This is a genomic window from Amycolatopsis sp. NBC_01488 (assembly GCF_036227105.1).
In the GTDB taxonomy this organism is placed as follows: domain Bacteria; phylum Actinomycetota; class Actinomycetes; order Mycobacteriales; family Pseudonocardiaceae; genus Amycolatopsis.
On the sequence record NZ_CP109434.1, the window covers coordinates 4,501,339 to 4,559,009 of the forward strand.

The following is a 57,671-nucleotide window of genomic DNA, read 5'->3' on the forward strand; positions in this document are numbered from 1 at the left end:
CGAGAAGACGCTGGCGATCCACAGCATCACCACGTTCCGCCGGGAACTGTTCTACTGGCTCGCGGTCGTCACCACCTTCGCGCTCGGCACGGCGGCGGGCGACCTCACGGCGACGACGCTGCACCTGGGGTATCTCGGCTCGGGGATGGCCTTCGCGGTGCTGATCGCCCTGCCGCCGCTGGCGCGTCGATGGCTCGGGCTGAACGCCGTCTTCGCTTTCTGGTTCGCCTACGTCCTGACCCGCCCGCTGGGCGCGTCGTTCGCGGACTGGATGGGCGTCCCCGCCGGCCGCGGCGGACTCGACCTCGGCACCGGGCCGGTCAGTCTCGCTCTGCTGGTCGCGATTCTCGCGTTCGTCGGGTATCTCTCGGTCACCCGTAGGGACGTCACGCGCCTCGGCGCGGGTGAAACTCGCTGACGTGCACGTCACCTCGTCAAGCGTTGTGGTGACAGCCAACCAAGCCCTCAACCGCCACCGGTCAGGCCGCCGGACCCGGTGACGCTGCCGGCAGTCGTGCCACCGACGTCGCGTGCGGCGCGACTGTCCCTGGGCTGTTCGACACCGACATCCCGTCTCCGTTGGGGAGAACGCTGTGGCCCGAGCCGTGGCCGTGCCATCCTGGATTGTCGCCAAGAGTCCGCGGGCAGGATGGAGGTCGCCGTGCGAGGTTTCTCCGTTGTGCTCGCCGTCGGGGTTGTGATCGCTGCCGTGGCCGGATGCTCGTCGCCGCCCGCGGCGCCGCAACGGCTCTCGCCGTCGATCCCCGGCGATCCGCTGGACCTGACTGGCTTCGTTGCCCAGCCGTGCGGATTGGTGAACGCGCAACAGCTCGCACGCTATTACATCGCCGCCCCCGCTACGACGAAGCTGCCGTGGTGCGTCTGGGTACCTGCGGATACGACCGGCCTGACCTACCAGGCGTCGGTCGACACCAGCAGCGGCGGCCTCGAGTCCCTCTACGAGCACCGGACCACAGTGGGCGGCTTCGATCCGGCTGACGTGCACAGCTACCCCGCCATCCACCGCGACGCCCGCGGCGGCCACTGCACCGTTCAAGTCGGCGTCGCCGACGACACCCTGCTGTCCGTCACCATCGACGCCACGAACCCCAAGCTGTCGGTGCACCAGGACCCGTGCGCCGAGGCCGATCGGTTCGCCGGATCCATCATCGGCTACCAAGGGCACCGCGCTCCCTGACCACGTCTCACGAAGGTCCGGCGCCGATTCTCACCGTCCCCACAGGAAGCCGGGAGCATCGCGGTGTCCGCTCTTGTCCGATTCTCCGGTGTGAGGGCAAATCACCGACTATTCCCTACTGAGGTAGGTGGTGACCCAGGGGGTGCTCCGGCGACGCTGGGGATGTCCCCGTCCGGTTCACCTGGGAGTGCCTCATGACCACGTCCCTGCCCAGAATCCTGTTCATCGCCGGAATCGCCGCGGCCTCGGTGTTGGCCTTGGGCGCACCGGCGTCGGCGGCGCCGAGCGCAGCGATGCTCGCCTCCGCGAAAGCCGCCCTCGACCGCGTCCACGACGTCCCCAACACCGCGTGGGGCATCGACCCCACCACACGCCAGGTCGTCGTCACGATTTCCGACGCCGCACAGGGCGCCGGGATGGCGAGGTTGCGAGACGCGATCGCGTCGCTCGGCTCCGCGGTGCGGGTCAAGCACACCGCGAAGCCGCTGACGACGCAGGTCTACGACGGCGACGAGATCAGCACCGGTTCGATCATCTGCTCGGCCGGGTTCAACGTCACCAGCGGCGGCCAGCAGTACATCATCACCGCGGGACATTGCACCCAGGGTGGACCGTCCTGGCAGGGGATCGGCCCTTCGGTCGATTCGAGCTTTCCGGGCACCGACTACGGCCTGATCCGCAACGACTCCGGGGACGGCCCCGGTGCGGTCGACCTCTACGACGGCACCACCCAGCCCATCACCCAGGCCGGCGACGCCTACGTCGGTGAGCAGGTCTGCAAGAGCGGCCGCACCACCGGCCTGACCTGCGGCACGGTCACCGCGCTGGACCAGACGGTCAACTACGGCAACGGCGACGTCGTCTACGGCCTGATCGAGACGAACGTCTACTCCGACCACGGCGACAGCGGCGGTGCCCTGTTCGACGGCAGCACGGCGCTGGGCACCGTGTCCGGCGGCGACAGCACCACCGACTACTTCCAGCCGGTCACCGCGGCCCTGAACGCCTACGGCGTCGGCCTCGCCTGATCTCCTCATCCGCGCCACGTTCGTCGCGCCAACTGAAGTTCATTCACATTTGGCGACGATGTCCTGGTCTGATTGCGGACAGAAAACGCTCATCGTCGAGGTTGACCCCCACCATCAACTTCTCTTGGGAGGATCTGTGCAGGCTCGGCAACGTTCCCGACGGTCGTGGGCACAGCGGCTCGGCGTCACGGCCGGTGTCATCGTGTCGGCGCTGGGCATCTCGGCGGGCACCACGCCGGCGAACGCGTCCACTTTCGACTCGTGCACCATCTCCGGCTGCTCTGCCGCTCGGTCGGCCAATTCGGTCTGGGAGTCCGATGGCTATCCGGGCAGCCGGGGCTGGTACGACTGGCCGAACGGGCAGTGCAACTTCGCCGGCGGGACCTACTACAACAACGACGGGCAGTTGCCCAGTGGTGACTCGTTCCAGGAGTACGACGTCTACCCGCGGACGTGCGGGGCGCACCGGGACGCCTACCGGATCGTGGTCGACCTGAACACCGGCGAGGTCTGGTACTCGCCCGACCACTACAGCGACTTCTATCACCTGTAACGAGTTCCGGTCCGCGCCGCCTTCCCGAAGGACGGCGGCGCGGACCTGTCTTAGCAGCCCATCCCGGAACGTCCTGAGAAGACACTGAGAGTGTGACCACCCTGCCGAAGCGTGAATCGCCCGGACGGCGGGTATGCATTGTTCCGTCCGGAATCGACGTCGCAGGGAGTGATCATGGGTTTCTTGGTCGGGTTGCTGGTTGTCTGGGCGGCTCTGGTGGTGCTCGGAATGGTGGTGAAGGGACTCTTCTGGCTGATGATCGTGGGAGCCGTCTTGTTCGTCGCGACGGGCGTGGTCGGTATCGTCAAACGCGGCGCCCTGAGCGCCCGCCGCTGAGCCAGGGCGCTGGAGTATCCATTGCCGAGGGCAACCTAGATCGCCAGCCGCTACGCGCCGAGGCTTTCCGTTGAAACGCCGGGAAGTATCCAGCGACGCGACCGAGGACGAATCCATCGATGGTTCACGTGCGTCACGGGTGATTGCCGTGCGAGAAGGTTTGGTCGGCTGGCTGACGCGGCCGTTGGCGTCCTTCCACCTGGCGCTGGCCTTGACCGGGGCTCTCGTGATCGTATGTCCAGTCATAGTGCTGAGTGCTTCGTCGGCTGTGTGTTCGTGATCGTGTTGTATGGGGCGTTGCCGTCGCCGGAAAGCGGATTGCCGCCGCGCCCTCGATCCCTGGACCCGGATTGTCGCCCGCACGCTGACCCATGCTGGTCGTGGTCCACGCGGCCATCAACATCGGATATGTGGTGGGCCTGCTGCCGGTCACCGGCGTCACCTTGCCGTTGGTCCTACGGTGGGTTGTTGCTACTGGCCACGATATTGCTGTTCGGCGCCCTGGCCAACTGTGCCCGCAATGAGCCGCAAGCCGTCGCGGCGCTGCGCCACCATGGATCGGGCAAGTCCGACGTTCTGATGCGCCTGGCTGCGCCCTACTCGGCGCGGCGCTCATCCGCCAAGCCGCCCGGCCGGCGAACGCACGGCCACGCCCGGTCCGCTAGGGTTTCGAGCCGGAACCGCACCGCGGCAAGACGGTAGGGCGGCCGGAGACCGTGACGTTGTTACCGATCGTGCGCTGCGAAGACGGAGCTGGCACCGGTGGCCGTCATTTGAACAGGCTGACCGCGCGTGACACAACGACGGCGAGCGTCACCAGGGAGATTGCGGACTGGCTGAGCATCAGCACTTTCGCCCAGCGCGACATCGGCATCACGTCGGTCGGGCTGAAGGCCGTGGCGTTGGTGAACGATAGGTAGAAGTAGTCCACGAAGTGTGGCTCCCAGTCCGGGTGCAGTTCTGGCTCTTCCATCTGTGGAAAGCGGAAATCGGGTCGTGGGTGTTCGCCCTGAGCGCGGGCGACCGGGCCGCCCCGGTCCCACTCCCAGTACCACAGCGCGAAAGCAATCACGTTGGTCAGCCAAATCGCCCCTCCGCTGCCGAGTAGCGGCCCGGGTTCCTCGCCGGCGCGGGCGGCCAGCAGGTCGATCACGAGCAACGCGGCCGACCAGCCGTTGGCGAGGCTGATCAGGGCGATGAGCGCCACCGACAGCGGCCGCAGCCACGGGTGGCCGCGTGAGATGCGCACCGGGTTCAACGCGATCAGCACCGCGACGAGAGCGATTTCCAGCGTCGGCAGCAGCCAGTGCGGGCGGAACGCGAGCCGGTCGGGCAGCACCAGCTGGAGTGTGACGGCCAGCGCAATCGCCGCCGTCACGGCCCACCGCTGCTCGCCCCGGGTGACCCGCAGCCAGGCTGGTGCTCGCTTGGCGGTGTCCGCCACGGTGCGCGCCGCATCGGACATCGGATGTGCGCCGTGGCAGAGCAGTTCCTCGAGGTGCGCCAGCTCCGCCCGGATCGATCGCAGCCGGTGTACGTGGTCGGGCGATGGTCGTGCCGCGTCCATTGGTGTCCTCTCGCTGCCACTGCATTCGTCGGTGTGAATGTACTGAGCTGGCCCCTGTGAGGACGCTGAGAGGAAGTGGTGAGGTCGGTCTGTGACAGCCTCCCTAGGCCGCCTCGGCCCCGGCCCGCAAGGCGCGTGAGGAAATCGCAGACATGCACGCACAACCTGGAGGGAGATAGATGGCTCGAGAAGTGATCATTCGCGAGTCGCGGGGCTGAGCCGGATCGAGCTCACGCCGAAGGGCTTGCTGATCGTGCCCGGCGCGACGGAGTTCAGCCGGGGCCGGCGGGAGGCCGGGTGCGCGGTGATGCACCGACAGCGGGACCTGAGTAGCCGTTGCGTCCGGCAAAGCCGACGGTGCCGTCGGCTTTGCCGAGTCCGTCGGGCCTGTTCACAAGGACGGTGTGCGCGTCAGCCAGGGGTGTCGGGTCCGGCTGGGGACGAGACGGCGTCGCAGGTCTGCGCGCGGCGTCGGATATACGGATGAGCAAGGCCACGAGAACATAGTTGGCCAGCAACGATGACCCGCCTTTGGACAGGAACGGCGCGGTGATTCCGGTTTCCGGGATCAGTTTGGTGACCCCGCCCACGACGACGAAGATCTGCATGATCACGGCGAAGGAGAGTCCACCGGCGAGGATCTTGCCGAAGGTATCCCGGACCGCCAACGCTGAGCGCATACCCCGCATCGCCAGGACGAGGTACACCATCAGGATTGCCGCCAGACCGATGAAGCCGAGTTCTTCGCCAAGCGCGGCCGTGATGAAGTCGGTGCTGGCTTCGGGAACCATGTCGGGCCGGCCCGCACCGAGGCCGGTGCCGCCGACGCCGCCGGTGCCCAGGCCGAACAAGCCCTGTGCCATCTGGTAACCGCCACCGGGCTTGTCGTAGGTGGCGAGCGGGTCGATCCAGTTCGACACCCGTTGCTGGACGTGATTGAACAAGTTGTAGGCGATCACGCACCCGGCAGCGAACATGGCCACCCCGACCGCGACCCAGATGGCCCGTTCGGTGGCGACATACACCATCACCAGGATGATGCCGAAGAACAGCAGAGCCGCACCGAGTTCCTTCTCGAAAGCGAGCACGGCCATACAGCCGACCGACGCGATCACGATCGGCCCGAGGTCGCGTGCCCGGGGAAGCTCGACACCCAGGACCCTCCGGCCGACGACCCGGAACAGGTCACGCTTGGACACCAGGAACGCGGCGAAGAAAACGATCAGGAGGATCTTGGCGAACTCGCCGGGCTGAATGGACAACGAGCCGAGTTTGATCCAGACCTTGGCGCCGTTCACCTCCGAGATCGAACTGGGCAGCACCGCAGGCAACGCGACCGCAACAATCCCGACCAGGCCGGCGATGTAGCCGTAGCGTGCCACCGTGCGGTGGTCTTTGACCAGACCGAGCACAGCGAGAAACAACGCCAGCGCCACAACAGTCCAGATGATCTGCTTGGGTGCCTCCGGACTGAAGGTCGTCCCGGCCTGGCCGGCCCGGTCCGCCATGGCCAGATCGATCCGGTAGATCATCACCAAGCCCATGCCGTTGAGCAGCGCCACACACGGCAGGATCAATGGATCTGCGTACGGCGCCCACCGCCGGATCGCCAGATGCGCCGCCGCGAACACGGCAAGGTAGGCCAAGCCGTACCACAGCACGCCCATCGTGAAGTCATGGTTCTGATTGGACTCAACCAGAACAAAAGCGCACCACACGATGAACGACGCGAAAATCAGCAACGCCAGCTCGGCCCGCTTGCCAGTCGACTGCTCTCGTCGTGGATTCGTCGACATCACCGCCGAAACCGGTCCCGACGAAGCAGGAGGCGTCACGCAGCACCGTCCGCAAGGGCCAAGTTCGCAACCTGGTCAACTCGGAGCGCATCTCTTCGAATCCAGCACTTCCGGATCACCACCGACACGCTAACCGGGGATTCCTGGCAAGACCCTGAGAGAGCGACATGTCCCGCCCACCTGCGTCCGCAGTGGGCGGGTCTGTCCCGGAGGGGTGAAAGCCGGGCTAGTCGTCGTAGGGGTCGTCGACGGCGGAGGTGTAGTCCCATCCGGACGCGAGTGCGGGTTCAAGGAGGCGAAGCGGGTGCCGTGTGGGTCGGATAGCACGGCGACCTTGCCGAGGGTGGAGGGGTAGGGCGGGAACCGCAGGCGGGCGCCGGCGGCGTGGGCGCGGCGCAGGGTCTGGTCGAAATCATGGTGTGGTTGGAGGACGAAGTGGGCGATCCAGCGCGGCGGCACGTCGGCTGGGGTGCCGGGGTCCATGCGCACGCGGCCGATCACGGAGTCGTCGCCGGTGTAGTAGACGAGGTAGTCGACGGTGGTGCCGTCGCCGAACTGGTGCCCGCGGTAGCCGAAGAGCCGGGTGTAGAACCGGTCGGCCTGTGGGGCGTGGCGGGTGATGTACTCGATCCAGCCGAGCGCGCCGGGGGTGCCGGCGGCGAAGGCCCATCGGGCGCGGGTTGGGCGAGCCCGATGGTGGTTCCGGTGGCGTCGTCGATGAGGACTTTGGCGCCGATGCTGGGCACGATGTGGGGTTGGGGTTCCAGCACGGTGCCGCCGAGCCGGTGGACCTGCGTGCTGGTGGCAGCGAGGTCGGTGGTGGCAAGGTAGACCGTCCAGTCCCGCACCGGGCCCGGGTGTGGCCGCAGCCCGGCCACCGGGCTCGCCGGCTACGGTCGCCAGCAGGTATTCCTGGCCCGCATGGTCGCGGATCATGTGGTAGTCCCAGCCGAGAATGGTCTGGTAGAAGTCCATGCTGCGGTCCGGGTGGGGCCGTGGCCAACTCCACCCAGCACGGGCTTCCCGGCGCCAGGTCGAGGTCGCTCATCCCCAACCCGCCCCGGACGGTGTCCGCGAAGCCGGCACGAGCCTCGCCTTGCCCGCACGTGGTGCGGGCGGGTCTGGGGTGCCGCTGCGAGATCATGAACCGACCGTAGCGGCTGCGGTCGTCGACGACTCTCGTCTCATTGGGCACTCCCTGCGTCTGCGTGTTCGCTCGGAGCACGAAGCCCGACATGCCGGTCGCTGTGATCGGCGTCACGGCCATGCTCGATCAACCTGGTTGGGTACCGGGCGTCTGCACGAGGACAGTAAGTTGTTGGGCTATCGCGGTGAACGGTGCTGGGCGGCAAGGGGTTGCTGGTGGATGACGAGCTGAGCCGGAGGTCATCGAATCCGCCCGTCCGTCGGCGTCCGCCTGTGCCGCGTCCGGACCCGGTCCGGTCGGCGCGCACGGTGCGGACCCGGCCGGTCGATCCGCCCCCGCAGTCGGGTGGTGCGCTCAGGCGGCCCGGGCATGGCCGGTCACTGAAGGTGGCGGGCCGGGTTGCGGTGGGGCTGGCGTCGCTGCTGGTGCTGACCGGCACCGGGATCGCCTCGACCATGTTGACCAGCCTGGTCAGTGGCCTGAACACTTCGGATGCCCTGGACTCGGGTGCGCCGAAGTCGGCGGGGGCGGATCAGAACATCCTGCTGATCGGGTTGGACTCGCGCAAAGACCAGGACGGCAACCAGCTGCCGAAGGAAATCCTGGACCAGTTGCATGCCGGGGACGGCACCGAGGGCGGCTACAACACCAACACCCTGATCCTGATGCACATCCCCGGCAACGGGGCGAAGGCCACGGCCGTGTCCATTCCGCGCGATGACTACGTGCCGGTGCAAGGTATCCCGGGCTATACCCACGCGAAAATCAAGGAAGCGTATGGGCTGGCGAAGTTCTACGCCGAACAGGACTTGAAGAAGCAGGGCGTCACTGGCGCTGACCTGGAACACCGGGGCCGGGAGGCCGGGCGGAAGAAGACCCTGGAGACGGTCCGGAGTTTCCTGGATGTGCCGATCGACCGGTTCGCCGAGATCAACCTCGCCGGCTTCTACGACCTGGCGACCGCGCTGGGCGGGGTGGAGGTGTGCCTGAACCATCCGGTGAAGGACAGCTATTCGGGTGCGGATTTCCCGGCCGGGCACCAGATGCTGACCGGGTCGCAGGCATTGTCGTTTGTCCGGCAGCGCCACGGCTTGGACAACGGGGATCTGGACCGTACCCACCGTCAGCAGGCGTTCATCGCCTCCGCGGCGCACAAGCTGCGCAGCGCCGGCACGTTCACCGACCTGGGCAAGCTACAGGACCTGATCGACACGGCGAAGAAGGATGTGGTGATCTCGTCCGGGTGGGACGTCCTGTCCTTCGCCCAGCAGGCTCAGGGCCTCACCGGCGGGAACCTCGAGTTCACCACCCTGCCCATCGCCGGGTATCAGAAGGTCAACGGCCAAGACGTCAACAAGGTGGACACCGAGCAGGTGCGGGCTGCGGTCCGGGCCGCGTTCGGCATCACGGCCCCGGCTCCGCCTGCCACACCGAACGTGCACGCCTCCGCCACGATCGATGTCCGCAACGCCACGGGAAAGACCGGACTGGCCTCGACCGTGGCACAAGCCTTGGCGCCGTACGGGTTCCGTACCGGTGAGCTGAGCAACACCGCGACGACCGCGTCGTCGATCGCCTACGGGACAGGTGCCAAAGACGATGCGACCGCCGCAGCGAGCCTGCTGGGTGGTATGCCGGTCACCGCGGACAGCCGGGTGCCGAAGGGGCATGTCCGGATTACGCTCGGGACCGGGTTCACGCTGTCTCCGACGCTCGGTCCGCACGGCGCGGACGCCCCGCGCGGCACCCCCGCCAGCACCGCTACGACCTCGGCGGCGGAGCCCAGTACCGACCCGGCGCCCCCGGCCGGACCACAGGGCGGCACCGTGGACGGCAGCGGCATCCCCTGCGTCAACTGACCTAATCCCCGGAAGCCTCGTTACCTTGATGACTTCACCCCCGGCCGACGCCGCACACTCCGCTGCGCCGGTGCCAGCGGCTCCGGACGCTCGCGGTCCCCGGCTGGTGCCGGGCGCGGCCGGGGTGTTGGTGCCGGTCGCGGTGGGCGCGTTCGTGACCGCGGCGGTGTTGCTGGTGGTGTTGCACGTGGATCGCCGGTGGGGGCCGATCGACCCGGTCACCGCGATGCTGAGTGACTACGCGTGGTGTCCGGGCTGGTGGATGTGGGACGCCGCGCTGATCCTCACCGCCGCCGGGTCGGTCGCGGTCGGGGCGGTTCTGCACCGCCACCGGGTGCTGCCCGGTCCGCTCGCGGCGGCGATGATGGCGGTGTGGTGTGTCAGCGTGCTGGCGGTGGCGGCGTTCACCAAAGACCCGCAGGGTGGCGCGGTGTCGGTGACCGGGAAGGTTCACCTGTATGCCACCGGGATCAGCTGTGTGAGCCTGCCGCTGGTGGGCTGGTTGCTCGGGCGCCGCCATCGCCGCGATCTTCGCTGGTACCGGTATGCCGGGTGGTCGCGCGGGCTGGCGCTGGCCGCGATCCCGTTCTTTCTGCCGTTCATCGTCCCGTTCGTCGTGAACGTGCTCCTCGGCGGGCATCTGCCGACGGTGGCAACCGGGCTGGTGGAGCGGCTGATGATCGTCCTGGAGCTGGCGCTGCTGGTCGTGCTCGACTGCGAGCAGGTGGCGGCGGCAGATACCGGCGTCTCCGTCAGGGCGGTGGCGGCGTGCGCGGGCAGTGCAACCAGGCCGGAGACGGTGACGGCCGTCGTGATGGATAGGCACAGACGTAGGAGGGGGCGAGTCGTCGGCAGACCTCTCGTAGCGGGCATGTCAGCGGGGAGATTGTGGCTGCCGTAGGTAAACGTCCGCGGGTCCAGCGGCAGCTGAATCGCGAACAGTAAAGAATTCACCGACTAACGGTGCAACCGCGAATCGCTCACGACGCCCGGTTGATGCCCCGATGCTCCGAACATCCCGACGATCGGAGGACGCCTGCCCCCGCGCCGACCGGCTGCGACATGCCGCCGGTGCTGGACAGTCCTGCCTGTGTGGCCGGCGAGGTTCTGCCGTCGCCCGGGGATCTGAATGGCCGCTGCCATCACCGCGAACTACCGTCGCCGGGATCTGCGCGGACGCAAGCCGATCCCGGCTGCGTGAACGTCGCTTCCCCGTGAACACCGGGTCCGGCTGGTGTCGGGCCGGAGTCGCGGTCACGCGTGTCCACCCCGGCGTCCACTGGTGAGGGGTCAGGTGGCGTCGGGGTCGATGGGAGGGCGTTCACCCGGCGCCAACGGCGTTCCGCTGGGCACGGCCAGCGGGGTCGCGGCAGGACCGGCGGTCGCCGCCGCCGCGGGTGGGTCGGTGAACGCGTCGTCGAGCAGGTAGCGGCCGAGTGCGGTCTTCGGATCGAAGGTGCGCAGGGCCTGCAGGTCCTGCAGGGGTTTGCGCAGCTGCTGGAACTCCGGGCCGAATTCGGATGTGAGCTGGTCCTGGGCACCGGCGGCGAAGCCGCGGATCTTGCGCACGGTCTGGGCGAGCCAGCGAGCCGATTCGGGCAGCCGTTCCGGGCCGAGGATGAACAGCGCGGCGACCAGCAGGACCAGCAGATGTTCCAGGCTGAGACCGAACACGTCCGCGCTCCTTGTCGCCCGGCACTCACACGCCGTGGTGTCGTTGTCTGCCATGGTAGAGACGATTCGGCCCGTCCGGGTCGCTGACCTCGTGGGGCACGCCGCCGGGTGCGCGAGCGGCAGTCGGCGACGATGTTCAGGATCCGGATGGACGGCCGCGCTTCACGGTCGGCAGGGAAGGGGGCCGGATGGTGCGACGTGGGTGGCGCGGCTGGGCACTGTGCGCGTGGGCGGCACTGCTCGCGGGGTGGGCGGGGACTGGTACTCCGGCACGACTGTCGTCCTGCCGGCCGCGCCGAGTGTCTCCATACCGGCCCCGGCGGCGGGGGTGCCGGGGAGTCAGGATCCGGCCTGGTTCGCCGGGCAGGTGCGGGCCAGCGCGGGGGAGGTGGGGATGGCGCCGCAGTTGGTGATGGCGATCTTGTGCAGTAGTCGTCCAAGCCGCACGACCCGAGCTGGAACGGGAGTGGCAGCTGTTCAAGCCGGACGCGGCGTTCGGCGTGGCGAACATGCACCGGGCCTCCTACGAGGCGACCAGGCGCGGGCGGGCGTTCGCCGGGCGGGAGTGGCAGGTGCTGCCCGACGATCCGGATCTGGCGGTCCGGGCCGATGTTTGGTATCTGCACGACCTCGCCGCCCAGTTCCCCGCGAAACACTCCGGCGCGTACTCGAGCGAGGAGTTGCTGGCGCTGGGCTACAACGCCGGGCCTGCCGCCATGGAGGCCGTCGCCCGCGGTACGACGCCCGGCCCGCAGGCCCGGTCCTATCTGGACATTCTGCGCGGCAACTGGGCCACGGCGGGCGTCGCGCTAGGCCACCCTGAGCCCCGGCGCCTCACCGCCGCGACGCGAGTGCGGGGGTTAGTGGTCGGTGGCGTAGGCGGGGTCGGGGTCGGGGATGCTGCTGTCGCGGGTGCGGCGGGGGTGCGGGATCGGGTGTGTGGTGGTCCAGAGGCTGCGGGCGAGGCGGGCGCTGGCGGTGGCGCCGATTGTATTGAGCAGCACGTCGTCGGTGGAGGTGACCCGCCCGGCGTGGATCAGGTACTGCACGGTCTCGATGGTGATCGACACGGCCACGGCTGCCAGCGTGAGCCGGGTGAGCGGGCGCAGCGCGCGGATCCGCAGCGGGCACAGCGCGCCGAGCGGGGACAGCAGCACCAGGTTCCCGGCGACCTGCCACACCGCGTCAGCATCGTCGGCGTTGAACAGGTCGGTGAGGTCCTGGCCGGGAAGCAGGTGCAGGGTGCTGGTGTGCCCGCCGGCGACCGGGGCGGACACCAGGACGGCGACCAGCCCGGCGACCAGCAGGATGGCGGTGTCCAGCCCGGCGGTGAACACCGCGGCCAGCGCGGGTGCCCGGCGTCGCCGCCACGCCGCGAGCGCCACCCATAGGATCAGGGCGCCGGGCAGCGCGAGGATCGTCATCGGAATCATCCGCCCCACCACGGTGTCCACGCCCCGGCTCCTTCCCGCACACCCCGTTTCAAGATCACCTTCGCATTGAGGGTCGGACCTGGCAGTACGGCGCACCCGAAAAGGTGATCATGAAAGTGTTGTTACGGGCAGCTCACAGCGGCTATGGAGTGCGCGGTGCTACGCGCCATGCACTGCTGGAGCGCCCCGGGAACTTGCCGGCTGACGTCAGCCGGGGGTGCTGGGGGTGCGGGGCCGCGGCCGGTCGTACGGCAGTGGCGCAGGCACGCCGCCGGTGCGCGGGCGGGGCCGGTCGGTGCGGGTGGTGCCGCCGTGGACGGCGGCGAGCAGCAGCAGGCCGAGTGTGCCGAGCAGCGCGTGACCGGAGGCGAGGCAGACGGTGCACAGCGCCCCCCACGCGACGATCCTCATAATCGCCAGGGTAGGCCGAACGCACCGGTCCCCGGACGTGGGCTGAGCTTCCCCGGTTGTCCGAACACCTAACCTGAGGTGACCGATGGTCACCAGGGAGGATGTTCCGATGCCTGCACCACACCCGCCTGAGTTCCGTCAGCGCGCCGTCGAGCTGGCCCGTATGGGCGACAAACCGATCGCTGCGCTGGCCAAGGACCTGGGTATCAGCGAGTCCTGCCTGCGTAACTGGATGGCCCAGGCCGACGCCGACGAGAACGGTTCGGCTACGAAGCTGACCAGTGCGGAGAAGAAGGAACTTGCCGAGCTGCGCCGGAAGAACCGGCAGCTTGAGATGGAGAATGAGATCCTGAAACGCGCGGCGGCGTACTTCGCGCGGGAGAACATCCTCCCAAAGTAACCTTCCCGCTGGTCTGTGAACTTGCCGCGGAAGGTATCGACGTCGCGGTGGCCTGCCGGGTATTGAACGTGTCCCGGGGCTGCGCGCGTGACGACCGCTTGGACTGTAAGAATGACCAACTATGCCGTCGAAGATCGAACTGCTGTGGCCTACTCGCGCCGACGCTCAGCTGCGCGCCGAGGTCCACCGCGTACTGCACGACGTCGCTGCGAGCGGAGGCGCCATCGGCTATCTATCGCCGCCTACAAGTGCCGAGGTCGTAGCCTGGTTGGACGAGGTACTTGATGCTGGGCGCGCTGGGACCGCAGCTCTTGCGGTCGCGCTCGTCGACCGGCGCGTCGGAGCCATCGGCCTCTGGAGGCGTCGACTCGACGCTGTGTTTGCGCACTCCGCTGACATCGAGAAAGTGATGGCTCACCCCCAGGCACGTGGGCTGGGGCTCGGCAGCTTGATCGTCACTGCTCTCATCGACAGTGCGAGGAAGGCCGGAATCGAGACCTTAGCGCTCGGAGTCCGCGGTAATAATCATGGCGCAATTGAACTCTACGAGCAGCTCGGATTTCGCGAGTGGGGTCGGCAGCCTAACGTCATCGAAGTTGGCAACGACCGATATGACGACGTGCGCATGTCTCTCGACCTCGGCCGTGGCCAGAATGTCGTGCTCCGCGGATCTGAGTGTGGTGGCCCCGGCTCGTCACCTCGCAGATGAAATGCTCTGCAGCAATGAACGAACTATCAATGATCTCTTTTGTTGAGATCGTAGGTCTGATGCGCCCCGGGTCTGGTGCAGGTCTCGTTGTCTGTCACCGAGCCCGGACAGGCTCGAAGGACTGATCGGAACGTGACGCTTGGTGGCCGGCTTCGGTCTGGGCTGGAGTGCGCTGGCCGAGATCGCCGTGGACACGGCGATGGTTGTACCAGTCGACATATTCGGCCACGGCGATCTCAACATCGCGAACTGATTGCCAACCACGACCACAGGCAACAGGGTTATGGATCAACTCTCCCTTGAACAGTGAATTGAATGCCTCGGCCATTGCGTTATCGTAGGAATCTCTGCGCGAACCGACCGAGGCGACCACTGCTGATTCCGCCAAGCGCTCGGTATAACGAATAGCTCGATATTGAACTCCGCGATCGGAATGATGGACAAGTCCGGTCACGTCTTGTCCGGCCCGTTTCCTGGCCCAGATCCCCATCTCCAGCGCGTCCAGGGCGATATTCGTGTGCAACGAGGTCGACACCTGCCAGCCCACGACCATTCTCGAGAACACATCGATGACGAACGCGGCATACACCCACCCCGAAAACGTCCGGATATAGGTGATGTCCGCTACCCAGAGCCGGTTCGGCCGGTCGGCAGTGAAGCGGCGGTCGACCAGGTCCGCCGGCGAAGGCGAGGCAGCAGCGATAGTGGTCCTGGGCCGCCTGCCTCGCCGCAGGCCCTGCAGGCCCTTCTGGCGCATCAGCCGCTCGACCGTGCAGCGAGCCACGCGGATTCCCTCACGGTTGAGTTGCGCGTGTACTTTCCGCGCTCAGTAGACGCCGTAATTCTCGCGGAACACGCGCTCGATCGCCGTGAGCAGTTCCGCGTCCCGCACGGCACGTTTCGACGGTGTGCGCTTCTTGGCTGCCCAGAAGGTTCTCGGGGCGATCCGCACATCCGCATCGTTCAAGACTGCGCAGATCGACTCGACCCCGAAATTCTTCCCCTCGACAACCCGCTCGCGGTGGCCGTCGATATAGTCGACGACCACCGCGAGCGGAACCTCCCGCCGAGGCGTGGAATCGTCAGGCGCTACTTGATTTTGCGGTCGAGCTCCGCAGCGGCGAAAAACGCTGAGGCCGTCTTCAAGATCTCGTTCGCCCGCCGCAACTCGCGCACCTCGCGTTCCAGCTCGGCGATCCGCACGGCATCATCGCTCGTGCGGCCGGGCGCCGTGCCGGCGTCGATCTCGGCGCGCTTGACCCACGTCCGCAACGCCTCCGGGTGCACGTCCAACTGGCCTGCGACCCGGCGGATCGCCGCCATCCGCTGACCCTCGGCCATGATCGCGTCCAATGCCATCCGCGTCGTCCGCTCACGCAGCTCGTCGCTGTACTTCTTCGGTGCCGGCATGCTCTGCATCCTCCCTGAGATCAGAGCCTGGACAGAACCCGGGGCGCATCACCAGTGGCCAGACGAACCCGCCGACCACGTCGTAGAACGGACCGTCGAGCGGAGCCATCGCCCACCGGAACGGCGGCACGGTCAGCACGGCCGATGCGGCTTCCGTCGCGACGGCCAGGACGGTGACGACGACCGTCAGCGTTCGGTTGTTCGGGCGAGCTGGCTGGTTGTCCACGAGGTGATCATCGGCGTTGCCTGCGCGGCGGTGCAGCCGCCGTTCGAGTGGGCTGGCGGCGCTGTTCAGTCGAATGCTGCGCCGGGCCGCCCTCGTCGGACGTCGGTCACCACCGCAGTGACCGTCGCGTAATGCTGTGAACGCCTCTTCGGAGCTGCCAGCCCAGGCAGCAGCATGATCAAGCTCTTGGCCTGCGTGGTGACCGGCTGGTGGCGACACGTCCCTCAGGTGTTCCATTCGACGGGCCGCTCAGCCCGGGATTCGCCCCGACTGCGCCGGCCTCGGCCACAGCCATGGGGCTGGGCTGTCGGCCTCAAGCCCAGTCGGTCCGGGATGCGAATTTTGATCGGGTCAGTCACCGACGAAGGAACGCCCAGAACGACGTTGAGCAGTCCGGCTGACTAGGTTGCGGCGGCGTAGCCGGGGAGCGGACCCTGTCCTCCAGGGGTCGTTGAGGAGGTTGCGATGGCTCGACAGGGTGGCGTGTACAAGCGTTGCAGCTGCAAGGATGCGGTTGACGGACACCGGCTCGGTGTCCGCTGCCCGCGGCTGGGCGAACGTGGCCATGGTTCGTGGTACTTCTCGCTGGAGCTGCCGGTGGGCCGCGATGGGCAGCGGCATCGGGTGCGGCGTGGCGGGTTCCCGTCGCGTGCTGCCGCGGAACAAGCGCGGGGGTACCTGCTCGGCGACGATATCGACCCGGCCACGGTCGTGGTCACCGTCGGGCAGTGGCTGGATATCTGGTTGGAGATGCGCCAGAACCTGAGCTTCTCCACTCGGCGGCTCTATACCCAGCACGTTCGCGACTACCTCAAGCCCTATCTGGGGAGTGTTCCGTTGCGGTCGTTGACGGTCGCGCGGGTGCAGGCCATGTTCGCGGCGTTGATCCGCACTAACTCGAGCCGCGCCCGGCCCTTGTCTTACGCGACGCTGCAGCGCATCCGCGGCGTTTTGCATGCCGCGCTCAACGGTGCGATCCGCCGGGGACTGCTCGATCGGAACCCGGCGCATTGGGTCGAGCTTCCCTCCGGGCGTCGGCCGCGTGCTGTGGTGTGGACCGAAGGCGGGGAAGCGCATTGGCGCCAGACCGGCGAGCGCCCGGCCGTGGCGGTCTGGACTGTGACGCAGACTGCGGCGTTCCTGGAGAGTAGCTTCGAGCACCCGTTGCATGTGCTGTACCTGCTTGTCGCGCTGCTTGGGCTGCGTCGGGGTGAAGCGGCGGGGTTGCGGTGGCGGTGGTGCGATATCGATCTGGACGCCCGAGTGCTGCAGGTGTCGCACCAGGTGCAGGACCATAATGGCCGGACCGTGATCTGTCCGCCGAAAACTGAGAGCAGCGTCCGTGTCCTCGCACTGGACAGTATTTCGGTATCTGCGCTGCGATCTTTGCGTGCCGAGCGGAGACGTCGGCTGCCGGCTGGTGCGGCGTTGACCGGGTTCTTGTTCGTCAACCGGTACGGGAATCCGATGAGTCCGGGCTACGTCACCCACGCGTTCCGCAGGCTCGTCGCTGAGGCGGATCTGCCGCCGGTTCGGCTGCATGACCTTCGTCATGGTGCGGCGAGCCTGTCGCTAGCCGCTGGGAATGACCTGAAGGTGGTGCAGGCGATGCTGGGGCATTCGAGCATTGTGCTGACCGCCGATACCTACACCAGTGTGCTGCCCTGCCTGGCGCACCGGGCCGCCGAAGCCACCGCCAATCTGGTCATGAAAGCGGCACGACGGACGGCGAAGAAGGTCCGCCGCCACTCCCGGAAAGCGACACGTCACTACGGGACGAAGAAGAACCGCAGGCCTGGGTCGACGCGGAAGTCGGCTCGCAAGATCCGTGTGTAGAAAGGCCTCCCCCGCGCCAGCTGCTCTGAGAACCTTGAGAAGATCGTCGACGCAGCCGAACCGCCTACAAGGGAGATGGAGACCGTAGATCGAAGCGAGTCGTAGTTGACCGTCGGCGGCAGTCCCCAACCCAGCTCGTTGATCACTCGCGGCCCGAATTTGCAATAGTGAACGGATGGCCGCCTTGTGCCTGATTTCGGCTCCACGAGATGTCAGAGGCGTTGAGACGGTGGAAATCGGACGTCGCCGCCGCGGCTACGCCCTATGGGCGTCCTAAGAGGACCGGGTGCCCCGCGGGGCCGGCCGCATTCGGTCTCCCGCTGGTCCCACCCATGATCGAAGCCCACCGGCAAGGTCCTCGTGATCAAGGATACCCGCAGGTGGGCTTCGGTTCAGAGAGGTGCGCCATCAGGGACTCGAACCCCGAACCCGCTGGTTAAGAGAACGCGTTTTGGGCTGTCGGGCGGTGCCGAGTGATGTCGGACAAGACCTTTTCGACTGGTCACCGGCCATCACTTGTATCGGACTATACCGCATTCTGTCGACGGGTACGAGACCTCTCGGGCACTTCTCGGGCACGTCCGTGCCGGATCTTGTCGAGATGTTCGTGCAGGTCGACCGTGGTTCGTAGTGTGGACGCCGGGGCAGGTTGGTTGCTGTGTTGAGCCCGAGCGAGGGGACGCGGCCCAGTCCTGTCAGTGGTCACGCTGATCGTGGGGATCATCGTGGCTCTGACCTTCTTGTTCGGTTCGGGAACGTGCTTACGTTGACCCTCCGGCTGGTGGTACCGGCCTGGGCTGCGCCGCTGGTGGCGCCTGCGGTGGATCTGTCGGTGGTCGGGCTGCTGCTCGCGATTCGGTCCCTGTCGGTGCGGGGCGTTCCTGCTGAGGTGATCCAGCTGGCTCGGCGGCTGCTGTTGGCCTCGAGTGTGGTGACGTTGGCATTCAACGTCGCGGAGCCGTTGATCGCCGGCGAGGTGGGAAGGTCATTGTTCGATGCTGTCGGCCTGCTGTTGCTGATTGGCTGGTCGGAGGTGGGACCGGTCCTCACACAGATCCGTTCTCTGACGCAGATCCCCGTTCTCCGACCGGGTGTTGGCGCTCTGCAGCTGGTCGGCGAGTTCAGTCGCGCCGAAACCGCGCACCATCGCGATAAAGCGGTCGACGATCTCATAGCTCTGACCTGGTGTCAGCCGGCCAAAGAAATCGATAACCGCCTGAGTGATGACCACGGGCCTGGCCTGCTCATGCCACTGCGCCACCTCAGCCACAAGATCGCCTCGGTCGAGCACACCGGCTAGCTCACCCAGCCGCGAGGATTTCTCTAGGAGTGTGTAGATGCGCGCGGTGGCGGGGTCGGCGAGGCATTCGTCGCGGATGAACTGGGCTCGAGCGCGCGCTTGCTGTCTGGCGAGTTCGTCGAGTTCGAGGTCGTGGCGCATCCTCTGCGCGTCGCGGGCTTGCTCGGCGGCATCGTCGTCGAGGGTGACCCGGGAGTAGACGTCGCTGATTCGGACATGTTTGGTCGACAGGGAGGTCAGCTCGGCCAGTTCGCTGGCGATCGTGTGCTGCAGGTAGTTGCAGCGCAGCGCGCTGACGCCCGCAGCCGCTGGCCGGATGATTCGGTCGGCGGCTGGGACGACGAGGTCGAGCGGGTCAGGGGGCAGTTGGCCGCGCCGTGTTGAGACACGCGCCCGGACGGTCAACGCCACTTTGAATCCGATGCCCTTGTCGGCGCTTGGGTAGTAGTCGCGCCCCACGTAGTCCCGCAGGCTGTCCCAGCGCGCCACGCTCCAGTTCATGCCACGTGATCCGTTCCGCCGGCACTGTCGTCGCCGGTGAGCCGGCGGGAGAAGTCGCCGTCGAAGAGCTTGCTTAGACGGAGGTAGATGTCGTTGCGTTCGGTGGTGTCGGTGCCGTCGGAGGCTTCGAGCCACGTGAACAAGTAGTGGCGCAAGCGTTCGCGCGGTGAGATGACGCCGGGTTCTTCAGGGTGGTTTACCGCGTTGCGAAGGAGACTGAGCACGTCATCTTGCAGTTGGTGTTGCCGCAGTGCGACGTCGAGCCATTGGTGCACGGTCGCGAGGACGAGTTGTTCGGCTTCTTTGCTGCCCTGCGGTGATAGCAGCACTGACCAGCCTGTTGCCAGGTCCGCGGCGGAGGGAGTGAAGCCGGCTTGGTCGCCTCGGGCGAGGAGCGTGGGTGTGATCTGGTCGTGGTCGGTCTTCGCGGCGAGCGCGCTGAACGCTCGGTAGGCGACCGAGGTGGTGGCCGGGTTTTCACACCAGCCGATGACTGTGTCGAAGAGTGTCTCGCGCACGGATGTGTCGTCCCACAGGGTGATCACGCTGCGTTGGACAGCCTGTTCGATCTCCGGGTCGGCGATAGCGGCGACATGCTTGAGCCTGCGCAGCGCCTTGCCGGTGTGGCGGCGGCCGAATTCAAGGCCGCAGACTTCCGCGACTGCGAGCAATAGTCAAGACCTGTGGATGAAGATCTTTTAGGCGGCTGCGGGTGGGGTGTGTTCGGTGGGGCGTTCGACGAGTTTGCCTGCCTCGAACCGTGCGCCGGCACGGACGAGGGCGACCAGGTGGGGCGCGTTGACCGCGCGCCAGCGAGCCTGGGCCGCTTCGATGAGCTTGAATGCCATCGCCAACCCCGCCGCGCGGGAGCCAGGACCCTTGGTGACCTTGGTGCGGTGCCGCACGGTGGCGAAGGTTGACTCGATCGGGTTCGTGGTCCGCAGGTGGATCCAGTGCTCGGCCGGATAGTCGTAGAACGCCAGCAGCACGTCAATGTCGTCGGTGATCTTGGCGGCGGCCTTGGGGAACTTCGCGCCGTAGGCGGCATCGAACGCCTTCACCGCGTCCAGGGCGTGCCGGCGGTCTTCGGCGTTCCAGATCTGCGCGAGGGCCTTCTTCGCCCCGGGATGCGCGGACTTGGGCAGCGCCGCCAGCACGTTGGCGATCTTGTGGAACCAGCAGCGCTGCTCCCGGGTCTCGGGAAACACCTCCCGCAGCGCGCCCCAGAACCCCAGTGCCCCGTCGCCCGCGGCCAGCACCGGGGCACGCATCCCGCGGCGGCGGGCATCGCGCAGCAGATCCGCCCAGGACTCGGCCGACTCGCGGTACCCGTCAGCCAGCGCGACGAGCTCCTTGCGGCCGTCGGCGCGCACCCCGATCATCACCAGCAGGCACAGTTTCTGCTCTTCCAGGCGGATGTTGACGTGGATCCCGTCCGCCCACAGATAAACAAAGTCCACAGTGGACAGATCACGTTCGGCGAAGGCGCGTTGTTCGGCCTTCCACTGCTCGGTCAGCTTCGTGATCACCGGACCCGACAGGCCCTTCGCCGACCCGAGGAACTGACCCAGCGCCGGCACGAAGTCCCCCGAGGACAGGCCGTGCAGGTACAGCAGCGGCAGCACCTCGGTGATCTTCGGGGTCTTGCGTGCCCACGGCGGCAGGATCGCCGAGGAGAACCGCTCGCGTTCGCCGGTGTCGGGGTCGATGCGCTTGTCGTTGACCCGCGGCGCGGTCACCTGCACCGCGCCCGCGCTGGTCAGCACCTCGCGCGGTTCGTGGTGACCGTTGCGGACCACCAGGCGGTGCCCGTTCTCATCACGCTCGCCGGCGAACCGGGCGATATAGGCCTCGACCTCGGCCTGCAACGCCTCGGCCAGCATCCGCCGCGCGCCTTCACGCACCAGCTCATCGATCACCGACGACACGGACGAGCCGCCCGCCGCACCATCATCACCAGCAGCAGGATCAGGGACTACGCTCAGCATCGGGTCGTACCTTCCCGGCCGACGTTGGCGCGTCGGCCATGCTTGGAAACCTCAACCGGTCACCGGGAAGGTACGCCCCCTTCCCAGCCATCCACAGGTTTCAAGCATTGCTCCGCGACTGCTCGCCACAACGCGAGGTCTTTTCTCCTGGTCACCCAGTTCAGGAGCATAGAGTGGATGTAGCGGTGGGTGCTCGACTGCGTTGCTGCTTCGTCGAGCGCGGCGACGAAGACCTGCCACAGGAGTGTCGAGTCATACCAGGTGCTGGCGAGTTTAGCGAGCGGTTCTGGGCGTTGCTGCCGTGCTGCCCAGTGGACGGCGAACCGGGCGATGCGAGCGGCCAGCTCTTGCTGCTGCCCGCTAGTGAGGGATTCGAACGTGCTGCGGTGTGTGTCGGTGGGCGCTTCGGCGAGCCAGGTGAGGAAGGTCTGGCGGGAGAATGGCCGGTCGGTCCAGAAGTAGTGCAGTGCGGCGTCATCCCAGCCGTCGTGCCGGAACACGACGGTGTCGTCGTCGGCGAGGTCAGCTTCGATGGCGTCGACGAGTTCGATGATGCCGGGCGCGCTGAGGGCGGCGAGATCGGGTTGCTGCTTGCCGCTGAGCTTGCCTTCCAGTTTGCTGGCCAAAGCGTAGACGTATGCTCCAGGCGCGGAGGGCAGCGCGGCTGCGGCGAGCAGGAAGCTGCGTTGGAGGCTTGTCCGTTCTCGCTGCCGGTGCCAGGACAGCAGTTGCTTGCGCCAGTTCCTCCTGGCCTCAACTACGGTCTGTACCCGGCGAGCGAACCACCGGTCGCCGCCGTCGGCGAGTTCGGCGTGATCTGCTTCTTCCTCAGTCTCCTGAAGAGCGACCAGCTGGCCTGGGGTCGCGTGTGCTGCTGAGCGGATCAACTCGACGATGTCGAGCACTTCAGCTGGGGGTTGATCAGCGAGCAGGGCCTTGATTTTATCCGCAGCCAGCCAACGTTCGACGTCCAGCGCGGGATCTTGAACGGCGAGGGCTCTGCGTACGATCTCCGTCGGCACCGCGCCGCCGATCTCGGCTGCCAGGGTCGAAACGGTCTCATCGACGCAAGCAGTCCACTGCTCGGGGCTCATCAAAAAGATCAGCCAACATTGGCGGCGGTTGAGTTCGGCCTCGAGCTGGGTGAGCGTCATGCGGAACAATCGCGAGCGAAGCGTGAAGCCTTCTTCGTCGGGTGGAACCTCGACGACGTAGGCCCAGTTGCGGTGAGCTGGGGGCAGGCGGTCTATCGGGAAGGTTTCGCCGCCGCCGAAGTGCAGTGCGCCGACGTTGACCTGCCGTTGGCTTTCTTCGCGGATTGTGGCGAGCAGCGCATGGGCGATCATGGTGCGCCCGGTGCCCGGCTGGCGGGCGAGCACGAGCAGCCGACGCCCGTCGCGCCAGCGGGCGTAGGTTTCGTCGAACTCGTCAGGCGGGGCGAACAGCCGGAGGGTGAGGTTGAGGTAGGCGTCGTCGGCGTTGAGGTGCTCGAGTGCCGCTTGCACCTTGTTGACGACTTTGACGCCGTTCATTTCACCGAAGTTGAGGTTGCCGGTGAAGGTTGGATGCACCCCGGGGGCACCTGGGGTCTCCGGCACGGGTGTCTCGTCTATGGCGGGTGCGGCGGGTGCGGAAGCCGCTGGTTGCCATGCCGAGAAGCCCTCGTGCGCTGGATGCTGCGGCGTCGGCGTCGGCTGGTCCGTCTCGAACTCCGGGCCAGGGTGCGGCGCTGGTGGTGGCAGCTCGTCGCCAGTTGCGTCGTCGCCGTGGTGGTAGGGGTGGCTCATCCGATCGGCCCATCAATCTCGATGGCGGTGTATTCACCGCCTGGGCGGACGACGCTGTCGTTGAACCTGATGCTGACGTTGGCCTTGTCGGTGATCGCGGTGGCTTTGATGGCGGTGACAGTTCCGTCGATGTCGTCGTTGGTGAACTCGAGATGAACCCCGCGCTGTTTGAGCCCGGTAGCCACGTCGAGCCGCTGCCCGGTCAGTGACTCAATGCGCCGCCAGGCAGAGCCCAATGCGTTGAGTAACTCTTGGTCGGTGGTGTGTGGCTGAGCTCCGTCAACGGTGTACTTGCGCAGAACCTGCGTGGACTGCTCGAGCTCGGCGAGCGCACTCGACTGCTGGTCGCCGGTCGTCGCGGCATTGTCGGCTTTGGCCGCGGACCGATGCTTGTCCATGACTTTCCCGGCTTGCTCGAACACGAACTTCACCAGCTGGGGAAGTACGGTGGCGCTGACGGTGGCCAGCGTGAAGGGGTCAGACACGGGCGCTCCCAGGACACAGACGCTGATATGCGCGACGCGACAAGGTCGGTCGCGGGTTAGCCGGCGATCACCGTCGGCTCGCACACGCTTGCACAGCAACACCCGTCAGGGCGAGCAGCCGCCGGTGTTTCCACCCAGACGGAGCGATCTGCCCTAAATCTGGATCAATTGCGTATCTGTCGGACGGCGAAGCGCACCCGCAGGAGACCACCGTCCATCGCCGACCTTGGGCTGCAGAGCTCGCCGCCGTGTGCGGTGTTCGTGCCGGGACAAGCCGCTGGCCTGGATGTCAATAGATTGGCCTTGATGTGTCAAGGGATTGTCACGTCGAGTGTTAGGCTGGGCTGTTCGTGGCCGTGGTGTTCAGCGGCAGCGCCTGTGGGGTTTCCAGATGTCAGTTCTTGGCCTCATTCTGATCTCGTACGCACGCTCAGGAACCGCACAGCAATGCCGGCGTCCCGAATTTAGGCAAATCCAAGCGGTGCAGGCCGCGTACCACGATGAACTGGCTCGGGTCCGGACAGCTGACCTAAGGGATGTCTCGTAACCCCGGTGTCGGGCTGACTGGCCGGTAGTTGATCATGTTGGTGTGGTGCAGGTGATCACGGCGTCGCGGCTGGAGTGGATTGCCCCCTTCACCGGGCTGGAACCGGGCCAGTTCCGCAAGCTGGTGCGGTTGGTCGCCCAGCGCGGCGGAGACGAGATCACCGACGGCCGCCCTGGCCGGCAGTGGGCGTCGCCGCTGGCCGACCGGGGGCTGCTGGTGGCGACGTACTGGTGGACGAACCTGAGGATGCGGTAGATCGGGCCGTTGTTCGGGGTGTCGCATTCGGCGGCGCACCGGGTGATCGACTCGATCGGTCCGCTGCTGGCGTTGGCGCCGGTCCGCAAACGCCGGGTTGGCTCCGTGGCGATCGTGGACGGTACCCTGGTCCCGACCCGGGATCACCGGCTGGCGACTCCGTCGAAGAACTACCGGTACTCCACCAACGTACAGGTCGCGATCGATGCCGAGACCAGGCTGGTGATCGCTACCGGTGATCCGCGGCTGGGCAGCCGCAACGACTGCACCGTGTACCGCGACTCGGGTATCGCCGAGGCACTCGCCGGCCGGCCGGTCATGGCCGATGGTGGTTACCAAGGTAATCCGGAGGTGGTCATGCCGTACTGCAAACCTCGTGACGGCAGCGAGTTGCCGGACTGGAAGGAAGACCTCAACGCGACCCACCGCAAGGTCCGTGCCCGCGTCGAGCACGTGCTGGCCCGGATGAAGAACTTCAAGATCCTCCGCGACTACCGTCTGTCGGCGAGCACGCTCGCCGACACCGTCTCCGGCATCGCGCACCTGCACAACGTCGTCCTCCCCGACTGACCGCAACACCAGTCCCACCAACCACAACACGAGTTACGAGACATTCCTTAGGAGGTGAACTTTACGGGCTCGGGGCACTGATTCGGCCGCGATACTTCTGTTCATGCAGGCGGGTGAAGGGTGACGAGCTGCTTTACAAATGTCCGAGCCACGCGAGGATATAACGCGAAGCTTCGGCGGACGGCGAGAGGACATGTCCCCAGCCGGGGACAAGGTGAGTTGTTAGTCTGGTGCCCCGTCGGAAAAAGCGTGCTTCGTGTTCTGAGAGGGCCCGGTTGTCTCGGCATCGCCCGGCCTGCGCACTTGCGGGGCAGAAACGAATTGTCCTGCTGCCCTGCGATCACCAGTATCGGCGGGACCGAAACGGTCATCGGGATCGTCCACATCTCGCGTGCGCCAGTCAGCTCCGCGCGTGACCAGATCCCCTTTGTGTTCTCATCTTGGCGCACGAGGTCTGCCGGGCTGGCCGGAGACCACCACAAGTCCCCTCGTCGACCGGGTACCGTGGTGATCCAGCCGTCATCGAGGTCGGCGAATCGAGCTTCGCGGTTCGCTGTATGGACCGCGTCGGGTGGCACGGCGACATCCGCGAGGTCGGGTGTCCGTGGCCAGTGAATACTCCCCATAGGCGGCCAGATAAGGCCCCGCTGATGGCCACCGGGTTCCCCGTGGACGGCCAGATATCTCCCCGGTAGATCGTCCGGGATGTCGTGCGGCAAGGCTGCGCGACGTGAAGAGCAGCAGGGAGATCATGGAGATCCTCGAGGCGTATGACCTCACGGGGAGTTACCGCGCCGCGGCGGAGCTCGCGGGGTGTGACCACCACACCGTCGCGCGGTATGTAGCCCTGCGGGAGGCCGGTGAAGCACCGGTCGCGCGGGAGCACCGCGTTCGCCCGATCGACGAGTACCTGCCGAAGATCGAGGAGCTGGTGGTGCGCTCCAACGGCCGGGTCCGCGCTGATGTGGTGCATCAGCGGATCACCGCGATGGGCTTCACCGGAGGTGAACGCACCACCCGACGGGTGGTGGCGCAGGTGAAACAGCGGTTGCGGGCCGGTCAGCGGCGAGTGTTCCGGCCGTGGATCGTGGAGCCCGGACTGTGGTTGCAGTGGGATTGGGGCCACGGACCGAAAATCGCCGGTAGGCAGACGCAGCTGTGGTGTGCGTGGCTGGCGTGGTCGCGGTTTCGGGTGGTGATCCCGGTGATGGACAAGACCCTGCCGACGATCGTGGCGTGCCTGGACACCACCCTGCGACGAATCGGCGGTGTTCCGACGTATGCGTTGACCGACAACGAAAAGACAGTGTCGGTGGACCATATCGCGGCGATCGCGGTCCGCAACCCCGACATCGTCGAAGTGGGCCGGCACTACGGGATGACGATCCGCACCTGCATCCCGGCGGACCCGCAGACCAAGGGCGGGTCGGAGGCGACGGTCCGGATCGCGAAGGCCGATCTGGTGCCCACCGACACCAACCTGCTGGAGGAGTACCGCAGCTTCGGCGAGCTCGAGACAGCCTGCCGGGAGTTCTGTGAGCAGGTCAACGACCGGCCGCACCGCGAGACCCACCGCCGCCCCGTTGAAGCGCTCGCGGAGGAACGCCAACGGCTGCATCCCTTGACCCGTAAGCCGTTCACTGTCGCGTTCGGCACCACCCGGCGCGTCAACTGGGACGGCACCGTCTCCGTTGAGGGCGTGCGGTATTCGGTGCCGCACCAGCTGGTCGACACCCGGGTCTGGGTCCGCTTCCACGGCGACGACCTGATCGTCACCTCGGTCGATGACAACGGCCCCGCCGAGGTCGCCCGGCACGCTCGTTCGACACCGGGCAACCCGTCGATCAAGGACGAGCACTACCCACCACGCCCCGATCACCACGGCGACCGGACCCCGCGAGCCAGCTCGGCGGAGGAGGCGGCGTTCCTGGCGCTGGGCAGCGGCGCGGCAGCCTGGTTGACCGAGGCCGCGGCCACCGGCGCGCGTCGGATCCGCCCGAAGATGGCCGAAGCAGTCACCCTGGCGAAGCTGCATCCCGCCGAGGAGGTTGATCGGGCGCTGGGGATCGCGGCGATCGCCGGGCGGTTCGCCGAGAACGACCTGATCCGCATCCTGACCCACAACACCGGCCGCGACACCGCCGAACCCTCGCGGGCCAGTGAGGACCACAGCCTCCAGCCGGGCACCTCGGCCTGGTCCAGCTTCGGCCTCCCCACCAGCGACAACGACTCTGAAAGTGACGTGTGATGACCTCTGGACTGCGCGTCGCCGGCCCCGCCGGTGACCCCCTCGCCGAAGCCGTCGCGCTGACGAAACGGCTGAAACTGCCGCACCTGCGGCGCGCGTTGACCGACCTGATCCCGACCGCGAAGGCACAACGCTGGGACCCGGCCGAGGTCGTGCGGGTCCTGCTCGCCGAGGAAGCCGCCGGCCGCGACGCCGCGAACCTGCGAACGCGGCGCAAACGCGCCGCGTTCCCCGCAGGCAAGACCTTCGGCGACTGGGACGAGCAAGCCTCCTCCATCGCCCGCCCCACCCAAGACTCGCTGAAGACCCTGGAATGGGTGCGGAACAAGGAAAACCTCTGCATCTGCGGACCGTCCGGGACCGGCAAATCACACTTCTGCGAAGCCCTCGGCCAAGCTGCGATCGAAGCGGGGCTGACCGTCGCCTGGTTCACCATCGAAGACCTAGGCGCACTCGTGCGCCGGCACCGGGTCGACGACTCCATCACCCGAGCCCTGGCCCGGCTGATCCGCACCGACTTGATCATCATTGACGACATCGGGCTGCTGCCGGTCAGCCCCGACGCAGCTGAAGGGTTCTACCGGCTGGTCGACGCCGCCTACGAACGCCGCGCGCTAGCCGTGAGCTCGAACCTGCACCCCTCAGGATTCGACGAGATCATGCCGAAAACCCTGGCCACCGCCACGGTCGACCGGCTCCTGCACCACGCGCACGTCGTCGTCACCCAAGGTGACAGCTTCCGGCTCGCCCAAGCTACCTCCGGACAGGGGGTCAGGCCGTTGCGTTGATCTGAGTCCTACCCAGGCGGGGAAATATCTGGCCGTGAGCGGGGACGTCCGCTTGGCCGCCAGCGGGGAGAACATCTGGCCGCCTACGGGGAGGAAAAACTGACCATTGACACTGCCCGGTGACGATGGTGCGTCCGAGGCCAACACGAGGTCGTCGCCACGGTGGTGGGTGATGATGTCGGGGCGTGGGCAGGGTCGGTTTCCGCCGCGAGCGAGCACCCTCGCCGTTCGCTCCAACTGAGCAGGTCAAGCTGTGCCCGAAGGCCCGGATTCTGGGTTCTCCATTGCCCCCACTACAGAGTATCAGCGATCCGGATGTCGCTTCTGATTGCAGCCGGACACCGCGACGGCGCGCTGAAGTGGGTCGCTGGTTACAGGTTCGCTATGTCACCGCCAAAGCGCTGGTCAACGGTTCGACGCTGGTGATGGGCATTGCGTCGCTGCTGATGGGCTATTCCCGCCGTGTGCGAGGCGTGAGGGAAAGACCGGGGTGACCGACGTCGACGCCTAACCGGTGAGCACGGGAAAGCCGACCAGGCCGCTCTCTGCGCCGACTCGTCAGGCGCGGGCCGGGGATCAGTGCGAGGTGCGTGCCGACGGCCTGCTGGCGCAGCGGTCCTGTGCACTCGCCGCGACCCCTCTCGGGGCGCGGTCGCTGCAGGAACTACCGCGTCGGCGTAGTACGCCGTCGGTGCGGCTACACGCTTTCGTGCGGGCGTGTCGAGCGTGGTGGCTCGTCCAAGTGGGGTGGGAACGTCGGCACACTGACCACATGACAGGTTTGACAGCTGAACTCGTGGTCGACGGGCGCGTCCCGCAGACACCGACTCTCGCTCCGAACGGGCATTTGCTTTGCTACGTCCTCGCCCCCACCAGCCGAATCGGTGACTACCTCGACACCGCACTCTGGCTAGCCGACATCAACAGCGACGGTGCGTGGAGCCGGGTGACCGCCGACAACGCGACGGAGTCCCGACCCCGCTGGTCCGCGGACTCGCGCACGCTGTACTTCCTGTCCGACCGCGCCGAGCGTGGCACTCCGCAGATGCACCGGCTCACCCCCGCAGACGGAACAGTGATCGCGTTGACCCGCTGGCGCGCCGGCATCGCCGACCACCTGCCTCTCGCCGATCCCAACCTGATCGCCCTGCTCGCCGAGGACGAGCCCACCGAAAAGGACGTGCGCCGCGCCCGGGACCGTGACGACGCCATCGTTGTCGGCGAACGCGAACCTCGTGCCCGGCTGCGGCTGCTCGACCTGCGCACCGGTCATATCACCACCCCGGGTGTGTTCGACAACCGGCACGTTGTGGAAATGAGGCAACGACCCGACGGTGGCCCGCTCGCCGTGCTCACCCAGGCCAGCGCCGACAAGGACTACGGCCCCCGCACCGGCCAACTGCACCTGTTCGACCCCGCCACAGGGACTGCGGAAGACCTCGGACCGGTCGAGGTCGACGCACAATCCCTGGTCTGGTGGCCGGACGATGACGGGTGGCACCTCGGTTACGTCGCCCTCACCCCGCCGGCCCTCCACGCCGGCACTGCGGTTTTCGACTTGACTCTGAGCAGCCGCGTCCGTCGCAACCGCGCCGCAGGCCTGCCGATGTGCCCCATCGAACTGTGCCAGACCGACGCCGCCCCCCTGGTGGTCTTCGCCAACGGCCTGCACACGACCCTGGCCCGGCTCGACCCCGACGGTCCCACACCACTATCGCAGCACCCCGGCCACCTCGACGCCCTCACCACCACCCCGGCTGGCAAGACGATCGCGGCACTGACCGGTACCCGGTACCAACCCACGAACGTTTATGTTGGGCCAACGACGGGGCCGCTGCGGAAGGTCACGGACACCCGCCCTGAACTGGACGGCATCGCATTCGGTACGCAGCGACCGCTGGTCTATCGAGCGGCCGACGGCCTCGATCTGGATGGTCTGCTAATACTGCCGGCCGGGAAATCCGCTTTGGACGGCCCGTTCCCGCTCGTCACGATCGTGCATGGAGGCCCCGACGATCGGTACGCCGATCGCCTCCAGTTGTTCTCGTTCCACGGTGCACGGCCACAGTGGCTGGCCACCGCCGGATACGCGGTGTTCCTGCCCAACCCGCGGGGCGGGCAGGGCCACGGTCACGAGTTCGCGGCCAGCGTCGTAGGCAGGGTCGGCCGGGAGGAGTGGTCCGACATCCTGACCGGCATCGACCTGCTGATCGCCGAGGGTATCGCCGACCCCGATCGGCTGGGTATCGCCGGTGGGAGCCACGGTGGGTTCATGGCCGCTTGGGCGATCGGGCAGACGAACCGGTTTCGCGCCGCGCTGGTCGACGCGGGTATCACCGACTGGGGGATGCTGGCCGCGAACGGGGAGCACGGCCAGCTCGACGGCGCGCTTAGCGGCAGCATCGGGTGGGAGGGAGTGGGCCCACACCCGCATGACGCGGTAAGCCCGGTCTCCTTTGCCAGCCACGTACGCACCCCGGTGCTCATCCTGCACGGCGCCGAGGACACCAACGTCCCGCTCGGCCAGGCCGTGTACTTCCACCGGGCACTGCGCCATTTCGGCGTTGAGCACGAATTCGTGATCTATCCCAGAGAGGGCCACTCGATCCAGGAACGTAACCACCAACTCGACGTCCTGCGTCGCACCCGTGCCTGGTTCGACCGCTGGCTCCAGCCCTGACCGGAGATGCCCGGTCCTAGCCTCGTTGTCCCCCGCTGACGCCAGCGATGTTGCGACGGCGCGGCCTGTGAGCGGACGATCCGCGGTAGTGGTCGTTGAGGAGGTTGTGATGACTCGACAGGGTGGCGTGTACAAACGTTGTAGCTGCAAGGACGAGGTTGACGGACACCGGCTCGGTGTCCGCTGCCCGCTTCTGGACGAGCGTGGGCACGGTTCGTGGTACTTCTCGTTGGAGCTGCCGGTGGGCCGCGATGGGCAGCGGCACCGCGTGCGGCGTGGCGGGTTCCTGTCGCGTGCCGCGGCAGAACAGGCACGACGACAACCTGCTCGGCAACGATGTCGATCCGGCGACGGCCGTGGTGACGGTGGGGCAGTGGCTGGATATCTGGTTGGAGATGCGCCAGAACCTGAGCTTCTCGACTCGGCGGCTCTATACCCAGCACGTCCGCGATTACCTCAAGCCCTATCTGGGGAGTGTTCCGTTGCGGTCGTTGACGGTCGCGCGGGTGCAGGCCATGTTCGCAGCGTTGATCCGCACCAACTCAAGCCGCGCCCGGCCCTTGTCTTACGCGACGCTGCAGCGCATCCGAGGCGTTCTGCACGCCGCGCTCAACGGTGCGATCCGCCGGGGACTGCTCGACCGGAACCCGGCGCATTGGATCGAGCTTCCCTCCGGGCGTCGGCCGCGTGCTGTGGTGTGGACGGAAGGTCGGGAAGCGCACTGGCGCGAGACCGGGGAGCGGCTGGCCGTGGCCGTCTGGACTGCTACGCAGACTGCGGCGTTCCTGGAGAGTAGCTTCGAGCACCCGTTGCATGTGCTGTACCTGCTTGTCGCGCTGCTTGGGCTGCGTCGGGGTGAAGCGGCCGGGTTGCGGTGGTGCGACATCGACCTGGACGCCCGAGTGCTGCAGGTGTCGCACCAGGTGCAGGACCACAATGGCCGGACCGTGATCTGTCCGCCGAAAACCGAGAGCAGCGTCCGCGTCCTCGCACTGGACAGTATTTCGGTATCTGCGCTGCGATCCCTGCGCGCCGAGCGGCGACGCGGGCTGCCGGCCGGTGCCGCGTTGACCGGGTTCTTGTTCGTCAACCAGTACGGGAATCCGATGAGTCCCGGCTACGTCACCCACGCCTTCCGCAAGCTCATCGCTGAGGCGGACCTGCCGCCGATCCGGCTGCATGACCTCCGCCATGGTGCGGCGAGCCTGTCGCTAGCCGCGGGGAACGACCTGAAGGTGGTGCAGGCGATGCTGGGGCACTCGAGCATCGTGCTGACCGCCGACACCTACACCAGCGTGCTGCCCTGCCTGGCGCACCGGGCCGCCGAAGCCACCGCCAATCTGGTCATGAAAGCGGCACGGCGGACGGCGAAGAAGGTCCGCCGCCACTCCCGGAAAGCCACACGCCACTACGGGACGAAGAAGAACCGCAGGCCTGGGTCGACACGGAAGTCGGCTCACAAGATCCGTGCGTAGAAGGGCCCTTTGCGCGCCAGCTGCTCTGAGGTCCTGAAGAAGATCGTCGACGCAGCCGAGCCACCGATGAGGGAGGTGGGGACTGTAGATCGAAGCGAGTCGCAGGAGGCCGTCGACGGCAGTCTCAACCCCGGCTGGCTGATCGCTCGGACTTCAGGTTTGCAATAGTGAACAGGCGGCCGTCTTGTGTCTGATTTCGGCGCCACAGAAGAGCTAAAGGCGTTGAGGCACCGGAAATCGGACGTCACTGCAGTGGCTACGCCCCGACCGGCGGCCGAGAAGGGGCATGCACCCAGCGAGACCGGCCACATTCGGCCCCACGCCGGTCCCGCCCATGATCAAAGCCCACCGGCAAGATCCTCGTGATCAAGGATACTCGCAGGTGGGCTTCGATTCAGTGGGGTGCGCCATCAGGGACTCGAACCCCGAACCCGCTGGTTAAGAGCCAGCTGCTCTGCCAATTGAGCTAATGGCGCCGGTGTCTGCCGGAGGTTTCCCTCGGCGACGTGGAAAAGATTAGCACCCGGTTCAGGGCCCGTTTCACGGGGGGTCCCTAGTCGGGTTCCGGCGTTGCCGCCCCGGTGTCGGGGCTGGTCGGGGCACACTGCAGTCGGACATCGACGGCGAAACGGGCGGGTGGACATGGTGAGTGCGGGGGGCGGCTGCTGGTCGCCGCAGGGGTGATCGGCCTCACGGTGGCCGGCTGCAGCAGTGCCAGTCCTTCGAGTGAACCGCCGGCGACGTCGTCGGCAGCGCCCCGGCCCGTCCCGAAGGCCGCCGTGCTCACCTTGAGTCCTGCGAAGGATGCCAAGGACGTCGCGACCGGGGAGCCCGTCAGCATCAGCGTCGCCGAGCGGGAAGGCCGGTGACGTCAGATTGACCGGTGCCGATGGCGAGGTCGTCGCCGGGAAAGCGCGTGCGGACGGCTCCAGGTGGGACTCGGCCGAGCCGCTCGGCTACACAAGACCTACACGCTGACCGCGTTCACCACCGTCAAGCCCGCGCGCCAGCTCGGCGTCTCGGTGAACCTCGAGCCGGGGTGAGACCGTCGGCGTCGGGACGCCGCTGATCTTCACCTTCAGTGGGAACGTCGACGACCACGCCGCGCTCAAGGTCACCGCCGAGCCGGCCACCGAGGGTGCCTTCCGCTGGTCCGGCGGCAGGTCACCTGGCGTCCGAAGGACTGCTGGAAGAGCGGCACCAAGATCACGGTCGACGCCGTCGTCTACGGCAAGGCAGCTACGGTCGCGAGGACAAGAAGATCACCGCCGCGGTCGGCGACGGACAGACGCGCCAGATGACCGTCTCGATCAACGACATGGAGGTCAAGACCATTCCGACCTCCATGGGCAAGTCCGGCCACACCACGCCGGCCGGGACCTACACCGTCATGAGCGAGCACACCGGCTACACCATGAACTCCGCCACCTACGGCGTCTCCGAGGACGGACCCGGTGGGCACAGCACCTTCGTCCAGTACGCGGTCCGCCTGTCCTACAGCGGCATCTTCTACCAGCAGGGCCACAGCAACGTGAGCCACGGCTGCCTGAATCTGTCCACCGAGAAACACGAAGTGGCTGATGGACACGAGTGGCCCGCGGGGAACTAGCCGTCCTCGGCCGAGGTGCGGACCAGTTCCCGCGCCTCTTCCTCGGTCGCCACCGCGGGACCCGAGCCCCAGAGCGGCTTGTTCGCCGTCTCGCGGCTGAAGTAGACGGCGACCGCGCCGACCGCGCCTGCGGCCATCAGGTACCACGCGGGCCAGAAGTCGTGACCCGTCGACGAAATCAGTGTCTGCATGACCAGCGGCGTCGTGCCGCCGAAGAGTGACACGGAGATGTTGAACGCGATGGACAGCGCGCCGTAGCGGATCGCGGTCGGGAACAGCGCCGGCAGCGCCGCGGGCATCGAGACCTCGAAGCAGAGCAGCAACAGTCCGAGGCCCATCAGCCCGAGGAACGTGACGACCAGGCCGCCGTCGTGCACCAGCAGCATCAGGGGCCAGGAGAACGCGACGTAGCCGATGCAGCCGGCCATCATGACGGGCTTGCGGCCGACCTTGTCGGTGACCCGGCCGCCGACCAGGATGATCAGCATCATCACGACCATGACGACGATGATCAGCAGCAGGCCGTGGGTGGCGTCGAGGTGCAGCTGCTCGGACAGGTACGTCGGCATGTACGACAGCAGCATGTAGTCGGTGACGTTGAACACGAGCACGAGGCCGACGCAGATGAGCAGCGCGGGCCAGTAGTCGGTGAACATCTTCCAGAACGGCTCGCCGGAGCGGCCGCGCTTCTCGGCCTCTTCGGCGTGCTTCTGGAACGCCGGTGTCTCCTCGAGCTTGAGCCGCAGGTAGAGGCCGATGATGCCGAGCGGCCCGGCGACCAGGAACGGGATCCGCCAGCCCCAGTCGAGCAGGGTCTCGTGCGGCACCCAGGCCTTCATGCCGGTGACGACGGACGCGCCGAGGACGTACCCGGACAGCGTCCCGAACTCGAGCCAGGACCCCATGAAGCCGCGCCGTTTGTCGGGCGAGTACTCGGCGATGAAGGTGGTCGCGCCGCCGTATTCGCCGCCGGTGGAGAAGCCCTGCACCATCCGGGCGAGCACCAGCAGGATCGGTGACCAGACGCCGATGGTGGAGTAGGACGGGATCAGCCCGATGCACAGGGTCCCGATGGCCATCATGATCATGGTGACGGCGAGGACCTTCTGCCGTCCGATCCGGTCCCCGAGGGGCCCGAAGACGAGCCCGCCGAGCGGCCGCATGAGGAAGGCGGCGGTGAAGGCCCCGAAGGTCCCGATCAGCCGGACGCCGGGAGCGACGGTGGGCGGGAAGAAGACCTCGGCGATGGTGTCGGCGATGTAGGCGTAGACGCCGAAGTCGAACCACTCCATGGCATTGCCCAGCGCGGCGGCCCCCACCGCGCGCTTGAGCAGCGACTGGTCGACGACAGTGATGTCCTCGTACCGCAGCTTCTTCTTCCGCCTGATCTTCGGTCCCGAACGTGCCACCACCCCACGGTGCCCTGGCGATCGGACGTTCGCACACTGAGCCATCCGGTCGTGAGCACTACCACCAACGGACCACGCGATCACACGTGATGGGGGTCCGGGGGCGAGCCCCCGGCGGGGGCGTGGGGGCTCGGCCCCCACAAAAAGGCGAAACCCCAGCCTGTGGGAAGGGGCGCAAGCCCCGAACAGGCTGGGGTGATGGGGTGAGCGACGGGTTTCGAACCCGCGACCTCCTGGACCACAACCAGGTGCTCTACCAGCTGAGCTACGCCCACCATCGCCGAGGGGATCCGCTTGCGATCACCTCGCTGGGAGTAATCGTAGCGGGTGCCCTCGACCGGTTTTCAGGGGGTTACCTCTGCTGCTGTTCCTGCACTTCAGCGGCGGCGGCTTTGGCTTCCTCGCTGGTCGGGCCCGGTTGCGGGACGAAGGCGACGCGCCGGTAGTAGTCGAGTTCGCCGATGGATTCCTTGATGTCAGCGAGCGCGCGGTGGGCGAGGCCCTTCTCCGGCTTGGCGTAGTAGATCCGCGGGTACCAGCGGCGCACGAGCTCCTTGACCGACGAGACGTCGACCAGGCGGTAGTGGAGGTGCGCGTCGAGGGCCGGCATGTCGCGGGCGATGAAGCCGCGGTCGGTGGCGATCGAGTTGCCGGCGAGCGGCGCGGTGCCCGGTTCGGGGACGTGCTCGCGGATGTATTCGAGGACGCGGCGTTCGGCTTCTTCGAGGGTGACGCTGGAGGCGCGGACCTCTTCGGTGAGGCCGGAGTGGGCGTGCATCTCGCGGACGACCTCGGGCATCCCGGCGAGCTTTTCCTCGTCGGCGTGGATGACGATGTCGACTCCGTCGCCGAGCACGTTCAGCTCCGCGTCGGTGACGAGGGCGGCGATTTCGATCAACGCTTCCTTGCCGAGGTCGAGCCCCGTCATTTCGCAGTCGATCCAGACTAGGCGGTCGGTCACCTCGTGACCCTAACCCGACACGGGGACAAGAGGAGCGTTACCTGCGCGTACGGCGCGTTACGCTCGCGACTGTGGTGCAGGACACACGATCGGGGAGTTGTGAGTGACGGAGCAGGGGTCGCCGGCGAGCGAGATCGCCGCTGGTTATGCGAGTGAAGGTGCCGCACTGGAGCTGGGCGCGGTGGTGATCGACGGGCAGGCCGACGCCTCCGCCGCCGTGCGCCTGCCGTTGGCGACCCTGAACCGGCACGGCCTGGTGGCGGGCGCGACCGGCACCGGCAAGACGAAGACGTTGCAGCTGGTCGCGGAGCAGCTTTCGGCGGCCGGAGTGCCGGTGGTGCTCGCGGACGTCAAAGGCGACCTGTCCGGGCTGGCTGCGGCCGGCGGGGCGAACGACAAGGTCGGAAAGCGCTCGCAGGAGGTGGGTGACGACTGGGCGGGCACGGCGTTCCCGGTGCAGTTCCTCTCGCTCGGCACCGGTGGGAAGGGTTCGCCGATCCGGGCGACGATCACGAGCTTCGGGCCGGTGCTGCTGTCGAAGGTGCTGGGGCTGAACGAAACGCAGGAGTCGACGCTCGGCCTGATCTTCCACTGGGCCGACCAGCGCGGCCTCGCGTTGCTGGACACGAAGGACCTCCGGTCGGTGATCACGCACCTGACCGGCGACGAGGGCAAGGCGGACCTCAAGGGCATCGGCGGGGTTTCGGCGGCGACGGCCGGGGTGATCCTGCGTTCGCTGTCCAACCTGGAAGCCCAGGGTGGCGAGGACTTCTTCGGCGAGCCCGAGCTGGACGTCCACGACCTCATGCGCGCACGTGACGGCAAGGGCGTCGTGACGTTGCTGGAACTGGACAACCTGCAGTCCAAGCCCGCGCTGTTCTCGACGTTCCTGATGTGGCTGCTGGCCGAGCTGTTCGAAGAGCTGCCCGAGGAGGGCGACCTCGACAAGCCGAAGCTCGTCTTCTTCTTCGACGAGGCGCACCTGCTCTTCAACGACGCGTCGAAGGCGTTCCTCGAGCGCATCGAGCAGACCGTGAAGCTGATCCGGTCCAAGGGTGTCGGCGTGTTCTTCTGCACGCAGCTGCCCACGGACATCCCGAACAACGTCCTTTCCCAGCTCGGTGCCCGCATCCAGCACGCGTTGCGCGCGTTCACGCCGGACGACCAGGCGGCGCTGGCCAAGACGGTGAAGACCTACCCGAAGACGAAGTTCTACGAGCTGGACACGGCGTTGACGTCGCTGGGCATCGGCGAGGCGATCGTCACGGTGCTGTCCGAGCGGGGTGCGCCGACGCCCGTCGCGTGGACGCGGCTGCGCGCGCCGCGGTCGAAGATGGGCTCGATCGGCGCCGACGCCATCGCCGCCGTAGTCGCTTCGTCGGACCTGCACGCGAAGTACGCCGAAACGATCGACCGGGAGTCGGCGTACGAGAAGCTGGCCGCGAAGGTCGCCCCCGCTCCGGACGCGCCTGCAGCCCCAGCGCCGGAACAGCAGAAGGAGAAGGACGAGCCCGGCCTCATCGAGTCGGCGATGAAGAACCCGGCCGTGAAGTCGTTCATGCGGTCCGCGGCGAGCGCGCTGGGCCGGGAGATCACGCGAGGCCTCTTCGGCAACCGGAGGCGCTGACAAAACCTGACGCGACCTGTCAGGTATCGCTGCGAAGCTGGTGCCCACGCCGAAGAGAGGGGCCGCCATGACCAGCACCGCCACCGCGTCGTTCGTGCTCGACCAGTGGGAGCCGCAGGCGACCGACGAGGCCGCGGGCACCGAGTTCGCCCGGGTGGCCATCGCCAAGACGTTCACCGGGGCGGTCGAGGGGACCAGCACCGTCGAGATGCTGACGGCGTCCAACGCGACTTCGCGCGCGTACGTCGCCTTCGAGCGTCTCGCCGTCTCGGTCGACGGCCGCAAGGGCGCGTTCGTCCTGCACCACTCGGCCGACGAGCTCGGCCTGACGCTGAAGATCCTCACCGGCTCCGGCTCGGGTGAGCTGACGGGGATCTCCGGCACGGCGACCATCGAGATGGACGCCGAGCAGAACCACACGCTGGTCCTCACCTACGCCCTGTAGACAGCGCGAAGGCCGTTTCGAGAGCCCCCGATTGACCCTCGAAACGGCCTTCGCCGGTGTCCACCGCTCCCCGAAAGCGGGCGGACCGGAGGGGCCGCCCCGATTACGGCCCCGTCCACGTCTGTCAGTTGTTCACGATCTGGTCGACGATCTTCTTCGCGTCGTTGATCGGGATGGCGAAGCCGATCCCGACGCTGCCCGCCGAGCCGTTGGCCGAGGCCGTCGGGCTGTAGAGGGCCGAGTTGATGCCGATGACGTTGCCCTGGGCGTCGACCAGCGCGCCGCCGGAGTTGCCCTGGTTGATCGACGCGTCCGTCTGGATCGCGGTGTAGCTCGGCGAGTCCGTGGACTGGTTCGAGGTGCGGCTGAAGGGCGACTGCTGTTGCTGCTGGCCCCCACCGATGTCGGACAGGTTCCGGTTGAGCGCGCTGACGATGCCGGTGGTGACGGTGTTCTGCAGGCCGCCCGGCGAGCCGATGGCGACCACTTCCTGGCCGACGACCAGCTTGCTCGAGTCGCCCAGCGTCGCCGCCGTCAGGCCGCTGGCGTTCTGGGCCTGGACCACCGCGATGTCCGCCTTGGTGTCCGCGCCGACCACGCTGGCCTGGTACTTCTTGCCGTCGGAGGTGGTGATCACGACGTTCTGGGCGCCGTCGACGACGTGCGCGTTGGTCAGGATCCGGCCGTCCGCGGTGAGGATGACCCCGGACCCGATGGCCTCGCCCTGGTCGGTGGTGACGTTGATCTGCACGACGCTCGGCGTCACCTTGGCCGCGACGGCGCTGACGTCGCCGGTCGCGGTGGAGTTCGCGACCGTCTGCCCGTTCGCCGCCGGTGTGCTCACCGACGTCGTCGCGCCGTCCGCCGAATTCGTGGTGAGCCCGACGATCGCGGCGCCCCCGACCCCGCCGACCAGCGCGGCGCCGAGGGCGGTCGCGCTGACGATCATCGCGACGCGGCCGCCCTTGCGCGGCTTGGTCTTCAGCGCCGTGGGCGCCTGCTGCGGCTGCGGGGTGAACAGAGGGTTCGGCGCGGCCTGGTGCTGGTAGCCGTACTGCTGCTGCTGCGCGTACGGCCCGTACTGCTGGGTGCTCTGGTGCGGCTGGTGCCCACCGGGTGAGGCGGGGCCGGGCCGACTCTCGTTCTCGGTCATGGACCAAGGTTCGCGCCCGCGCTTGTGAGCAACCTGTGGAAATACCTCGGCCTTTGCTGAGAAGAATCAGCTGAGAAAACTCAGGAAATCCTCAGGCATCACGCGAAGAACGACGGCACGTCGAGTGCGCCTCCCGCCGCCTCGAACTCGTCGTGCACCGCCTGGCGCAGCTCGGCGTCGGCCAGGTAGTCGGCGGCGGTCAGGGCCAGGCCCAGCGCGCCGTCGCGGACGCCCGCGTCGCCGCTCTCCGCACCGGCCGCGGCCGCGAACTCCTTGGTGTGCAAGGCGACCGTCGGGCCGGAGACCGCGAGCATCGGGTGCAGTGCGGGCATTCGGTACGACAGGTTCCCCAGGTCCGTCGACCCCGTGAGCGACTCCGGGACGATGCCCGGTGGGAGCGGCTTGCGGCCGGTGCCCGCCTGGTTGACCGACCAGCGCCCGGCGAGCGCGGTGTTGAACCGGATCGGCAGGTAGGCGGCCTGGGCGTCCCAGATCAGCTCGACGCCGCAGCCGGTCATCGCCGCCGCGCCCTCCGCGATCGACGTCATGCGCGCGGCGAGGTCGCGCAGGGTGTCGGGGGATTGGGAGCGGAGGTAGAACAGCAGCGCGGCACGGGCCGGGATGACGTTCGGCCGGGCGCCGCCGTCGGTGAAGACGCCGTGGACGCGGTCGCTCTGCGGGAGTTGCTGGCGCAGTGCCGAAACGCCTTGGTAGGCCGCGACGGCGGCGTCGAGCGCGTTGCGGCCCATGAACGGCTGGGCGCTCGCGTGGGCACCGACGCCGTGGAAGACCATCTCCAGCTGACGGCGGCCGAGGAACGGGTGCAGCGCGATGTCGTGGCTGAACGGGTGCAGCATGATCACCGCGTCGACGTCGTCGAACACCCCGGCGCGGGCGAGGATCTCCTTGCCGCCACCGCCTTCTTCGGCCGGCGTGCCGATCAGGCTGACGCGGCCGCCGAGCCGTTCCGCGACCGTCGCGGCGCCGAGGAAGCCACCCGCGGCCGTCGTGCAGATGATGTTGTGGCCGCACGCGTGGCCCAGGCCGGGGAGCGCGTCGTACTCGGCGAGGACGGCGATGTGCGGTCCCTCCTGCGGTGGCGTGCTGACGCGCAGCGCGGTGTCCAGCCCGCCGACCCCGACGGTCGTTTCGTGGCCGTGGCGCTTCAGGAGCTCCGCCAGGGCCTGCACCGAACGGTGCTCGGCGAACCCCTCTTCGGGATGGGCGTGGAGATCTTGGCTCAACGCCACCAGATCGGGTGAACTGCGCTCGACCGCGGCGGTCACCTCGGCCCGTGTCGCCTCGTCCGCGCCGGCGTGCGGCGAGGCCAGCGGTTCGGCGGCCGCGACGGCGTCGGCGGTGGCCTCGACCAGGGAACGCAGGTAGCTGTCGTCGGGCGGGACGGGCTCGTGGTGGGTCATGGGGGCGATGCTAACCGCAGGCCCCGACAATCCGCGGCGCTCAGCTCAGCCGGCCCGCCACGATCTGCGTGACCCCGGCGTACCGCTCGGTGATCGCGGTGAACCCGCGGGCGCGCAGGCTCGCCGCGATCTCGCCGCGGTCGAACATCCGCTGTCCGCTCAGGATCCCGCCGACCGACTCCGCGACCCGCGCGGGTTGCCAGCCGCGCCGGGCGCTCGTGAGCAGCACGATCCGGCCGCCGGGCTTGAGTACGCGCGCGAAGGAGTCCAACGCGGTTTCAGGCTCCGCGAACATGTGAAGGGCGGCGAAGCAGCAGACGCCGTCCACAGTGGACTCTTTGAGGGGCGGGTGGACGGCGTCGGCGCGCAGGTAGGCGACGGTGTCCGGGCCGCCCTCGGCGACGGCTTTGGCGAGCATCGTGCGCGCGCCGTCGAGGCCGATGGCGAGCCCGTCCGGGCCGACGGCGGCGCCGAACGCGCGCGTGAAGCGACCGGTGCCGCAGGCGACGTCGAGCACGGTGTGTCCGGGTTCGAGGTCGAGGAGCTTCGTCGCGAGCCGGACTTCGTCCGCCATGCTCGGCCCGAACGGGCCCTTGAGCGCGCGGCCGAGGGCGGGGCGCCAGTACCGCTCGTAGACCTGCGGGAGCAGCGTGGTGCGCATCAGGCGCTGCGCGACGCCCGTCGGCGGGCCGGCCTGGCTCACGTCGCCCAGCAGGTCGAGGTAGCCGTCGTCGGTCTTCGCGGGCGCCTCGAGCAGGGTTTCGAGGCGTTCGGTGGCGGTCTGGCCGGGCATGGGTCTCCTCTCGAATACCGGCAGTATGTCAAATCCCGATCACTCGAACGAGTGAAGAATCCGCAGGCTCAGGCGTTCGAGCCCCGGAATTGTCGGTGGTCCGGCCTAGCGTCGCAGTCGAGGTTCCGATCCGAGGAGGACAGATGACGATTTCCATGGTGGGCAGCGAAATCACGGTGCGAGGCGAGTTCGACCTGGCCGCGGCGGCCCGGTTCCTGACCGGCTTCGCGCCCGCGGGGCAGCCGGAAGCGGAGTCCGGCGCGCTCCGGGTGGCGTTCCCGCTCGAGGGCGAGTGGACGCCGATGGGAGCGGTGCTGCGGCAGAGATCGCCCGGCGAGGTGGTGGTGGAGGTCCACGGCCCGCCCTCGCAGGCGGACGCGGTGGTCACGCAGGTGCGCAGGATGTGCTCGCTGGACATCGACGGCACCGGCTTCGGCGAGGTCGGCGCCCGCGACCCGGTGGTCTCGCTGGTGCAGGGGTTGCACCCGGGGCTGCGGCCGGTGCTGTTCGCCTCACCGTACGAGGCGGCGTGCTGGGCGGTGCTGAGCCACCGGATCTGGATGACGCAGGCGGTCCGCCTGCGCCGCCGCCTGGCCGAGCGCCACGGCACGGAGGTCGACGTGGGCGGCAGCGTGCTGACGTCGTTCCCGGCGCCGGCGGTGCTGGCGAAGCTGGAGTACCTGCCGGGCTTGCCGGGCCCGAAGATGCAGCGCCTGCGCGGAATCGCCGGAGCAGCGGCGGAGGGCCTGCTCGACGCGGCGACGTTGCGGGCGATGCCACCGGACGAAGCACTGAAGCAACTGCAGCTCCTGCCGGGGATCGGCCGCTTCAGCGCCGAGCTGATCCTGATCCGCGGCGCCGGCCACCCGGACGTGTTCCCCCGCGCGGAGACCCGCCTCCACGAAATCATGCGCGCCGCCTACCACCTCCCGGACGCGGGAGCCGAGGAGCTGACGGAGATCGCCCAGGCATGGGCGCCGTTCCGCAGCTGGGCGTCGTTCTTGCTGCGAGTGGAAGGAGAGGCCCGGATGCGGGAGTCTCGCTGACCTGACGGCGGCGGCGATCCCGGTTGGCTGGTGCCCGGTCCGGAGCGCTGACCTGGCTCGGTCGACGGCCAGCCCGGCGAGCGGAGCGGCCGCGCCGGTCGGTTCGCGCCGGCGAGCCTCGTGGCCGCGGTCTGTGTCGATGCTGCTGCAGCGTCATCGACAGTGACCCAGCCCTAGGCCGATGCCGAAGCGCTTACTGCCTGAGTCCGACGCTCACCGGCGCTTCGACCGGCGTCTTCGCGTGCTTCGCCGTCACCAGGTCCACCGAAGGTCAGCCCGCTCACCGGGGCCCAGGTCAGCGCCCCTGAGGCGTGCGGATCGCCCGACCATGGTTCGCCTGGCAGGCGGTCCCTTGCCGTGGGCTGCGTCCACCCGTCCACTCGCGAGTTCCGGCCCCAATCACGTGAGTTCCGGCTTCGATCACGCGACTTCCGTGTCCCAGCACGTGGATCACGGCTTCCGTCACCGAGGCTCAGCTCGCCGGAGTCCGGAGCTCCACAGCGAGGCCGTTCACCGACCGTGCTGGGCGCCGAATCAGGCCGGCTACCGCGTCCGAAGCCGGCGTCCGACCCGACCACGACGAAAGGAGACCGTATCGACCCAATACCGGAGTCGTCGAAACCGCGACAGCCGGGGACTCACAGTAGCCAGATATCGCCTGTGGTGAGGTGTCCGGGTGAGCTCGCCCGTTCAACTCGCGCTCGGCGGACCGGCCGGTGCCGTCCTCCAAGCGGCCGCCACCACTCCTTCGCTGCTCGAGCAGGCCCAGACGCCCGCCGTGATCACGCTGGTCGCCGGTGGCGCGGCGCTGCTGGTCGTGCTCGTCGGGGGGACTCCGTGGCGGATGGCGCGCAACGGCGTCACCATCGTGCACGAGGCCGGGCACGCACTGGCGGCCGTGCTGGTCGGGCGGCGGCTGCAGGGCATCAAGCTGCACTCGGACACCTCGGGCGTCACCGTCTCGCGCGGCAAGCCGGAGGGGCCGGGCATGGCCTTCACCGCGATGGCCGGCTACCTGGCGCCGTCCGTGCTGGGGCTGCTGTTCGCGAGCCTGCTGGGCAACGACCTGGTCGGGACGGTCCTCGTCCTGATCGCGCTGCTGCTGCTCGGCGTGCTGGTGATGGTGCGCAACGCCTACGGGGTGTTCACCGTCGTCGTCAGCGCTGTCGTGCTCGCGCTGGTCGCGTTCGTCGCGCCGGTCGAGGTGCAGGCTCCGTTCAGCTACCTCGTGACGTGGTTCCTGCTGTTCGGCGGCGTGCGGCCGGTGCTCGAGCTGCAGGTCAAGCGGCGGCAGGGCCGGGCCCGCGACTCCGACGCCGACCAGCTGGGCCGGCTCACCGCGGTGCCGCCGGTGCTGTGGGTGCTGGTCTTCGCCGTGGCGACGGTCAGCTGCCTCGTCGCCGGCGGGCTGTGGCTGCTGGAGCCCGTGGCCGCCTGACCACGCCCATGCGGCAAACTGGTCTCTCGCTGGTCCGCGCGGAGGGAGACGAACGATGGACGAGGTCGCCAAGGCCGTGGAGGAATGCGCACGGGCGGCGAAGCTGGCCGCGCCGTCGCTCGCCGCCGCTTCCGCCGAGGCCGTCGACGCCGCGCTGACGGGGATGGCCGAACGGCTGCTCGCGCACCGCGACGAGATCCTGGAGGCGAACCAGGCCGACGTCGAGCGCGCGAAGGCCGAGGGGATGAGCGCCGGTCTGCTCGACCGGCTCACCATCACCCCGGAGCGGCTGACCGGCATGGCCGAGCAGCTGCGGCTGCTCGCCGGCGCCCCGCACCAGGAGCGCTCGGTCGACGTGTCCACCCTGGACGGCGGGCTGAAGCTGGTCGAGCGGCGCCGTCCGGTCGGCGTGATCGGCGCGAACTACGAGGCGCGGCCGAACGTGACCGTCGACGTGGCGTCGCAGCTGGTCAAATCGCGCAACGGCGGCGTGCTGCGCACCGGCTCGGCCGCGCTCGGCTCGGCCCAGCGGCTGCGCGAGGTCGTCATCGCCCCGGCGCTGACCGAGGCCGGCATCGACGCCGACTGCGTCCAGCTCGTACCACGGGTGGAGCGCGAGGCGGCGTCCGCGCTGGTGCGGCTGCCGAACCTCGTCCCGCTCGTAATCCTGCGCGGCAGCGGCGACAGCACCCGGGCGCTGGCCACCGAGGCGGCCGTCCACGGCGTGCGCACGCTCGCCCACGCCGACGGCGGCGGCGTCCTGTACGTCGACCGCGGGGCGGACGTCACGAAGGCGCGCGACCTCGTCTACGCGAGCCTCGACCGGCTGGGCGTCTGCAACCGGCTGAACCTGCTGCTCATCCACGAGGCCATCCACGACGACGTCTGGCCGGGCATCGCCGACGCGCTGGCCGAGCGGGGCGTCACGCCGTCGCTGGCGCCGCACGAGCACGCCATCGGCTACGAGTGGGCGCTGGACTCCGACCGCGAGGCGACGGTCACGGTGGCCAAGGTCGGCGCGCTGGCCGACGCCGTCGGGATCGCCAACGAGCAGACGTCGGGCCTCGCGGCGGGCATCGCCACGGAGGACGAGTCAGCCGCGGACGCCTTCTTCGACGGCTACACCGGCACGGGCGTCTTCTGGAACGCCCCGACCCGCCTCCTCGACGGCTTCAAGCTGCTCGCGGTCCCGGAAACCGGCATCAACCTGGACAAGGTCCCCGGCCCCCGCGGCCCGGTGACGTACACGGACCTCTACGTCCGCCAGTACGCGGTCCTGCCCGCCTGAGCCGCCGGTTCGCGGCGCACCAAAGTCGCATCACAAAGGCGCGCCACGAAAGCGCACCGCACACCGGAGCCGTCAGATCGTGGGGCCCATGCTCGCGAGGCGGCGCAGCTCCCTGACCGTGTCCGCCGCGTTCGTCACCAGCTCGGTGTCTTCTCCCACGACGCCCGCGTAGCGGTAGATCGCCGTCGGGCCGTCGCTGATGGCGATGGCCGCCACCAGGCGGCCCTCCGGGTCGCGGGTGAGCCCGGTCGTCACCGACACCTCCCGGCCGACCGTGTCGACCGTGGTCAGCGTCCGTTCCTTGTACCAGCCTCGCGTCGTCATGGTGAGAAAGCTCCGAAGGGGGAAGGGCGACAGGGATACGTCGTGAGACGCCCGGATCGCGCGAGGCGTTACGGCATACTGGCCGGGTGATCACCCGGCCGCACGTCCTGCTGTCCGCCGCGCAGTCGCTCGACGGCTTCCTCGACGACACCTCGCCCGAGCGGCTCGTACTGTCCACTGAGGACGATTTCGCCGTTGTGGACCGGTTGCGGGCCGAGGCGGACGCGATCTTCGTCGGCGCGGGGACCGTGCGGGCCGACAACCCGCGCCTGCTCGTGCGCTCCCCGGAGCTGCGGAAATGGCGGCTGGCGCAGGGAAAACCCGAACAACCGGTCAAGGTCACCGTGACCACGCGCGGCCTCGACCCGGACGCGCAGTTCTTCACCGTCGGGGACGTCGAAAAGATCGTCTACGCGCCGCCCGGGGCCGCTGACGCGCTGAAGCACGTCGCCACCGTTGTCGACGCCGGGAATCCGCCCGATTTCGGGCACGTCCTCGACGACCTCGGGGCGCGCGGGATCGAGCACCTGCTGGTCGAGGGCGGCGGCGGGATCCACACCCGGTTCCTCACCGAAGGGCTCGCCGACGAGCTGCGGCTCGCGATCGCGCCGTTCTTCGTCGGGCAGCCGGACGCGCCGCGCTTCGTCGGGCCCGGGCGCTACCCGCGGCCGCTGTCGCTGGTCAACGCCACAGAACTCCAGGGAATGGCGATCCTCGAATACCGGGCCGCGGCCGAGCCGACCGGCCGGGACGTCCGGCGCCTGCGGGAGGCCATCGCGCTCGCCGCCGAGTGCCCGCCGAGCCACACCTTCCGGGTCGGGGCCGTCATCACCGACGCCGACGGCGAGGTCGTCGCGACCGGGCATTCCGGCGAGGGCGACCCGCTGAACCACGCCGAGGAAGCCGCGCTCGCCCAGTGCGCCGGCGATCCGCGCCTGGCCGGCGCCACGATCTACAGCTCACTGGAACCGTGCAGCCACCGCAGCTCCCACCCGCGCAGCTGCACCGAGCTGATCCTCGACGCCGGGATCCCGCGGGTCGTCTTCGCGTGGCGCGAGCCGCCCGTCTTCGTCGACGCGCGGGGCACCGAGCTGCTGCGGGACGCCGGGCGCCACGTCATCGAGGTGCCCGCGCTGACTCCCGAGGTCCAGCGCGAGAACACCCATCTGAAGTTCTGACGAGGTGGAGGCCGCCGAAGCGGCCTCCACCGGATCAAGCAGCGCTAGCAGGCGCCGTTGTCGACCCAGACGCCCCATTCGCCGGTGGTGCCGGGCTCCTCGCCCTGCGTCCACCACTTGGCCGTCCACTTGTGGCTGTTGTGCGAGACGGTGTCGTCCTTGACGTAGACCTTCGTCCGGTCCCACTCCGCCGCGGTGCACGAGCCGCCGCCCGGGGTGGTCGGGGTCGTCGTCACGGTCGGCGTCGTCTGCGGCGGGGTCGCGCCGGCGAACCGGACGCTGAACTTCGTGAAGTCCCAGTCGTTCTGCGGGACGTTGCTGCAGACGCCGTTGTCGGTCGTCCCGACGCACGCGCGGTCGCGGTTGACCGACCAGAACGTGAAGCGGCCGAGGCCGTGGCTGGTCGCGTAGTCGTAGACCGTCTGGAAGTCCGACGTGTAGAACATCTCGGCGGCGTCCGACTTGCCGTTCATGCCGGAGAAGCCCTCGTGCGAATACGCGGTCGCGCTGTCCCAGCCCATGTGCGACGTCAGCAGGCCGTGGAACGCCTCGAGCGCCGACACCTGCGACGAGCCGCCGTTGAAGCCGCCGTCGAACGGCATGATCGAGAAGTTGTTGGGCGAGAAGCCGATCGACTTCGCCTGGTCGAGCAGCTGCGTGCCGAACCAGCCGGTGCCGGCCGTGGTGCCCGGCATGGTCACCGACACGAACAGGCCGGGGTTGTTGGCCTGCAACGTCTTCGCCGCGCCGAGCTCGTTCGCGATGGCCGCGGTGTTCTCGTACTCGGGCTCCTCGAGGTCGAAGTCGATCGCCTTGAGCGAGTACTTGCTGATGACCTGCTGGTACGCGGCGGCGGTCGCCGCGACGGTGCCGCAGGTCTGGCCGAGCTTCGTGCCGCCGTAGCCGCCGACGGACACCGAGACGTCGCCGCCCGCGCCGCGGATCCGTGAGATCACGTTCGCGACGGCGGTGTCGGACGAGACGGCCGACGTGCCGTCCCAGGTCGGGCTGCAGCCGCCGCCGTTGGGCGCCAGGATGAACGCGAGCTGGAAGGCCTTGAGCCCGGTCGCGTTCATCACGGTGACCGGGTCCGGTGGGTTGTTGCTCTGGGGCATCAGGTAGGGCGCCGCGGCGTACCAGTTGTTGCTCAACGCCGCGGTGGCCGAGGGCGCGCCGAGCACGAGGCTCACGGCGGTGGCGGCGGAAGTGGCGGCGGCGAGCCCAATGGCGGCCAGTCTGCTCCTGCGCATGATCTGTCCTCCCGGTGGGGATCGAGGGTGGACAAACTATTGGACTAGACCATTGACGAAGTCAAGACGCGAAGGTCGGATAGGCGCAATCCGCGGGCGAAAAGCGCCGGAATATCCGATATTTGCCCGAGGATTGATGGCACAGGGGTGAAGCCGGGCGGCTTCTGCGCGCGGAATCGGCGGGAGAGTAAGACGGCGGCCGGATTCGCGCGCGCCGAGGCGAAGTTGTGCGGTGCAGACGGGCAACCGGGGCCGGAGAAACGGGCAAGCGGCGCGGGTGGGCAACGACGCGGGCCGGGCGAGCGGGCCGGAGAGAGGGGTAAGCGGCGCAGGCGTGCGACGACGCGGGCGGGCAAGCGGCGCAGGCGGGCGACGCCGCAAGTAGGCGACGCCGCGGACAGGCAATGCGCCGAAGCTCCGCAACGCCGGAGCGACGCAGCCGCCTCCTCAGGCCCGCGGCAGCGACACGACCACCACCAGCCCACCCTCCGGCCGGGCCGTCGCCACCACCTCCCCGCCGTGTGCGCGCGCCACGGAGCGGACGATCGACAACCCCAGCCCTGCGCCCTCCGCCGCCACCCGGGCGCGGCGGTGGAACGGGTCGAACAGGGCCGGGACCTCCGCGGGCGGGATCACCGGGCCGCTGTTGGCCACCTCCAGCTCCACGCGCCCCGGCGACGATCGGGTCGTCACGCGCACCCAGCCGCCGGCGATGTTGTGGCGGATGGCGTTCTCCACCAGGTTGTGGGCCAGCCTCTCCAGCATCAGCGCGTCGCCCAGCGTCACCGCTTCGCCGAGATCCTCCACGACCTCCGGCGGGGCGACGTGCGCCGCCACCGCTGCCAAGTCGACCGGGCAGCGCTCGGTCAGCGCGCTCTCCGATCGGGCCAGCAGCAGCAACCCGCTGATCAGCTTCTCGTGCCGCGAATTGATCCGCAGCAGCTTGCCGCCCAGCTCGCGGACGTCGTCGGACGCCGTGCGGCGGTGCATCGCCACCTCGACCAGCGACCGGTTCAGCGTCAACGGCGTCCGCAGCTCGTGCGACGCGTTCGCGACGAACCGGCGTTGCGCGTCGAAGGAGCGGTCGAGCCGCTCGACCATCACGTCGAACGCGTCGGCCAGGTCCTTCACCTCGTCGTCCGGGCCGTTCAGCGCGATGCGGGACTGCCCGCCCGGTTCGGCCGCCGCGGCGATGCGGCGCGCGGTGTCCGTCACCTGGCGCAGCGGCGCCAGCGCGCGGCCCGCGACCAGCCAGCCCAGCCCGGCCGCGAGCACCGCCACCGCGCCGAGCGCGATCGCCCCCTGGGTCAGCAACGACGTCGCTGCCGCTTCGCGCACCTGACGGGCCTGCTCGTCGAGGGACTCCGGCGAAGGCAGCACGGGCAGCCCGGCCGGGGCGGTGCCCGCGATGAACGTGACGCGCCGCCCGACCTGCTGCGTGAACAGCAGGTACGTGACGCCCAGCAGCGCTCCGCCGGCCAGCAGGAACAGGCCGCCGTAGAGCACGGTCAGCCGCAGCCGGAGGCTCATCGGAGCCGGTAGCCGACGCCGGTGACCGTCTCCACCAGCGGCGGGTCGCCGAGCTTGCGGCGCAGCTTGAGGATGGTGAGCCGGACGGCGCCGGTGAACGGGTCCGCGTGCTCGTCCCACGCCTTCTCCAGCAGGTGCTCCGCGGACACGGCGGCGCCATCCGCGCGCAGCAGCTCGGCGAGCACGGCGAACTCCTTTTTGGACAGTGGCAGGTACCGCCCGTCGCGGAACACCTCGTGCCGCGCCGGGTCGAGCGTGACGCCGGAGCGGCGCAGGATCGGCGGCGCGGCCGGCCGGCAGCGGCGCCCCAGCGACTGGATGCGCGCGGCCAGCTCGGGAAAGGCGAACGGCTTCGTCAGGTAGTCGTCGGCGCCGAGCGACAGCCCGTCGACGCGGTCGGTGACCTCGACGGCCGCGGTGAGCATCAGCACCCGCGTCGCCGCGTCGGAGGCGACCACCCGCCGGCAGACGTCGTCGCCGTGCACGACCGGTAGGTCCCGGTCGAGCACGACGACGTCGTAGTCGTGCACGGCGATCCGCTCGAGCGCGGCGCCGCCGTCGTGGGCGATGTCGACGGCGTGCGACTCGTCGCGCAGCCACTCCGCGATCGCGTCCGCGAGCATCGGCTCGTCCTCCACCACCAGGACCCGCATCCCGCCATGATCGCCGCGGCGGTGTTTCCTCGCCGTTAGCACCGGTAGAGCGTGTCCGGGCCGCCGCGCAGCGGACCGGCGCCGCCGTAGGCACCGGGGTCGACGACCGCGCAGTGCTGCTCGATCCAGCGTTGCCGTGCACCCTGGGCCGGGCTGCGCGGCGGCCCGGGCACGGTGGCCGCGCTGCTCAGCACGAACCGCAGCTTGCCTTCCGCGAGCCATCGGTCGAGCTGCGTGACCGACGGCGCGTCGTCGCGGCCGCCGAAGCCGCCCATGCCGATCACGGTCGCGTCCGAGTCGATCAGGAACGGCGCGACCGCGCCCGCTTCGGCGTTCACCGCCAGGGTGATTTCGGTGCCGTTCCGCCGGGCGTAGTCGAGGATGCGGCGTTGCTCGTCCGACAGCGTGGCGGTGCCGTCGCCGCCGGAAAGCACCAGCTTCGGTCCCGGCCCGCCGGGCGACGGCGGGGCCGGTGCGCCCGGACCCGTGGCAGGCCCGGCGGCGGGCAGCGTCCCGGCGGACGTGCTCTGCGCGGCGGCGAACGACCACACGGCGGGGGTGAGCAGCAGCGGCACCAGCGCGGCGGCGAGCGCACGCCGATGCGGCGCGACGACCAGCCACGCGATCGCGGCGACGGCCGTGGCGAGGACCGCCCAGCGCGTCCACCCGTAGAACGACGTGTCCCGCGACGTCAGCGCGAACGCCCAGGCCGCGCTCCCCGCGACAGCGACCGGCAGCAGGGTTCGCCGGTGGCGCCGCCACAGCAGCGCGAGCCCGGCGGCCGACACCGCGGCGACGGCGGGCGCCATCGCCGTCGTGTAGTACAGGTGCCAGATGCCGCCGGCGAAGCTGAAGACGACAGTGGTCACGACCAGCCAGCCGCCCCAGAGCAGCCAGCCCGCGTCACGCCACCGGCGTCCGAGGACGATCAGGACGAGCAGCGCGAGCGGCAGCAGCCACGAGATCTGCCCGCCGACGACGTCGTTGAACATCCGGCCCGGCCCGGGATCGCCGCCGAACGACGACACGGTCTGCTGCCCGTTGTGCATGATCATCACACCGCCGCCCTCGCCGTCGCCGGAGAGACGGCCGAAGCCGTTGTAGCCGAAGACGAGGTCCCACGCGGAGCCGTCTTCGCTGCCGCCCATGTACGGCTTGGCGCCCGGCCACCAGTCGTACAGCGCGATCCACCAGAACGACGAAACGACCAGCACGACCCCGGCGCCGAGGACGTCCAGCAGCCGGCGTTTCAATGGCCCGGTCGTCCCGGCGAGGTAGGCGGCGACCAGCGCGGGCACGACGATCCACGCCTGCAGCATCTTGGTCAGGAACCCGCAGCCGACGAAGAAAGCGCACCACCACAACCACTTCCGGCCGTCCCGCAGCGAGCGGGTGAGCGCGTACGCGGCGGCGACCAGGAACAGGACGAGCAGCGTGTCGGGGTTGTTGTCGCGGTCGATGATCACGGTGACGGGCGTCAGCGCGAGGATCGCGGCGGCCAGGAGGGCGACGTTCTCGCCCGCCCACAGCCGGACCGTGCGGTGGAGCAGGAAGACCGCCGCGACGCCTTCGAGGACCTGCGGCAGCAGCAGAGCCCAGCCGTGGTAGCCGAAGATCAGGACGGAGAGGGCTTGCGGCCACAGGGCCATCGGCGGTTTGTCGACCGTGACGACGCCGTAGGGGTCGAAGGAGCCGAAGAGGAAGTTCGTGAACCCGCTGGTCATCGACTTGACGGCGGCCGCGTAGTAGGTGTTGCCGACCTGGCCGTCGCCGATCTTCCAGGCGTAGAGCACGACGGCGCCGAGGCAGACGAGGGGAAGCGCCCAGGGGCGGGTCTTCGGAGGAGCGGCGGTGATCATGCCCGCCACCCAACCGGGACCGGCGTTTCCCGGGCGTTTCCGCCGCGGCAGAGGGTGTCACTCGGATTCGAGGTCGCCCTCCAGGGACAGGTACACCGCGCGCATCTTCGCAAGCAGCTCCGGATCGGGTTCTTCCCACAGCCCCCGGTCCGCGGCCTCGTTCAACCGCTCCACGATCCCCCGCAGCGCCCACGGATTGGCCTGCCGCAGGAACTCCTGGTTCACCTCGTCCAGCACGTACGACTCGGTCAGCTTTTCGTACATCCAATCGCCGACGACGCCCGCAGTAGCGTCGAAGCCGAACAGGTAGTCCACTGTGGCCGCCAGCTCGAACGCGCCCTTGTAGCCGTGCCGGCGCATCGCCGCCAGCCAGCGCGGGTTCACCACGCGGGCCCGGAACACCCGGGCCGTCTCCTCGCCCAACGTGCGCGTCCGCACTGAGTCCGGCGAAGTGCTGTCGCCCACGTAGGACGCCGGGGCCGTGCCGGTCAACGCGCGGACCGTCGCGATCATCCCGCCGTGGTACTGGAAGTAGTCGTCCGAATCGGCGATGTCGTGCTCGCGCGTGTCCGTGTTCTTCGCCGCCACCACGATGCGCTTGTACGAGTTCTCCATGTCCTCGCGCGCCGGACGGCCGTCCAGGTCGCGGCCGTACGCGAAGCCGCCCCAGACCGCGTACACCTCCGCCAGATCCTTGTCGTCACGCCAGTTTCCGCTGTCCATCAGCGGCAGGAGCCCCGCGCCGTACGCTCCCGGCTTCGAGCCGAAGATCCGTGTCGTCGCCCGGCGGGCGTCTCCGTGCGCGGCCAGGTCCGAGGCGACGTGCGCGCGGACGAAGTTCTCCGACGAAGGTTCGTCCAAAGAGGACACGAGACGCACGGCGTCGTCCAGCAAGGCGATCACGTGCGGGAAGGCGTCGCGGAAGAAGCCACTGATCCGGACCGTGACGTCGATCCGAGGACGGCCCAGCTCGGCCAGCGGAATGGCTTCGATCCCGGTGACCCGCCGGGACGCCTCGTCCCACACCGGCTGGACGCCCAGCAGCGCCAGGACTTCCGCCGCGTCGTCGCCGGACGTCCGCATCGCCGACGTCCCCCACACCGACAGACCCACCGAGCGCGGCCAGTCCCCATTGTCCTCGCGGTAGCGGCGCAGCAGCGAATCCGCCAGCGCCTGGCCGGTTTCCCACGCGAGCCGGCTCGGGATGGCCTTCGGGTCGACCGTGTAGAAGTTGCGTCCGGTCGGCAGCACGTTCACCAGCCCGCGCAACGGCGACCCGCTCGGTCCCGCCGGGATGTACCCGCCGTCGAGAGCGTGCAGCACGGCGTCCAGCTCCGCCGAAGTACCCGCCAGCCGCGGGACGATTTCGGAAGCCGCGAACGAAAGCACCCGCGCGACCGCCGCGTCCGGTGCCACCGAATCCACCGCCGTGACGTCCCAGCCGCGCATCTCCATCGTCTGGACCAGCTCCCGCGCCGTCTTCTCGACAGCGTCCACATCGGACATCGGCGCGCCTTCCTTGAGGCCCAAGGCGGACCGCAGACCGGGAACCGCGCCCTGCTTGCCACCCCACATCTGCGACGCGCGCAGCATCGCCAGCACCAGGTTGACGCGTGCCTCGCCGACCGGCGCCGCGCCGAGGATGTGCAGACCGTCACGGATCTGGGCGTCCTTGACCTCGCACAGCCAGCCGTCGATGTGCAGCAGGAAGTCGTCGAACTCCGCGTCGTGCGGCCGCTCCTCGATGCCGAGGTCGTGGTCCAGCTTCGCCGCTTGGATGAGCGTCCAGATCTGGGCGCGGATCGCCGGCAGCTTCGCCGGGTCCATCGCCGCGATGTTCGCGTGCTCGTCCATGAGCTGCTCGAGCCGCGCCAGGTCGCCGTACGACTCCGCGCGCGCCATCGGCGGGATCAGGTGGTCGACGATCGTCGCGTGCGCCCGCCGCTTCGCCTGCGCGCCCTCGCCCGGGTCGTTGATCAGGAACGGGTACACCAGCGGCAGGTTCCCCAGGACGGCGTCCGGCGCGCACGACGCCGACAGCCCGGCCGTCTTGCCCGGCAGCCATTCGAGGGACCCGTGCTTGCCCAGGTGGACGACCGCGTGCGCCCCGAACTCCTCCTCCAGCCACCGGTAGGCGGCCAGGTAGTGGTGGCTCGGCGGCAGGTCCGGGTTGTGGTAGATCGCGACGGGGTTCTCACCGAACCCGCGCGGCGGCTGGATCATGATGATGACGTTGCCGCTCTGCAGCGACGCCAGCACGATGTCCCCGTCGTCGACGTACAGCTCGCCCGGCGCCGGGCCCCAGTGTTCTTCGGCGCCTTCGCGCAGCTCGGCGGGCAACGCATCGAACCACTTCTGGTAGCGCGCGGCGGGGACGCGGATCGGGTTTCCGGAGAGCTGCTCTTCGGTCAGCCATTCCGGGTCCTGGCCGCCGGCGGCGATGAGTGCGTGGATCAGCGCGTCACCGTCGGGCTGGTCGGTGCCGGTCGGATCGACGCCCGGGAACGCCTCCGCGCCCAGGTCGTACCCCTGTTCGCGCATCCGCCGCAGCAGCTCGATCGCCGACGCGGGCGTGTCCAGCCCGACCGCGTTGCCGACGCGAGAGTGCTTCGTCGGGTACGCGGACAACATCAGTGCGATCCGCCGGGAAGACGGCGGTGTGTGCCGCAGCCGGGCGTGCGCGAGGGCGATCTTCGCGACGCGGGACGCGCGTTCGGCGTCCGGCACGTACCGGGGGAGCCCGTCTTCGTCCAGCTCCTTGAACGAGAACGGCACCGTGATCAGCCGCCCGTCGAACTCCGGGACGGCCATCTGGTTCCCGGCGTCGAGCGGCGACAGGCCTTCGTCACTGGCTTCCCACGTCTGACGGTCGCTGGTCAGGCACAGCGCCTGCAGGATCGGGACGTCGAGCGCGGCCATCTCGGCGACGTCCCACGCCTCGTCGTCGCCGCCGGCCCCCGCCGCCGACGGCCGGGTGCCGCCCGCCGCGAGGACGGTGACCAGCAACGCGTCGACCTGGCCCAGCTCGGCCATCATCTCCGGCTCGCGCGTACGCAGCGAAGCACAGTAGATCGGCAACGCGCGCCCGCCCGCGGCTTCGATCTCGTCGGCGAGCACGTGGACGAAGTTCGTGTTCCCGGACAGGTGATGGGCCCGGTAGTACAGGATCCCGACGACCGGGCCCTCGGCACGCGACGGCCGTTCGAGCACGCCCCACGCGGGTTGCGCGGCGGGCGGCTCGAAGCCGTCGCCGGTGAGCAGGAGCGTGTCGGAGAGGAACCGGTGCAGCTGGGTGAGGTTCGCCGGGCCGCCCTGCGCCAGGTAGGCGTGGGCCTCGGCGGCGATGCCGGCCGGGACGGTCGAGAGCTTCATCAGCTCGGCGTCCGGCGTCTGCTCCCCGCCCAGGACGACGACGTGCGCGCCCGACGACCGCAGCGCGTCCAGGCCGTCGGCCCAGCTCCGCGGCGTGCCGAGGATGCGGACGACCACGATGCGCACGCCGTCGAGCAGGTCCGGCAGTTCGGCGACGCCGATGCGCGAGGGGTTCGCCAACCGGTAGTCGGCGTCGGCCGACCGGGCGCTGAGCAGGTCGGTGTCCGAAGTGGACAGAAGCAGGATCACGAGGTTCCTCCTCGGGGTCCGCGCCCCGGGTCGACGGGCGCGCCGGCCGGAGTTCCTGGCTCCCGGAGAGAGCGTGCTCTCCGGTGACAGTGGCGGGACCGCCCCGGACTCTCACCGGGTTCCTCCACCTGCCGACGCGTGGGTATCGCCCTCACTCTCCGGTGCGCGCGAGACGGCGTCAAGGTGACGTTGCCCGGGTTGCGCCGGGAGCGATCGATGCAGCTTCCCCACCTGCTGTGCTGGTCAGGGACACCAAGGACCGCACCCGGCTCGTGGCGCGCTTCAGAGCCGCTTGGCCGCGCGGAACGCCTTCGCGTAGGTCCCGGACCCGTCGATCAGCGACACGCCACCCGCGTCCCCGAAGGTCGGGCCGTTCGCCACCTTGCGGCTGGAGAGCACGCGGTGGTGGCCGTCGCTGTCGATGCCCAGGTAGATGCCCGTGTGCGAGACCTGCGTCCCGAGCTGCGGCTCCAGGTTGAAGAACAGCACGTCACCCGGCTGGAGCGCGCTGAAGTCCGTCGCCTGCTTCTTCTCGTCGTGGATGACTTCCGTGCCCGGGCCCAGCTCCGACAGCGCCCACGCCCGCCGCGGCAGGCCGGGGCCCTTCGTGTTCGTCCCGAGCAGCGGGTAGCCCGACCGGTAGCCGTAGACCATCCGCACGAACCCGGAACAGTCCAGCGACCGGGCGCGCGCCGGTTCCGCCGCCTCGTGGACGCCGCCCGGGAAATCCCAGCCGATGCCCAGGTAGTCGTAGAAATCCGACTTCTCGAGGCGGCCTTCGGCGCTGTCCGGGCCGAAGTTGGCGTCGCCGGCGATCCGCAGCTTCTTCGAGATCTGGTCGGCCGCGCCGTCGGTGTACTGGAGGGCGATCGCCAGGACGTCCGGATCCGTGTCCCCGACCGCCTTGGGCAGCCAGTCGGTGAACCACTTCTGCGTCTCCGCGCCCGCCTGCCACACCTGCGGCGCCAGCCGGATCCAGGCCGTCGACGTGATGCCGACCTTGGTGAACTTCGGCTCGGTGAAGGTACGGGACCGGCCGGTCAGCAGCACCGTGCGGGAGCCGTCGGTGAAGGACGCCAGCTGCGCTCCCGCGGCGTCGCGGACGATCGTCCGGGGCGGGTGGTCCAGCCGTTCGTACGCGTAACCGCCGGTGACCGCCGCCCCCGAGGGCGCGGCCGACGCCGAGATGGCCGTGATCTCCTGCTCGTCTCGCTGCGCGACGTACAGCGCGGCCGCGCCGGACACGCCGATGACCGCGACCAGGACGCCGATCCGGACCGCCTTGCGCATCATCACCTCACACCGTCGGGACCAGCCCGACCAGCACGCCGCTGATCAGGATCGCGTAGCTGGCCAGGCTGACGCCGCCGGTGGCGAGCATCGTGGCCATCGGCTTCTGCCGCACCAGCTGGTACGCGACCAGGCCAGGCACGACGAAACCCAGCGTCTGGTGCACGAACAGCAGCGGGAAGTCGGCTTGCAGGAAGATGAGCAACGTCGTCTGCAGCACGACGCCGAGCAGGACGACGGCGGCGAAGAGGCGCTTGCCGTAGAGGATCACCATGCGCTGCAACAGTTTCGTGCCGCCGAACGTCAGCGCCGTCATGAGCACGATGATGGCGGCGCGGCGGTAGTCCTCGACCATGGTCAGCGCGATCCAGCCCGGCGTGATCATGCCGCCCGGGGACAGGTTCGTCGTGAGGTAGCAGACCAGCGACAGCAGCAGGCCGATGGCCAGGCCGACGGTGGCGACCTCGGGGGCGAGGGACGTGGTGAGCATCAGGCGACCGGTTCCAGTTTGGCGAGTTCCTCGATGAGCAGTTCCCCCTGGCCGTGGATGTTGCCGATGGCGACCAGCG

Annotated in this window: 47 protein-coding genes, 2 tRNA genes, 4 pseudogenes and 1 riboswitch (2 of these 54 only partly in view); of the genes and pseudogenes, 24 read left to right on the forward strand and 29 right to left on the reverse strand. The window is 68.7% G+C overall.

Annotated features, from left to right (window positions below; translation table 11 throughout):
• The 6 genes and pseudogenes from OG738_RS21885 to OG738_RS21910 form a co-directional block, all read left to right on the forward strand.
• On the forward strand, positions 1–418 hold the 3' portion of the coding sequence (locus OG738_RS21885; RefSeq protein ID WP_329048308.1) for a COG4705 family protein. The gene continues 386 nt to the left of window position 1, outside the view; only the last 418 of its 804 coding nucleotides appear in the window; its start codon lies off the left edge, out of view; it ends in the stop codon at positions 416–418.
• A 231-nt stretch (positions 419–649) separates the two neighbouring features.
• Positions 650–1,198, forward strand: coding sequence for a DUF3558 domain-containing protein (locus OG738_RS21890; protein ID WP_329056252.1), 549 nt, complete (start codon positions 650–652; stop codon positions 1,196–1,198).
• Positions 1,199–1,392: 194 nt separating this feature from the next.
• Complete coding sequence (locus tag OG738_RS21895) at positions 1,393–2,226, forward strand: S1 family peptidase (RefSeq protein WP_329048297.1); 834 nt, start codon at positions 1,393–1,395, stop codon at positions 2,224–2,226.
• Positions 2,227–2,362: 136 nt separating this feature from the next.
• Complete coding sequence (locus OG738_RS21900) at positions 2,363–2,779, forward strand: ribonuclease domain-containing protein (protein ID WP_329048296.1); 417 nt, start codon at positions 2,363–2,365, stop codon at positions 2,777–2,779.
• Between the two features lie 174 nt (positions 2,780–2,953).
• On the forward strand, positions 2,954–3,115 hold the full coding sequence (locus OG738_RS21905; RefSeq protein WP_329056253.1) for a hypothetical protein: 162 nt from the start codon (positions 2,954–2,956) through the stop codon (positions 3,113–3,115).
• A 258-nt stretch (positions 3,116–3,373) separates the two neighbouring features.
• Positions 3,374–3,817 (forward strand): annotated as a pseudogene (locus OG738_RS21910) (FtsW/RodA/SpoVE family cell cycle protein); the annotation flags it as partial.
• 67 nt (positions 3,818–3,884) lie between these two features.
• On the opposite strand, the gene OG738_RS21915 reads toward OG738_RS21910, so the two are convergent.
• The 3 genes from OG738_RS21915 to OG738_RS44695 all read right to left on the reverse strand — a co-directional run bounded on the left by OG738_RS21915 (position 3,885) and on the right by OG738_RS44695 (position 7,453).
• The gene (locus tag OG738_RS21915) at positions 3,885–4,682 is read right to left on the reverse strand and encodes a hypothetical protein (protein WP_329056254.1); all 798 of its coding nucleotides are present in this window, start codon (positions 4,680–4,682) and stop codon (positions 3,885–3,887) included.
• 272 nt (positions 4,683–4,954) lie between these two features.
• Positions 4,955–6,478 carry an FtsW/RodA/SpoVE family cell cycle protein gene (locus OG738_RS21920; RefSeq protein ID WP_329056790.1) on the reverse strand — a complete coding sequence of 508 codons (1,524 nt, stop codon included), beginning with the start codon at positions 6,476–6,478 and terminating at the stop codon, positions 4,955–4,957.
• A gap of 129 nt (positions 6,479–6,607) precedes the next feature.
• Positions 6,608–7,453 carry a VOC family protein gene (locus OG738_RS44695; RefSeq protein WP_442875916.1) on the reverse strand — a complete coding sequence of 282 codons (846 nt, stop codon included), beginning with the start codon at positions 7,451–7,453 and terminating at the stop codon, positions 6,608–6,610.
• Positions 7,454–7,816: 363 nt separating this feature from the next.
• On the opposite strand from OG738_RS44695, the gene OG738_RS21930 reads away from it, so the two are divergent.
• Together OG738_RS21930 and OG738_RS21935 are read left to right on the forward strand one after the other, a co-directional pair.
• Positions 7,817–9,484, forward strand: coding sequence for an LCP family protein (locus tag OG738_RS21930; RefSeq protein WP_329056256.1), 1,668 nt, complete (start codon positions 7,817–7,819; stop codon positions 9,482–9,484).
• Positions 9,485–9,590: 106 nt separating this feature from the next.
• Complete coding sequence (locus tag OG738_RS21935; protein ID WP_329056257.1) at positions 9,591–10,385, forward strand: DUF998 domain-containing protein; 795 nt, start codon at positions 9,591–9,593, stop codon at positions 10,383–10,385.
• 389 nt (positions 10,386–10,774) lie between these two features.
• Here the strand turns inward: OG738_RS21935 and OG738_RS21940 are convergent, their stop codons facing one another.
• From OG738_RS21940 to OG738_RS21950, 3 genes are all read right to left on the reverse strand, one after another.
• Positions 10,775–11,158, reverse strand: a complete 384-nt coding sequence (locus OG738_RS21940) for a twin-arginine translocase TatA/TatE family subunit (protein ID WP_329056258.1) — start codon at positions 11,156–11,158, stop codon at positions 10,775–10,777.
• 860 nt (positions 11,159–12,018) lie between these two features.
• Positions 12,019–12,612 (reverse strand): VanZ family protein, encoded by a 594-nt coding sequence (locus tag OG738_RS21945; RefSeq protein ID WP_329056259.1) that lies wholly within the window; start codon positions 12,610–12,612, stop codon positions 12,019–12,021.
• 186 nt (positions 12,613–12,798) lie between these two features.
• Entirely contained in the window at positions 12,799–13,002 is a 204-nt protein-coding gene (locus OG738_RS21950; protein ID WP_329056260.1) for a hypothetical protein, read from the reverse strand.
• A gap of 85 nt (positions 13,003–13,087) precedes the next feature.
• Here OG738_RS21950 and OG738_RS21955 point away from each other — a divergent pair, with 85 nt between their 5' ends.
• Both OG738_RS21955 and OG738_RS21960 read left to right on the forward strand, forming a co-directional pair.
• The gene (locus OG738_RS21955) at positions 13,088–13,402 is read left to right on the forward strand and encodes a transposase (protein ID WP_329056261.1); all 315 of its coding nucleotides are present in this window, start codon (positions 13,088–13,090) and stop codon (positions 13,400–13,402) included.
• A gap of 121 nt (positions 13,403–13,523) precedes the next feature.
• Complete coding sequence (locus OG738_RS21960) at positions 13,524–14,111, forward strand: GNAT family N-acetyltransferase (RefSeq protein ID WP_329056262.1); 588 nt, start codon at positions 13,524–13,526, stop codon at positions 14,109–14,111.
• A 94-nt stretch (positions 14,112–14,205) separates the two neighbouring features.
• Here the strand turns inward: OG738_RS21960 and OG738_RS21965 are convergent.
• Together OG738_RS21965 and OG738_RS21970 are read right to left on the reverse strand one after the other, a co-directional pair.
• A pseudogene (locus tag OG738_RS21965) lies at positions 14,206–15,521 on the reverse strand (IS3 family transposase).
• Complete coding sequence (locus OG738_RS21970) at positions 15,484–15,747, reverse strand: hypothetical protein (RefSeq protein ID WP_329056263.1); 264 nt, start codon at positions 15,745–15,747, stop codon at positions 15,484–15,486. The pseudogene OG738_RS21965 and the gene OG738_RS21970 overlap by 38 nt, the downstream one beginning before the upstream one ends.
• Positions 15,748–16,212: 465 nt before the next feature.
• On the opposite strand from OG738_RS21970, the gene OG738_RS21975 reads away from it, so the two are divergent.
• A complete protein-coding gene (locus OG738_RS21975) occupies positions 16,213–17,583 on the forward strand; it encodes a tyrosine-type recombinase/integrase (protein WP_329056264.1) in 1,371 nt (456 codons plus the stop codon).
• 985 nt (positions 17,584–18,568) lie between these two features.
• Here the strand turns inward: OG738_RS21975 and OG738_RS21980 are convergent.
• The 5 genes from OG738_RS21980 to OG738_RS22000 are packed head-to-tail and all read right to left on the reverse strand — an operon-like array spanning position 18,569 to position 23,644.
• A complete protein-coding gene (locus OG738_RS21980) occupies positions 18,569–19,384 on the reverse strand; it encodes a hypothetical protein (protein WP_329056265.1) in 816 nt (271 codons plus the stop codon).
• Positions 19,381–20,055: a hypothetical protein gene (locus OG738_RS21985; RefSeq protein WP_329056266.1), complete on the reverse strand. Its 675-nt coding sequence runs from the start codon at positions 20,053–20,055 to the stop codon at positions 19,381–19,383. Before OG738_RS21985 ends, OG738_RS21980 begins: the two co-directional genes overlap by 4 nt.
• Before the next feature lie 27 nt (positions 20,056–20,082).
• Positions 20,083–21,372 carry an IS256 family transposase gene (locus OG738_RS21990; RefSeq protein ID WP_329056239.1) on the reverse strand — a complete coding sequence of 430 codons (1,290 nt, stop codon included), beginning with the start codon at positions 21,370–21,372 and terminating at the stop codon, positions 20,083–20,085.
• A 59-nt stretch (positions 21,373–21,431) separates the two neighbouring features.
• On the reverse strand, positions 21,432–23,159 hold the full coding sequence (locus OG738_RS21995) for a hypothetical protein (RefSeq protein ID WP_329056267.1): 1,728 nt from the start codon (positions 23,157–23,159) through the stop codon (positions 21,432–21,434).
• The gene (locus tag OG738_RS22000) at positions 23,156–23,644 is read right to left on the reverse strand and encodes a hypothetical protein (RefSeq protein ID WP_329056268.1); all 489 of its coding nucleotides are present in this window, start codon (positions 23,642–23,644) and stop codon (positions 23,156–23,158) included. Before OG738_RS22000 ends, OG738_RS21995 begins: the two co-directional genes overlap by 4 nt.
• Before the next feature lie 592 nt (positions 23,645–24,236).
• On the opposite strand from OG738_RS22000, the pseudogene OG738_RS22005 reads away from it, so the two are divergent.
• From OG738_RS22005 to OG738_RS22025, 5 genes and pseudogenes are all read left to right on the forward strand, one after another.
• Positions 24,237–25,016, forward strand: a pseudogene (locus OG738_RS22005) (transposase family protein).
• Positions 25,017–25,746: 730 nt separating this feature from the next.
• Positions 25,747–27,264 carry an IS21 family transposase gene (istA, locus tag OG738_RS22010; protein WP_329045635.1) on the forward strand — a complete coding sequence of 506 codons (1,518 nt, stop codon included), beginning with the start codon at positions 25,747–25,749 and terminating at the stop codon, positions 27,262–27,264.
• A complete protein-coding gene (gene istB / locus OG738_RS22015) occupies positions 27,264–28,052 on the forward strand; it encodes an IS21-like element helper ATPase IstB (protein WP_325021275.1) in 789 nt (262 codons plus the stop codon). Before istA ends, istB begins: the two co-directional genes overlap by 1 nt.
• 772 nt (positions 28,053–28,824) lie before the next feature.
• Positions 28,825–30,732 (forward strand): prolyl oligopeptidase family serine peptidase, encoded by a 1,908-nt coding sequence (locus OG738_RS22020; RefSeq protein ID WP_329056269.1) that lies wholly within the window; start codon positions 28,825–28,827, stop codon positions 30,730–30,732.
• A gap of 251 nt (positions 30,733–30,983) precedes the next feature.
• A complete protein-coding gene (locus OG738_RS22025; RefSeq protein ID WP_329056270.1) occupies positions 30,984–32,207 on the forward strand; it encodes a tyrosine-type recombinase/integrase in 1,224 nt (407 codons plus the stop codon).
• A 403-nt stretch (positions 32,208–32,610) separates the two neighbouring features.
• Here OG738_RS22025 and OG738_RS22030 read toward each other — a convergent pair.
• A tRNA-Lys gene (locus OG738_RS22030) sits at positions 32,611–32,683 on the reverse strand.
• Between the two features lie 328 nt (positions 32,684–33,011).
• On the opposite strand from OG738_RS22030, the pseudogene OG738_RS44700 reads away from it, so the two are divergent.
• Together OG738_RS44700 and OG738_RS22035 are read left to right on the forward strand one after the other, a co-directional pair.
• Positions 33,012–33,508 (forward strand): annotated as a pseudogene (locus OG738_RS44700) (Ig-like domain-containing protein).
• Positions 33,505–33,816, forward strand: a complete 312-nt coding sequence (locus OG738_RS22035) for a L,D-transpeptidase (RefSeq protein WP_329056271.1) — start codon at positions 33,505–33,507, stop codon at positions 33,814–33,816. The pseudogene OG738_RS44700 and the gene OG738_RS22035 overlap by 4 nt, the downstream one beginning before the upstream one ends.
• On the opposite strand, the gene proP is transcribed toward OG738_RS22035, so the two are convergent.
• The 3 genes from proP to orn form a co-directional block, all read right to left on the reverse strand.
• Positions 33,813–35,225, reverse strand: a complete 1,413-nt coding sequence (gene proP / locus OG738_RS22040) for a glycine betaine/L-proline transporter ProP (protein ID WP_329056272.1) — start codon at positions 35,223–35,225, stop codon at positions 33,813–33,815. The two genes, OG738_RS22035 and proP, sit on opposite strands and share 4 nt — an antisense overlap.
• 199 nt (positions 35,226–35,424) lie before the next feature.
• A tRNA-His gene (locus tag OG738_RS22045) sits at positions 35,425–35,500 on the reverse strand.
• 77 nt (positions 35,501–35,577) lie between these two features.
• Positions 35,578–36,186, reverse strand: a complete 609-nt coding sequence (gene orn, locus OG738_RS22050) for an oligoribonuclease (RefSeq protein ID WP_329056273.1) — start codon at positions 36,184–36,186, stop codon at positions 35,578–35,580.
• A gap of 103 nt (positions 36,187–36,289) precedes the next feature.
• Between orn and OG738_RS22055 the strand changes: the two genes are divergently transcribed.
• Positions 36,290–37,813 (forward strand): helicase HerA-like domain-containing protein, encoded by a 1,524-nt coding sequence (locus OG738_RS22055; RefSeq protein WP_329056274.1) that lies wholly within the window; start codon positions 36,290–36,292, stop codon positions 37,811–37,813.
• Positions 37,814–37,880: 67 nt separating this feature from the next.
• Positions 37,881–38,258 (forward strand): DUF3224 domain-containing protein, encoded by a 378-nt coding sequence (locus tag OG738_RS22060; protein WP_329056275.1) that lies wholly within the window; start codon positions 37,881–37,883, stop codon positions 38,256–38,258.
• A 124-nt stretch (positions 38,259–38,382) separates the two neighbouring features.
• On the opposite strand, the gene OG738_RS22065 is transcribed toward OG738_RS22060, so the two are convergent.
• The 3 genes from OG738_RS22065 to OG738_RS22075 form a co-directional block, all read right to left on the reverse strand.
• Positions 38,383–39,411, reverse strand: coding sequence for a S1C family serine protease (locus OG738_RS22065; protein WP_329056276.1), 1,029 nt, complete (start codon positions 39,409–39,411; stop codon positions 38,383–38,385).
• Between the two features lie 98 nt (positions 39,412–39,509).
• Entirely contained in the window at positions 39,510–40,832 is a 1,323-nt protein-coding gene (locus OG738_RS22070) for a M20 family metallopeptidase (protein ID WP_329056277.1), read from the reverse strand.
• A 40-nt stretch (positions 40,833–40,872) separates the two neighbouring features.
• Positions 40,873–41,625, reverse strand: coding sequence for a class I SAM-dependent methyltransferase (locus tag OG738_RS22075; RefSeq protein WP_329056278.1), 753 nt, complete (start codon positions 41,623–41,625; stop codon positions 40,873–40,875).
• 143 nt (positions 41,626–41,768) lie between these two features.
• Between OG738_RS22075 and OG738_RS22080 the strand changes: the two genes are divergently transcribed.
• The 3 genes from OG738_RS22080 to OG738_RS22090 all read left to right on the forward strand — a co-directional run bounded on the left by OG738_RS22080 (position 41,769) and on the right by OG738_RS22090 (position 45,397).
• The gene (locus tag OG738_RS22080) at positions 41,769–42,671 is read left to right on the forward strand and encodes a DNA-3-methyladenine glycosylase family protein (protein WP_329056279.1); all 903 of its coding nucleotides are present in this window, start codon (positions 41,769–41,771) and stop codon (positions 42,669–42,671) included.
• 676 nt (positions 42,672–43,347) lie between these two features.
• Positions 43,348–44,109 carry a M50 family metallopeptidase gene (locus OG738_RS22085; RefSeq protein WP_329056280.1) on the forward strand — a complete coding sequence of 254 codons (762 nt, stop codon included), beginning with the start codon at positions 43,348–43,350 and terminating at the stop codon, positions 44,107–44,109.
• A gap of 55 nt (positions 44,110–44,164) precedes the next feature.
• A complete protein-coding gene (locus OG738_RS22090) occupies positions 44,165–45,397 on the forward strand; it encodes an aldehyde dehydrogenase family protein (RefSeq protein WP_329056281.1) in 1,233 nt (410 codons plus the stop codon).
• Positions 45,398–45,469: 72 nt separating this feature from the next.
• Here OG738_RS22090 and OG738_RS22095 read toward each other — a convergent pair whose 3' ends face one another.
• Positions 45,470–45,721 (reverse strand): hypothetical protein, encoded by a 252-nt coding sequence (locus OG738_RS22095; RefSeq protein WP_329056282.1) that lies wholly within the window; start codon positions 45,719–45,721, stop codon positions 45,470–45,472.
• Between the two features lie 86 nt (positions 45,722–45,807).
• Here OG738_RS22095 and OG738_RS22100 point away from each other — a divergent pair, with 86 nt between their 5' ends.
• Positions 45,808–46,899 carry a dihydrofolate reductase family protein gene (locus tag OG738_RS22100; RefSeq protein WP_329056283.1) on the forward strand — a complete coding sequence of 364 codons (1,092 nt, stop codon included), beginning with the start codon at positions 45,808–45,810 and terminating at the stop codon, positions 46,897–46,899.
• Between the two features lie 44 nt (positions 46,900–46,943).
• On the opposite strand, the gene OG738_RS22105 is transcribed toward OG738_RS22100, so the two are convergent.
• The 8 genes from OG738_RS22105 to pgsB form a co-directional block, all read right to left on the reverse strand.
• Complete coding sequence (locus OG738_RS22105; RefSeq protein WP_329056284.1) at positions 46,944–48,149, reverse strand: chitinase; 1,206 nt, start codon at positions 48,147–48,149, stop codon at positions 46,944–46,946.
• Between the two features lie 447 nt (positions 48,150–48,596).
• Complete coding sequence (locus OG738_RS22110; protein ID WP_329056285.1) at positions 48,597–49,679, reverse strand: sensor histidine kinase; 1,083 nt, start codon at positions 49,677–49,679, stop codon at positions 48,597–48,599.
• Positions 49,676–50,332 carry a response regulator transcription factor gene (locus tag OG738_RS22115; protein WP_329056286.1) on the reverse strand — a complete coding sequence of 219 codons (657 nt, stop codon included), beginning with the start codon at positions 50,330–50,332 and terminating at the stop codon, positions 49,676–49,678. The genes OG738_RS22110 and OG738_RS22115 overlap by 4 nt, the downstream gene beginning before the upstream one ends.
• 35 nt (positions 50,333–50,367) lie before the next feature.
• Positions 50,368–52,191, reverse strand: coding sequence for an ArnT family glycosyltransferase (locus OG738_RS22120; protein ID WP_329056287.1), 1,824 nt, complete (start codon positions 52,189–52,191; stop codon positions 50,368–50,370).
• A gap of 57 nt (positions 52,192–52,248) precedes the next feature.
• Positions 52,249–55,812 carry a cobaltochelatase subunit CobN gene (gene cobN / locus OG738_RS22125; protein ID WP_329056288.1) on the reverse strand — a complete coding sequence of 1,188 codons (3,564 nt, stop codon included), beginning with the start codon at positions 55,810–55,812 and terminating at the stop codon, positions 52,249–52,251.
• Positions 55,813–55,861: 49 nt separating this feature from the next.
• Positions 55,862–55,937, reverse strand: a riboswitch (cobalamin riboswitch).
• A 157-nt stretch (positions 55,938–56,094) separates the two neighbouring features.
• Complete coding sequence (locus OG738_RS22130; protein ID WP_329056289.1) at positions 56,095–57,105, reverse strand: NlpC/P60 family protein; 1,011 nt, start codon at positions 57,103–57,105, stop codon at positions 56,095–56,097.
• Between the two features lie 4 nt (positions 57,106–57,109).
• Positions 57,110–57,592 (reverse strand): poly-gamma-glutamate biosynthesis protein PgsC/CapC, encoded by a 483-nt coding sequence (locus tag OG738_RS22135; RefSeq protein WP_329056290.1) that lies wholly within the window; start codon positions 57,590–57,592, stop codon positions 57,110–57,112.
• Positions 57,592–57,671, reverse strand: partial view of a poly-gamma-glutamate synthase PgsB gene (gene pgsB, locus OG738_RS22140; protein WP_329056291.1) — the 3' portion only. The gene runs 1,099 nt beyond the window's last position; 80 of the gene's 1,179 nt are visible here — the last part of the coding sequence; the start codon falls outside the window, past its right edge; the stop codon is at positions 57,592–57,594. The genes OG738_RS22135 and pgsB overlap by 1 nt, the downstream gene beginning before the upstream one ends.

Coding starts and splice junctions, on each gene's coding strand:
- istB (WP_325021275.1), top strand. CDS start 27,264: ATGACCTCTGGACTGCGCGTCGCCGGCCCCGCCGGTGACCCCCTCGCC.
- OG738_RS21955 (WP_329056261.1), top strand. CDS start 13,088: ATGGTCACCAGGGAGGATGTTCCGATGCCTGCACCACACCCGCCTGAG.
- OG738_RS22065 (WP_329056276.1), bottom strand. CDS start 39,411: ATGACCGAGAACGAGAGTCGGCCCGGCCCCGCCTCACCCGGTGGGCAC.
- OG738_RS21920 (WP_329056790.1), bottom strand. CDS start 6,478: ATGTCGACGAATCCACGACGAGAGCAGTCGACTGGCAAGCGGGCCGAG.
- OG738_RS22120 (WP_329056287.1), bottom strand. CDS start 52,191: ATGATCACCGCCGCTCCTCCGAAGACCCGCCCCTGGGCGCTTCCCCTC.
- OG738_RS21975 (WP_329056264.1), top strand. CDS start 16,213: ATGGCTCGACAGGGTGGCGTGTACAAGCGTTGCAGCTGCAAGGATGCG.
- OG738_RS22020 (WP_329056269.1), top strand. CDS start 28,825: ATGACAGGTTTGACAGCTGAACTCGTGGTCGACGGGCGCGTCCCGCAG.
- OG738_RS21895 (WP_329048297.1), top strand. CDS start 1,393: ATGACCACGTCCCTGCCCAGAATCCTGTTCATCGCCGGAATCGCCGCG.
- OG738_RS44695 (WP_442875916.1), bottom strand. CDS start 7,453: ATGGACTTCTACCAGACCATTCTCGGCTGGGACTACCACATGATCCGC.
- OG738_RS21960 (WP_329056262.1), top strand. CDS start 13,524: ATGCCGTCGAAGATCGAACTGCTGTGGCCTACTCGCGCCGACGCTCAG.
- OG738_RS22025 (WP_329056270.1), top strand. CDS start 30,984: ATGGGCAGCGGCACCGCGTGCGGCGTGGCGGGTTCCTGTCGCGTGCCG.
- OG738_RS21995 (WP_329056267.1), bottom strand. CDS start 23,159: ATGAGCCACCCCTACCACCACGGCGACGACGCAACTGGCGACGAGCTG.
- OG738_RS21905 (WP_329056253.1), top strand. CDS start 2,954: ATGGGTTTCTTGGTCGGGTTGCTGGTTGTCTGGGCGGCTCTGGTGGTG.
- OG738_RS22070 (WP_329056277.1), bottom strand. CDS start 40,832: ATGACCCACCACGAGCCCGTCCCGCCCGACGACAGCTACCTGCGTTCC.
- OG738_RS21980 (WP_329056265.1), bottom strand. CDS start 19,384: ATGAACTGGAGCGTGGCGCGCTGGGACAGCCTGCGGGACTACGTGGGG.
- OG738_RS22130 (WP_329056289.1), bottom strand. CDS start 57,105: ATGATGCGCAAGGCGGTCCGGATCGGCGTCCTGGTCGCGGTCATCGGC.
- OG738_RS22115 (WP_329056286.1), bottom strand. CDS start 50,332: ATGCGGGTCCTGGTGGTGGAGGACGAGCCGATGCTCGCGGACGCGATC.
- OG738_RS22090 (WP_329056281.1), top strand. CDS start 44,165: ATGGACGAGGTCGCCAAGGCCGTGGAGGAATGCGCACGGGCGGCGAAG.
- OG738_RS22135 (WP_329056290.1), bottom strand. CDS start 57,592: ATGCTCACCACGTCCCTCGCCCCCGAGGTCGCCACCGTCGGCCTGGCC.
- OG738_RS21990 (WP_329056239.1), bottom strand. CDS start 21,372: ATGCTGAGCGTAGTCCCTGATCCTGCTGCTGGTGATGATGGTGCGGCG.
- OG738_RS22110 (WP_329056285.1), bottom strand. CDS start 49,679: ATGAGCCTCCGGCTGCGGCTGACCGTGCTCTACGGCGGCCTGTTCCTG.
- OG738_RS21915 (WP_329056254.1), bottom strand. CDS start 4,682: ATGGACGCGGCACGACCATCGCCCGACCACGTACACCGGCTGCGATCG.
- OG738_RS22060 (WP_329056275.1), top strand. CDS start 37,881: ATGACCAGCACCGCCACCGCGTCGTTCGTGCTCGACCAGTGGGAGCCG.
- OG738_RS22075 (WP_329056278.1), bottom strand. CDS start 41,625: ATGCCCGGCCAGACCGCCACCGAACGCCTCGAAACCCTGCTCGAGGCG.
- OG738_RS22105 (WP_329056284.1), bottom strand. CDS start 48,149: ATGCGCAGGAGCAGACTGGCCGCCATTGGGCTCGCCGCCGCCACTTCC.
- OG738_RS21890 (WP_329056252.1), top strand. CDS start 650: ATGGAGGTCGCCGTGCGAGGTTTCTCCGTTGTGCTCGCCGTCGGGGTT.
- OG738_RS21950 (WP_329056260.1), bottom strand. CDS start 13,002: ATGAGGATCGTCGCGTGGGGGGCGCTGTGCACCGTCTGCCTCGCCTCC.
- OG738_RS22080 (WP_329056279.1), top strand. CDS start 41,769: ATGACGATTTCCATGGTGGGCAGCGAAATCACGGTGCGAGGCGAGTTC.
- OG738_RS22035 (WP_329056271.1), top strand. CDS start 33,505: ATGACCGTCTCGATCAACGACATGGAGGTCAAGACCATTCCGACCTCC.
- OG738_RS22095 (WP_329056282.1), bottom strand. CDS start 45,721: ATGACGACGCGAGGCTGGTACAAGGAACGGACGCTGACCACGGTCGAC.